Genomic DNA, 57671 nt, shown 5'->3' with positions numbered 1-57671 from the left:
GGGGAAGATCCAGCCGGCTCACGCAAGCGCCCATCATGGTGGCGGCAGTGATCGCGCAGCGCAGAGTCTGCGGATGCGTGTGGTCGCTCGTCAGCACGGTGACGGCGTCGCCGGCCTTGAGCTTGGAAAGGGTGAGCACCTGGGTCCAGGCGCGGATCAGATCGGTGTCGCAGATGGCCATGGCCAGACTCCTGTGTTGAATGGGTTGATCAGTCCAGGGCCGCGCCGAGGAAGTCGCCGAAGGCGCGATAGAAGCCTTCCTCGTTGTCCCAGGGAATCATGTGGCCGGCACCAGCCACGCGGTGTTCGCGCAGGCGGGGCACCAGGGTGCGGATCTCGGCCACGTCTTCCTCGCGGATCACGTCGCCGCGCTCGGCGCTCATCAGCATCAGCGGCACGGCGATACGCGGCAGGTCCGCGTGGATGTCGTCAGTCTGGAAGGCGTCGAAGCTGGTGACGATGGCGCGCTCGTCGCAGGTGTGCAGCCACTGGGCGCGCAGGCGCAGTTGCGCCTCGGTCCAGGTGGGGCAGAACTCGCGCATCTGTTCCACGCTGATGCCGTGGCGGGCCATGCGGATCGAGTCGACGTACCAAGGCAGCTTGGCCGGGTAGGCACGACGGCCTGGGCCGGACACCGGCGGATCGACCGCGACCACGCGCGTGAGCCCGGCGGGTTGGCTGGAAGCAGCGCGGATGGAGATGCGGCCACCCATCGAATGGCCGACGAATGCGTACCGGTCGAGGCCGAGCGCGGCGGTGAACGCGTTGAGGTCGGCCGCCTGCGCGTCGAGGCTGTAGTCCAACGTGTCCGAGGCTTCGCTCAGGCCGCGACCGCGCACGTCGAGCACATAGGTGTCGAAGTGCCTCCCGAAGCGCTCGGCGACGAAGCCCCAGGTGACGGCCGGGCTCGTGATGCCGGGGACGATGACCACCGCATCGCGGCCGCTGCGCGCGCCATCGGTGCCGCCGTAGCGAAGATAGTGTTGGCGGATGCCGTTCGCATGCACTTGGCCGCCATAGAGAAAAGTGCTGTCGCTCATTGGCGCGCTCCCTTCTTCGAGTACGCACCGGAGAGCAGCGCGCCGGCACCCGGCACCACTTGCTCCAGCCCGAGCGCACCCAGCATTGCGTAGGTCGTCGCCACGGCGGCGGTCACCACCGGCTTGCCGGTGGCGGCTTCCACCTGCGCGATGGCCGGCAGCGAAGGCATCTGTACGCATGCGGACAGCACGATCGCATCCACGTCGTCAGTCTTCATGCCCGCTACGATGGCCGGCAGTTTTGCCGGATCATGACGGCCCACCTCGAGGTTGTCGGGGATCTCCAGCGCGCGCCAGTCAGACACCTCGAAACCCTCGTGCTCGATGTAGTCGATCACCAAGCGTGTCAGCGGGACCATGTAAGGCGCCACCAGCGCGATGCGCTTCACGCCCATCACCTTGAGCGCATCGACCAGTGCACCGGCGCTTGTCACCACCGGCGCTTCGCCTGCATTGCCAGCAGTGGCCGCGCCCAGGCGCGACTGCGACTGACGGTGGTAGCCGCGGCCCATGGCCATGATGGCCACCAGGCAGGCGTAACCGAGCACGTCCACGCGCGCGTCACTCAACTCGAGCGCGCAGCGGTCGGACTCGGCGTCCATGGCCGCCAGCTCCTCCTTGTTGACGTGCTTCATGCGCATGCGCGCCGAGTGGAAGGTGAAGCGCTCGGGCCGCACCTGCTCGCGCAGGCGCAGCATGGCGGGGATCTCGGTCTCCATCGTGGTGTTGGAGCTGGGCACGATCTGCCCGATGCGGAATTGGGTCTTGCTTGTCATGTCACTGCTCCTTGCTCAGGCGACGGCCGCCTCGGCGCTCTCGTCGAAGCGCTCGACGCAAGCAGTGGCGTCGTACGAATAGACCCACTCGGCCTTGATGCCGACCGCGTTCGGGTCCTTGGCCTGGGCCTTCTGGAATTCCTCGTCGCGCTTCTTCTGCTCGTCGGGCGTCGAGAGGTGGTAGGTGCGGCCGCGCTCACGCGCCTCCAGCTGGACACGGGCAGTGCGCGGACGGCGCTCGACCTCGTAGGCTCGAAGCGCACCATTCAGGTCACCACCGAAATGCGACAGCGCCGCGGCGAGCACGTAGGCGTCCTCGATGGCCATGGCCGCGCCCTGCGACAGGAAAGGCAGCATGGGGTGCGCCGCGTCGCCCAGCAACGTCACGCGGCCCTGCGACCATTGCGCCATCGGATCGCGATCGAACAGGCCCCACTTGAAGATCTGCTGCGCGTCGGTCTTCTCGAACAGGCGCACGATGTTCTCGTGCCAGCCCTCGTAGGCGGAAAGCAGTTCTTCGCGTGTGCTGGGTTCGGTCCACGACTCGGTCACCCATTGCGCGCTCTCGTTGACCGCGACGATATTCACCGCCGCGCCGCCCTTCACGTAATAGGTGACGATGTGCGCCTTCGGGCCCATCCAGAAGGAAGCATCCGGGCTCACGAATGGCAGCGGATGCTGCTCCACCGGCACCAGCGCGCGCCAGCACATGTGGCCGGTGTACTGCGAGGCCGTCTTGCCCCAGAGCGAATCGCGCACCGCCGAATGGATGCCGTCGGCGCCCACGATGAGGTCGGCCTCGAACTGCGTGCCGTCGCTGAAATGCGCGACGGCCTTGCCGGCGTTCTGGGTCACACCGGTGCACGACACATTGAAGCGCACGCGGTCGGCCGGGATGCCTTCGCAGAGGATCGCGTGCAGGTCTGCGCGATGCACATGCCAGAAGTCGGCGCCGAAGAGGCGCGGGCACACCTCGCGCAGCGGCGTGTGGAACAGCTCGCGCGCGTCGTCCCAGTTGCGGCCCACCATCGCGTTCGGCAGAAAGCCGATGCGCACCAGCGCATCGCCGAGACCCAGCGCACGCAGCACCTTGGCCGCGTTGGGTGTCATCTGCACGCCCGCGCCGATCTCGCCGAAAGCGCCTGCGCGCTCGAACACATGGGCATCGATTCCGCGCAGCCGCAGCGCGCGTGCCAGGGCCACGCCACCGATGCCGCCGCCGACGATCCCTACTCGCATTGTCTTGTTCATGTCTTTGCTACTCCTTGATCCGATGGGCCGGCGTGGTGCCGCGCCCTGTTGTTAAACGCTTGTTCAATTAATCGATGAAGACAAAAAGAGGGTGCGCGAAGGCACCCTCTTTTCGAGGTCAGCCGCCCAGGTAGGCGCTGAGCAGTTCCGGGTCGCCGAGCAAGCCGGCCGCATCGCGCTCGGCCACCACGCGGCCGGTTTCGTAGACGTAGGCGCGGGTGGCCACCGACAGCGCGTTGTGCACGTTCTGCTCCACGAGCATCACAGTCACGCCGTGCGCGTTGATCTCACGCACGAAGTCGAAGACCTCCTCCGCCATGCGCGGGCTCAGGCCCAGGCTGGGCTCGTCCAGCAACAGCAGGCGCGGCTCGGACATGAGCGCGCGGCCGATGGCGAGCATCTGCTGCTCCCCGCCGCTGAGCGTGCCGGCGAGCTGCTTGTGCCGCTCCTTCAGGCGCGGGAAGCGCTCGTAGACAAGCCCCATGCGGCGCTCGATCTCGGCCTTGCCCTTGCACAGGTAGGCGCCCATCGAGAGGTTCTCGTCCACCGTCATCGTCGGCCACACGTGGCGCTCCTCCGGCGACTGGGCGATGCCCTGCGCCACGACGCGGTCGGCGGCCAGGCCACCGATGCTGCGGCCCTGGAAGACGATCTCGCCGCGCGTGGGCTTGAGCAGGCCGGAGATGGCGCGCAGCGTAGTGCTCTTGCCGGCGCCGTTGGCACCGATGAGCGCCACGACCTCGCCGGGCATCACTCGCAGGTTCACGCCGTGCAGCGCTGCGGTCTTGCCGTAGCTCACATGCAAGTCGCGCAGTTCAAGCACGGGCGACGCTGCCGTCGCATAGGCCAGGCTGCCGCCTGCCACATCACTCTTCAGCACTGCGCTCATGCCTTCTTTCCTCCACCGCCGAGATAGGCCTCGACCACCTTGCTGTCGGCCTGCACCTGCGCAGGCGTGCCCTCGGCCAGCTTCTGGCCGAAATGCATCACCACCACGCGGTCCGAGACGCCCATCACCAGGCCCATGTTGTGTTCCACGATCAGGATCGAGCTCACCAGCTGGCCGCGCACCGTTTTCAGGATCTCGCCGAACTGCCGCGCCTCCTGGCTGTTGAGGCCGGCGGCAGGTTCATCGAGCATCAGGATCTCGGGCTTGGCGGCCAGCGCCAGCGCCACTTCCAGCAGGCGTAGTTCGCCGCAGGAGAGCACCGAGGCCGGCGTGTCCATGCGATGCGCCAGGCCCATCGTGCGCACGATGCGCTCGGCGCTCTCGCGTGCCGCTGCCTCCGTGGCGCGCACCGCGCGACCGGGGAAGAAGGTGCGCCACAGCGGCTGCCGCGCTTCCATGTAGTGCCCGGTGAGCACGTTCTCGAACACCGTCAGCGACTTCAGGATGTTGGTCTTCTGGAAGCTGCGCACGATGCCCATGCGGGCCATGTGATAGGGCTTGCGGCCCGTCACGTCGCTGCCTCCGAAGCGCACCTGGCCCGCGCTGGGCGAGTAGAAGCCGGTGATGAGATTGAAGCAGGTGGTCTTGCCTGCGCCGTTGGGCCCGATGAGGCCGACGATCTCGCCGGGACGCACGTCGAAGCTGATGTCCTTCACGGCATGGATGCCGCCGAACGACTTGCCCAGGCCGCGCACTTCCAGTGCGCGCGGTGCGGTCATGGCTTGTGTTGCGCTCATACCGCCCTCCTCTCTGCCTTGACGGCGACCTTGGGCGATTCAGTCTTGCGCGATTCGCGCCACTGCACGACGAAGCCCATCAAGCCGCGCGGCAGGAAGAGCACGATCGCGATCACGGCCAACCCGAAGATCGACAGGCGCAACTCCTTGGCCTCGCGCAGGTATTCCTCCAGGAAGGTCACCAGCAGCGCGCCGATCAGCGGCCCCACCAGCGTGCCTTTGCCGCCGACGAGCACCATGATGATCATGCTCACCATGAACGCGAAGCGGAACACTTCGGGCCCGACGAAGGAGATGTAGTGCGCGTAGAAGCCGCCGGCCATGCCCGAGAGCAGCGCGCCCAGCACCAGCGCCAGCATCGAGTAGCTGAGCGGACGTATGCCGATGGACTGCGCCACGTAGCGGTTCTCGCGCACAGCCACGGCCGCGCGCCCGGCGTTCGAATGCACGAAGCGGAAGCTCAGATAGAGCGTGACTGCGAGCAGCACCCAGGCCACCGCATAGTAGAACTGCTTGGCACCCAGGTTGCCCGCATCGCCCAGCAGCGCGGGCTGCGGAATGCCGGCGATGCCCATGGGGCCGTTGGTCAGGCCGATCCAGTTGTCGGCCACCAGGCGCAGCACCTCGGCGAAGGACAGCGTCACGATCACGAAGAACGGACCCTGCAGCCGCAGCGTGATGCCGCCGATGACCACGCCGACCACAGCAGCCAGCAGACCCGCCACGGGCACGGTGGCCCACATCGGCCAGCCGTACTGCGTGGAGAGGATGGCCGCTGCATAGGCGCCGGTGCCCAGGAAGGCCGTATGGCCGAGCGAGAACTCGCCCACATAGCCGACCACCAGGTTCAGGCTGCTGGCCAGCACCGCATAGAACAGCACCATGATCGCGATGTGCAGCACGTATTGGTCGCGCACGACCAGCGGCAGCAGCGCGGCCAGCACCATCAGGGCCACAAGACAATGCTTCTCGAATTTCATGCGCGCTCCGCCCGCTTGGAAAAGAGACCATAGGGCCGGAAGACCAGCGTGAGGATCACCAGCGCGAAGCCGATGATGTCCACCCATCCGGTGGCCACGTAGCCGCCCCACAGGGCCTCGACCACACCGAGCAGCAGCCCGCCTGCGATGGCGCCCGCGAAGCTGCCCATGCCGCCGAGGATCACCACCACGAAGGCCTTCATGCTGACCAGGCCACCGACGGCGACCTGCGCCGAATAGATGGAGCCGAGCAGCATCCCGGCCATGGACGCGATCACCGTGCCCATCGCGAAGGTGGCCGCATACACGTTGGCGGTGCGCACGCCCACCAGTTGCGCGGCCATTGGGTCCTGGAAGGTGGCGCGCATGGCGCGGCCCAGTCGCGTCTTGTGAATGACCAGCCAGGCCGCGACGATCAGCAGCGCACACACCACTACTGCGAACACGCGCAGCTTGGTGAGCACCACCGTGCCGAAGAACATCGGGCCGGCAGAGATCGGTGCCTCTACCTTCAACGGCGCGGTGCCCACCGCAAGCAATGCGGTGTTGGCCAGGAAGATCGACAGGCCGATGGTCAGCAGGATGCCGGGCTCTTCGCCCTGGTTGCGGATGCGCTCGATCAGGAAGCGGTCGACCAGCCAGCCGAAGGCGCCCATGGCCACCGCCACAAGCACCAGGCCGCTGAAGAAATCGAGGCCAAGGCGGGTGGTCGCCCACCAGCCCATCACGCCGCCGAGCATGTAGAGCTCGCCGTGGGCGAAGTTCACCACGCGCATCAGGCCGAGGATCAGGGTCAGTCCCAGCGCAGAGAGCGCGTAGAACGAACCCGTCACCAGCCCGTTGGCGAGGTACTGGGGAAGTAGTTCCATTGTGGAAAGTCCTGCTTCTGTCTGTCTCGCTCAGGGCTTCTCGGTGGCCGACTGCGCGACCACGTTTGCCTCGCGGTTGCTGATCTGCACCAGCACCACATCGAAGCCGTAGCCTTCGCCCTTGTCGGTGAAGCGATAGCGGCCGTTGGGCGCTGCGTAGTCGGTCTTGCGCAGGGCGTCGCGGATGGCCTCGGGCTCGGCCTTGCCCGCGCGCTGCACGGCGTCGAGCATGATGTTCATCGCGTTGTAGCCGGCCGCGCCGTACTTGCCGGGCTTTTCCTTGTAGGCCTTGCTGTACTGCTCGACGAAGGCCTTGTTGCGTTCGTTCGGCAGGCTCGACGCATAGGGCACTGCGGCATAGATGCCCTCGGAGGCATCACCCGTCAGGCCAATGAAGTCAGACGTGGCCCACGAGCCCACGCCGAAGATCTTGGTCTTCAGGCCGAATTCCTTGAACTGCTTGACGAGGATGGAACCGTCCTGCGTCTCGGCGGCCACGAACACGCCGTCAGCCTTGCTCGCGCGCAGCTTGGTGAGCAGCGTGTAGAAGTCGGTGGCGCCGTGGTCGAAGTACTCCTTCATCACGGTCTTCACGCCGAGCGCCTCGAGGTCCTTGGAGAAATCTTCCACGCCGCCACGGCCCCAGTCGTCGTTGACGCCGATATAGGCAACCGTCTTGAGCTGCAGCTTGTCCGCGAGGATCTTGCTGAAGGTCTTCGACATCAGGCGATCGGTTTCGGCCGAGCGGAAGAAGTACTGCATGCCCTTCTCCGTCAGGTCGGCCTTGGACGAGACGCCGGTCACGAACGGCACCTTGTACTTCTCGGCCACGGGCATCACGGCCGCGGTGGCCGAGCTGCAGAAAGCCCCTTGCAAGGCCACCACCTTGTCGCGCTGGACGAGCTTCTCGGCGGCGTTGACCGAGTTCGCGGGGCGGCACTGGCCGTCCTCGATCACCAGTTCGATCTTGCGACCCAGCACACCGCCCGATGCGTTGCGCTGCTCGACGGCCAGCTTGGCGCCGTTGACCGACGCCAGGCCGTTGTAGGCAACCGAGCCCGTCAGGGGCTCGATCACGCCGATCTTTACCGTCTCCTGCGCGCTCGCCAAAGCCGATACGGCCAGGAGGCCCGCGAAGGACATCACTTGAGACCACTTGTGCATTTCACTCTCCAGTTGCGGATAGACCAGCCGGCACTTCGCCATTGAGGCGCTTCGTGCTGGCACTAATAAATTAAACGATCAATTAATTAACGTGCGAAGAATAGATCCGCGACCCCGATCTCGAGCTAGGGTTAACCCTCGCAATTAATTGAACAACTGATTAGCAAGCTTGATGCCAGCCAAACGAGGCTTTGGGCATCGAAAAGCGCCAGGCCGTGCACCACACTGGTTCGTTTCTCTCTCATACGTAGCCCCTCCGGGGCTCGTTTCCTCGATCTAGATAGATAGCAAGCTATCTACAATCGTGAGATGACCTCTTCGAGAAAAATGACTCGGCCGCCGCGTTCAGCCAAGCTGATGACCATCACGACATTGCTCGGCGTGCTCCAGAGGTCCTTTCGCGGGACCGCGGATCGCGCGGTCGGCCCCCTCGGCATATCGCAGGCTTCGGCATGGGCACTCGTCATCATCGGCCGACAGGGCGATGGCGCGAGGCAGGGCGTGGTGGCCGATCTGCTCGGCGTCGAAGGACCTTCGCTCATTCGGACACTGGACCAACTCGTCGGAGCAGGACTCGTCGAGCGGCGCGACGACCCGAATGACCGCCGTGCCAGGACGCTGCACCTGACGCCCGCAGGCCTGAGCATCCAGGAGAAGGTAGAGACCACTCTTCATGTATTGCGGGCAGAGCTGTTCAAGGGTGTCACCGAGTCGGACATCGACGCCTGCCTGCGAGTTTTCTCGACACTCGCCCAGCACTTGGGCAAGGCCGACGTCGCGGCCTTCGAAAGCGGAGCGGACTGAATCATGCTTTCGTCGCCCTCCCCTTCCCGGCCGCCCATGTGGCTGCTGGTGCTCATCACGATCAGCGGCACCATGGCCATGCACATGTTCGTGCCGGCGCTGCCGCTGATGGCGCATGAGTTCGGTGCCACGCCGGGAGAGGCGCAACTGACCATCAGCGCCTACATCCTGGGCCTCGCCGCCGGGCAACTCTTCTATGGCCCGCTGTCGGACAGCTTCGGCCGGCGCCCCCTGCTGATGGTGGGTCTCGCCCTGTATGCCGCCAGCGGGGTGCTGGCCGCAGTCGCGCCGAACGTACACATGCTGGTCCTTGCGCGACTGCTGCAGGCACTGGGCGGCTGCGCGGGGCTGGCCCTCGGCAGAGCGATGGTGCGGGATTCCTCCGCGAGCCATGAGACGCTCCGGAAGCTGGCGACGCTGAACCTGATGATCATGGTCGGCCCCGGCCTGGCGCCAATGGCTGGCAGCTTGCTGGCCCACGGCTTCGGCTGGCGCGCGGTGTTCTGGCTGTTGGCCGCGGTTGGCACTGTGACGCTGTTTCTGGCCGCGCACAGGCTTCCCGAGACCGCTGACCCCAAGGGCGCCTTCACGACGCGAACTTTCCTCACCGACTACCGCAAGCTGCTGACGTCGCGCTCGTTCGTCTGCTACGCGCTCGGAGGCGGATGCGCCACCACAGCCGTGTACGCCTTCATCGCGACCGCACCCTTCTTGTTCCACATCGAACTGAATCGGCCGCTCGGGGAAGTCGGCTTCTACCTCGGCATGATCGTGTTCGGGTTGTCGCTGGGCAATCTCATGGCGGGCCGGTTGAGCAGCCGCTTCACCGCGGACCAGCTGCTGCGGGTGGGAAGCGCGCTGGGCCTGCTCGGCTCGCTGATCTTCCTCGGCTTGAATCTCACCTCCTCGCTCAGCGTCGGCTGGATCATCGGCGCCATGCTCGTGTTCACCTGTGGCGCGGGGCTCTCCAGCCCCGTGGCGCTGGCCCGGGCAGTCAGCGTGGAACCGGCTCTCACCGGTTCAGCCGCGGGCTTGTACGGCTTCACCCAGATGTTGGTCGGCGCCATCTGCACCAGCCTCGTGACGATCGGCAGCAACCCCGCCATGAGCGCTGCGTGCGTGATGGTCGCGGCAGTCCTGCTTGCAGCGGGAGGCTTCGCCTATGGAAGGTCACGAAGAACCGCCTCTGCTCCTGATGCGCGGTAGTGGCACATAGGAGACGAGACCCGAAGACTCAATCTCGCTACAATATTACTTAGCTTGCTATGTAATTAGCGGGAGTTCATCGATGTCTACTTCACGAAGCACATCCCGTCGCCGCGAGGCGGCCCTTGTCACGCTGGGTACAGCGTTCGGTTCGCTCGAGCGCGCCTATCGCGCAGCGGCCAACCGGGCCGTCGCGCACGTGGGGCTCTCGCAGGCACTGGCCTGGCCCCTCGTGACGATCGGACGGCTTGGCGACGGCCTTCGTCAGGGGGTCCTGGCCGAGCAGTTGGGGATCGAAGGACCTTCGCTCGCGCGTTCGATCGACCAGTTGGTGCAGAGCGGCTTCGTGGAGCGTCGAGAAGACCCAGACGATCGCCGCGCAAAGACGCTTCACCTGACGCAACTGGGCGCGGAGGCGTGCGGGCATATCGAGTCGGCGCTCGCCGTCATGCGCAAGGCGCTGTACCAGGGTATCCCGGACGAGGATCTGTTCGCTTGCCTGCGCGTGTTCGACGCCCTGCGTGACCGACTGGGGTGCCCGTCGCCTGCATTGCCCCAAGCCGGCCCCAGGCGGGGCGGTGAACCGAGGGACTCGTGAACGCTATCGCTCTTTTTCGCTTCAACCGCGCCGAACTGATCTTCTCCATCAAGTGCTTCGTCGCGGCGATGCTCGCGATGTTCGTCGCGAGCCGCATGGGCCAGCCGCGACCCTTCTGGGCCTTGATGACGACCTACGTCGTCGCCAATCCGCTGGCCGGCGCCGTGCGCTCGAAGGCCCTGTTCCGCCTGCTCGGCACGCTGCTCGGCTCCGCCGCCGCGCTACTGCTGGTGCCTGCGCTTTCGAATACGCCTGAGCTGCTGACGCTGGCACTGGCTCTCTGGTTGGGCGTGTGTCTCTACTTCTCGCTGCAGGACCGGACGCCATGGTCCTATGTCTTCATGCTGGCCGGCTACACCGCGGCGCTGATCGGCTTTCCGGCCGTGGATGCACCGCAGACGATGTTCGACACAGCGATCGCACGCGTCGAGGAAATCGGCCTGGGCATCCTGGCCGCCACCGTGGTCCACAGCATCGTGCTGCCGACCGGATTGGGCTCCACAGTGCTCGGCTTGCTGGACCGCAGCCTTCGCGATGCCCGCCAGTGGCTGCTCGATCTCATGCAGCCTCCACTGCGCGAGGCGAAGAGCGGTGCGCTGGCGGCCGACCGCGGGCGTGTTGCGGCCGACATCACGCAGCTCAGGCTCCTGTCCACCCACATTCCCTTCGACACAACGCATCTGCGCTGGACGGCCGGTGCCGTCCGCGCGGTGCAAGACCGCGTCGCATCGCTCACGCCTGCGCTGTCGGCCGTCGAGGATCGCCTGCAGGCGCTGCGACAAGCCGAAGGCAGCCTGGCGCCGGACGTGACCGCCGTGATGGCGAAGGTTGCGCAATGGCTTCAGGCGCTCGATCGCGATGGCGACAACGATGCATCGACCTTGCGCCAGGCGATACGGGACTTCGGCGAGGCGACCGATGCGCAGCAGCGCTCGAGCTGGTCGCGCGCCCTGCGTCTCTCGCTCGCCGAGCGCCTGGACGAACTGGTCGACGGTTGGTGCGCCTGCGTCGCGCTGCGGCGCGAAGTCGATGACGGACTCAGGGGCGTCGCGCCGCCCTCGCGTCGACTGCGAACCGTCGGCGATGGCGCGCTGCATCGCGATGTCGGAATGGCATTGCTGTCCAGCCTCGCAGCCGTCGTGGCGATCTGCATCTGCGCCGCCTTCTGGATACTGACCGGCTGGCCCAGCGGTTCCGCGGCCGTGATGATGGCGGCGGTCTTCTGCAGCTTCTTCGCGACCATGGATGACCCGGTGCCCGCGATCCATGGCTTCCTGAAGTACACGCTGTGGTCGGTGCCGTTGTCGGCGATCTACGTGCTCTTGCTGCTTCCCGCAGTGCACGACTTCGGCATGCTGGTCGTCGTGTGCGCGCCGGTGTTCGTACTCCTCGGGTGCTTCGTGGCACGGCCGACGACGATGATGGCCGCGATGCCGATCCTGTTCGGCGTAGCCAGCGCATTGGCTTTGCACGATACGGCGAACGCCGACCTGGTGAGCTTCACCAACTCGATGATTGCGCAGGTCGTCGGCATCCTCGTTGCCGGGCGCACGACGCGGCTCATTCGCTCGGTGGGTGTGGACTGGAGCGCCCGGCGCATCCAGCGCGCAACCTGGCGCGAACTGGCGGACATGGCCGCGGCACCGCGCAGGCAGGTCAAGGCCGATGCATACGCAGTGCGCATGCTCGATCGCATCAGCCTTCTAGCACCCCGCGTGGCGGCGGCAGGCGGCACAGTCGATGGCGTGTCGGCTGATGCGCTTCGCGATCTTCGCCTGGGATCGGACGTCGTCGCCATGCAGCGCGTTCGCGCGCATCTGCCCCTGCATCTGGGCCACGGCCTGATGCGCGACCTGGAGCGCCTGTTTCGTGAGCGCATGGTCTCGCACGTCGTGGCCAATCCGTCCTCATTGCAGAAGCGCATCGACGACGCGTTGCAGGCTGCACTTGGCGCCGAGGGGCACGCCTCGCCCGAGGGCCGCTCGGCGATCAGCGCGCTGGTCGGGCTTCGCCGCAATCTCTATCCAGACGCGCCGCCCGTCCGGCCCGCTGTCGCTGTTCCTGAAGGAGGCGCGCCATGATCGGCGAAGCCAGTCTGTTTGGTCTCTATCTGCCGTGGGTGATGGTGCTCGCGGCATGCGCGCTGCCCGCGACCTGGGCCGTGCGCCGTCTTCTCGCCATCGCGGGTCTCTACCGCTGGGTCTGGCACCCGGCGCTTTTCGACATGGCGCTTTACCTGCTGGTGCTTTTTGCACTCAGCCGCACCACTTCCTGACCGTATCGATCCTGCCATGAATGCTCCTTCTCTCATCGATCGGCGCTGGCTGCAGCGCCTGATTCCTGTCGTCATCACTTGCGCCGTTGTGGCCGCCTCGGTTTGGGCCGGGTTCCGACTGTGGGACCACTACGAGCTGGCACCGTGGACGCGCGACGGCCGCGTGCGCGCCAACGTCGTGCAGATCGCGCCCGACGTGTCCGGGCTGGTGACCGCCGTGTCCATCCAGGACAACGAACCGGTCAAGGCCGGCGCGCTTCTCTTCGAAGTCGATCCTGCACGCTACCGGCTCGCCGTGCGTCAGGCAGAAGTCGCGCTGGCGGCACAGCGCACCACGCTCGCGCAGGCCCAGCGCGAAGACGGCCGCAATGCCGGCCTGGGCACACTGATCTCGCAAGAGGTGCGCGAGCAGGCGCGCACGCGCGTCGAACAGGCGCTTGCCGCGGTGGCACAGGCCGAGGTCTCTCTGGATTCCGCACGCCTCAACCTGGCGCGCGCTTCGGTGCGTGCGCCCACCGACGGCCTCGTGACCAATCTGGATATGCGGCAAGGCAGCTACGCGACATCTGGGCGCCCGGCCCTGGCGTTGGTCGACGCAGCATCCTTCTACGTGGAGGGCTACTTCGAAGAGACCAAGCTGCCGCGCATCCACACAGGGGACCGCGTGCGCGTCACCACGATGGGCGCAGGCGCACCGCTCGCCGGCACCGTGGAGAGCTTTGCCGCCGGCATCGCGGACCGCGACCGTTCGACGAGCGCCAACCTGCTGCCGAGCGTGAATCCGACGTTCAACTGGGTTCGACTTGCGCAACGGGTCCCCGTGCGGATCAAGCTGGATCCGCTGCCCGATGGAACGCATCTCGTCGCGGGGCAGACGGTGACGGTGCAGGTCATCGAGCAAGGGCTTGGAGGGGATGCCGCATCCGCGGGGCTGATACAGCTCGAGAGGAAGGGGTGAGCACCGTGCCTGTTCCCCATTGCCGCGCGATGCGGCTCCTGAGTCTTTGCGCTATCTCTGCTGCAACGTTGCTGCTGGCGGCATGCACGACGGTCGGCCCCGACTACAAGCAACCTGACGATGCCATCGCTGCGAGGCCCGAGGCCGCGGCGCCGTTCGAAGGCACCCGATCGTCGCGACGGTCATCCGACGCGCCTTCGGCTCAACCCTATTCGCAGGACCCACTGCCGCCGCACTGGTGGCGGCTGTACAACGACCCATTGCTCGACCGACTGGTGGAGCAAGCCCTGGCAAGCAATACCGACTTGCGTCAGGCCGCAGCCAATCTGGAGCGCGTCGAAGCACTTGAGACGGAAGTCAACGGTGCCAGCAAGCCAGTCATCGGCGTGAACGGCGGGCCTTCGTATGGCCATGTCTCAGGGCTGTCGCTGTTGCAGCCGGGCTATCAGCCGCCCAACGCCTTTCACTACAGTCTGGGCGGCGCGGTGTCCTACCAGATCGACCTGTTCGGCCAGCTCCGTCGCGCAAGCGAGGCAGCGCATGCCACCACCGAGTCGGCATCGGCCGCACTGGATCTAGTGCGGGTCAGCGTCGCGGCCGGCACGGCGCGCGCGTACGCCGATGTCTGCTCCCTGGGGCTGCGCCTGCAAAGCGCGCGCAAGTCTGCGGAACTGCAGCAGGAAGCGGTGGATGCATCGCAACGACTTCAGCAGGCGGGACGCGTTAGCTCCATCGATGTCTCGCGTGCAAAAAGTCAGGCGCAGCAATTGTTCGCCGCCCTGCCGCCGCTGCAGGCGCAGCGCGAAGGGGCGGTGTACCGCCTCGCGGTGCTGACGGGCACGCCCCCGCAAGGCTTCTCCAGGGAAGTGACCGAGTGCGTCGCACCGCCCCAAGTGGCCGGCGCAGTGCCGGTGGGCGATGGCGCCGAGATGCTGCGTCGCCGGCCGGACATCCGGCAGGCAGAACGCGAACTTGCAGCCTCCACGGCGCGCATCGGCGTGGCGGTGGCAGACCGCTACCCGAAGATCACGCTGGGGCTTGCGGCATCTTCGGTTGGCCCGGCCAATGACTTCGGCCACCAGGACACGTTCGCGTGGAGTCTCGGGCCGCTCATCTCCTGGACGTTGCCCAACAACGGCATCGTCGATGCCCGCATTGCGCAGGCCGAAGCCGGCACGCGCATGGCGGCCGCGAAGTTCGACGGCACCGTGCTGACGGCGCTGCGGGAAACCGAAACGGCACTCAGCGCATACGCACACGAACTCGATCGCCATGCATCGCTGCGCGCTTCGCGCGACGAGGCTTCTACCGTCGCCGAGCAGGCTCGCCGGATGTATCAGAGCGGCAAGGTCGGCTACCTCGATGCACTCGACGCCGAGCGCTCCCTGGCCTCCAGCGAAGCAGCACTTGCAACTTCGGATGCCGATCTGGTGACGGATCAGGTCACCTTGTTCCTGGCGCTTGGTGGGGGATGGTAGGCCCTTCTCCGAAACCAGACTTCATCGCGTCACGAGGAACAACTGCATGCTCTGCGTCCAACTCTTGCCGTTGTTCGACAGGGTGGCATTGATCCAGCAACTGAAGGAGCCCGCAACAGTCGGTGTACCTGTTGCAGCACCGCTTGAAGAATCGATGCTGACGCCAGCCGGCAACGAGCACTGGCCGGCGATTGGCGTGTAGTTGCCAACCGACGGGGAGATCAGTGGCACGGGGCTGATCGTCGTGACGGTCGGCACGATATTGAGTGGGACGCCAAGCGCCCTGGGCGTCGAATCCAATGAATTTCGAATGCCAAATGGATAGTTCACCTCGATGTTGAAACTTCCCTGAGTCGGGTTGGTGATTCCATTGCTCGTGACCGTCGCCTTCACAGGGATGGTGATGCCAAAGGCAGCGGTGGTCGCCGTCGGTGATCCAGTGATCTTTCCGGTGTTCGGATCGAGGACCAGACCGGCCGGGAGCTGCGCACCTGGAAGCGTGAAATTCCCGAAGGTGCTCCCGGCCGGTGTTCCGATGTCTCCATAGGGCTCGGCGCTGAAGTCCTGGGAGATGTATGCCGCTTGCGAGCTGGTGCTGGTCCTGCCTGTCCCGCCGGTGTTGAGATAGCCGAATCCGGGGATACCGACGTTGCGCGCGTAGGTCGCGGTCTTGTCGACAGTGCCGAATTCCGTCGTCGCGGTTCCCTGAATTACCGCGCTGTATGTCCCGGTCGTATTGAGCGTTCCCGAGATCGTTCCACTCGTCGAGCTCAGGGTCAGACCAGGTGGAAGCGTCCCGCTCTTCAAGGTGAACGTCCATGTGGCCGGTCGACCGTCAGGGGTCCAGGTTCCAAGCTGGATGGGGTCGTTGACGATCAGGCCCACATCGCTCGTACCCGTGACGGCGTACGCAATGCTCGGGCCGTTCACGGTGATGCTTGAACCGGTCAGTATGGTGTTGGACACACCTGACGCCCCGACGCGCACCGTGAAGCGAGCTACCGTGGACTCCGTCGGACGCCCCGCGATGGAGCAATCGCTGCCAAAGACCATGCCCGCAGGCACGCGACCGGACGTGATCATGCACACGGGCTGGTGATCGCCGAAGCCGTAGAGAACAGGCTTGACCACAGCGCTCTTGTATTGCTGCAACGAATCCGTAGGCCAGATCACAGCAACGTTCAGCGTGACTGTGCCATCGCTCGATGTCGTGGCACCCGGCGGTAGACCGCCCCCTCCTCCACCTCCACCGCACGAAGCCAGCATCAGGGCCGACAAGCAGCTAGCGAGCGCAAGCCCGACTCGCGCGTGACCATTCCCGCCCCTGCGGACCGACCGTTCCCCTCCATCCATCGTGACCCCTCAAATCAACAGTTAGTTACATTCGAATGTAACGCTGAAGGGGTCAGCCAAACGTCAGTCTGGCAGGAAGATGCCTAGGTAAAACACCAAGGAGCGACCACAGCCGCGCCGAGCCCCAAGCTCATTGGCGAGCCAGCACCCGGGAAAAGACTTCGCTGTCCACGTTCCCACCGGTAAGCGCAACGCCCACCGACTGGCCTCGCAGTCGCTCACGTTGTTGCATGGCGGCTGCCAGTGCCGCGGCGCCCGCACCCTCGGCCACGTTGTGCGTGTCGGCGAAGAGCACACGCATCGCCTCGGCCACCTCGTCGTCCGTGACGGCGACGATGTCATCCGCTTCGCGCAGGACGACCTGCAGCGCCTCATCTTCGGCAATGCGGCAGGCCATGCCGTCAGCCAGTTGGGTGCTGACGGGCGAGGCAACGACGTGGCCGGCGCGGAACGAGTCGAGAAAACTCGTCGCATGCGCCGACACCACACCGACAAGCTTGCTGCGGGCCCCCACGAAGGCTCGTGCGGCTGCTGCCGCGCAAAAGCCGGACCCCAGTCCGATCGGGATGTAGACGACATCCGGCTCCTCGCCATGCGCAAAGTTCTCGAAGAACTCGAGCCAGTACGTCATCACGCCTCGAACCAGCTCGCGGTGATACGAGGGCACCATGTGCAAGCCGCGTTCGGCGGCCAATGCAATCGCGTGCTCGCGCGCGGCCTGGAACTCATCGCCGTGCTCCAGCAGCGTGACGCCGAGTGCCCGCATCGCCGCATTCTTCTCGACCGAATTGCCGAAGGGAACGACGACGGTCGCGGGGATGCCGTAGCGACGCGCCGCCCAGCCCACCGATTGCCCGTGGTTGCCACGCGTAGCCGAGACCACACCGGCGATGCCGGGCTCGTTGCGCACGAGCGCGTCAAAGTACGTGAGGCCTCCACGCACCTTGAAGGCACCTGCGGGCGTGTGGTTCTCGTGCTTGACCCACACCGTGAAGCCAAGGCGCTCGCGAAGCAGGGGCCACGCGTATTGCGGTGTGGGCGGCACCGTTGCGTGCACGATCGAGCGAGCGGACTGAACCTCTTCGCTCGTGAAAGTCAGCGTCATCAAGCTTCTCCAGAAACGGATGCACGCTGACTCGGGACACCCCCAAGCGACAGTTCCTGTAGCGCTGCGTGCGACCAGACGAATGGGTGGGTGAGATTTTGACGGATGGGCAGGCCGCCTCGACCATCTCGCGCTCTACTTGAGTGTGAATCGAGCGGTTCCCAATGCTTTTCCTCCATCGGTGACAACTGCCACGACCTTCGTGCCGGGACCCACCTTGAAGTTGCCAGTGGCTTCCAGCTTGTCGCCAGTGGGCTTCAGTTCGACCTCCTGCTTATCCGGGCCCGCGAGCAGTGTGAGCTTTGCGCCTGCCTTGGAAACATCCCGCGGCTTTCCGTGGTCACTGACGTAGAGCTGGATGACGTCCGGCTTGGCAACCAGTTCGTAGTCCGCCTCCTTGCCCGGGACCATGATGCCGCCCTTCGCGGGCTTGTGGTGGTCCTCCGCTGCCAGGGTGGGCCCGGCAAGACCGACCAATGTGGCGGCCAGGGCCAGGGTGATGAATCGTCTTTGCATGCTTCTTCCTTTCGGTTGGGTTGGTTAAAGAGCCTCGACGTCCTTGGCTTCCATCAGGCGCTCTGCGTCTGCGCGCCCGAAGAGCCAGAACATGGCCGGCGTGAGAAAGGTGTCGAGAAGGGTCGAGCTGATGAGCCCGGAGAAGATGACCACGGCCACCGGATGCAGCACCTCGGTGCCCGGTTGCTCCGCCTCGAACAGCAGCGGCGCGAGCGCAAATGCGGTGACCAGCGCCGTCATCAGCACGGGCGCCAGACGCTCCAGCGAGCCGCGAACAATCATCTTCTGGTCGAACTGCTCGCCCTCCAGCCGCATGAGGTTGATGTAGTGGCTGACCTTGAGGATGCCGTTGCGAACCGAGATGCCCGCCAGTGTGATGAAGCCCACCAGGGCCGCGACCGAAAGGGGTTGTCCCGAAATCCAGAGGCCCAGCACCGCGCCGACCAGTGCCAGCGGGATGTTCGCCATGATGAGCAGCGACAGCCGCGCCGACTGGTAGCGGCTGAAGAGGACGATGAACATCAGCGTCAGCGAGACCAGCGACAGCAGACCGACGAGTCGGGATGCTTCCTCCTGCGCCTGGAACTGGCCGCCCAGCGTCACGAAGTAGCCTTCCGGCAACTTCGTATCGGCGACGACCCGCCGCATGTCGGCCACGATGTCCGAGAGCGCGCGCCCCTGTGCGTTGGCAGAGAGCACGATGCGCCGCTTTCCGTCATCCCGGCTGATCTGGTTGGGCCCGTCTCCGTCCTCGATGGAGGCGATCTTTGAAAGCGGGATGCGCCCTGAAGGCGTCTCGATGAGGATGTCCTGCAAGCCCTCTGCCGAACGTGCCTCCTCCGGCAGTTTGACCACCAGCGCAAAGCGGCGGCCTCCTTCGACGATCTGCGTGATTCGCTCGCCTTCCACCAGGCTCTGCAGTGTCGACAGCACCTGCGGCGCAGGAACGCCGTACTGTGCCGCCGCCGCGTAGTCGACGCGTACCTTGATCTGCGGCGCCAGCACCTGCTTCTCGACTTCGAGGTCGGCCACCCCGGGAATCGCCGCAAGCTTCGCCCGAAGCGCATCGGCCTGCCCGCGCAACGTGTCGAGGTCTTCACCGAATATCTTGATGGCGATCTGCGACCGGACGCCCGAAAGCATGTGGTCGATGCGATGCGAGATGGGCTGGCCAATGGAGACGGCCGCCGGCAGATTGGCGAGCCTGGAGCGGATGTCCGCAGAAATCTCGGCCATGGGGCGCGTCAGTTCAGCCGTCGGCTTGAGGCCGATGTCGAGTTCGCTCACATGCACGCCCTCGGCATGCTCATCCAGTTCCGCTCGCCCACTGCGCCTGCCAACGTGCGTGACCTCTGGCACCTCTTTGACGAGCACCTCTGCCTGCCGTGCGAGCGCAGCGGTCTCGGCCAATGTCACACCTGGATTGAGCCGGATGCCGACGAGCAGCGTTCCTTCATTGAATGGCGGCAGGAAGGTCGTCGGAAACAGCGGCACCGCTGCAAGCGCAAGGATCACCGCGACGCTACCGGTCACCAGGGCGCCCTTCGGACGGTCAAGCACCTTTTGCAGCCCCGACACATAGCGCGACTTCAGCCATGCCAGCAGCTTCGTATCGCCATGGTCGAGCGACTTCATGCGCGGCAGCAGGTAGTACGAGAGCACGGGCGTGACGGTCACCGAAACAATCAGGCTGGCGAGCGTCGACACGATGAACGCAATGCCCAGTGGGATGAACAGGCGTCCCTCCATTCCCGGCAACGCAAACAGCGGCACGAAGACCAGCACGATGATGACGGTCGCATAGAGGATTGCCGAGCGCACTTCCATCGTGGCGCGCGCCACGAGCTCGAGTGGCGGCAGCCGATGCGAGCGGTGCTTTTGCCGGTCTTCCTTGAGGCGGCGCAGGACGTTCTCGACACCCACGACAGCGTCGTCCACGAGACCACCGATGGCAATCGCCAGGCCACCGAGCGTCATCGTGTTGATCGACAAGCCGAAGTACTTGAAGACGAGTGCGGTCAAAAAGATGGAGACCGGTATCGCGGTCAGCGCGATGATGGTCGGCCGCAGCGTCCCCAGGAAGAAGAACAGGATCGCCGCCACGAACACCGATGCGCCGATGAGCTTGAGCTTCAGGTTGTCGATGGACGCCTCGATGAAGCTTGCCTGCCGGAAGGTGACGCGCGGCGTTTCCATTCCCGCGGGCAGCGATGCCTTCATCCCCGCCAATGCATCTTCGATGGAACGCGTCAGGCCGATGGTGTCGGCCGTTGGCTGCTTCTGGATGCCGAGAATGACAGCAGGCTTGCCTTCGAAACCCGCGTCGCCCCGCTTGAGCGCCGCCGCAAAGGTCACGTCGGCAATCTGTCGCATGAGGATGGGCTGGCCGTTCTTTGCGGTCAGCGCAAGGTTCTTGAGGTCGTCGAGCCGCGAAGTCCGTCCGATGTTGCGGATGAGATATTCGCGGCCATTGAGCTCCAGGAAGCCACCCGAGGTGTTCGACGAGTAGCCCTTGAGTGCCGCTTCCATCTGCTCGTGCGAGATGCCGAGCTCGGCCATTCGGCGCGTGTTCGGCTGGACCTGGAACTGGCGCACCTCGCCGCCGATGGGGATGACTTGGGCCACACCCGGCACCGCCATCAGGCGCGGTCGCAATACCCAGTCTGCGTACTCCCGCACCGCCATCGGCGAAATCTTCGCCGTGTCGACCGGAATCGCGATCTGCATGATCTCGCCCATGATGGAACTGATGGGCCCCATCCTTGGGACGACACCTTCCGCGAGACCCTCCTCCATCGACGCGAGTCGCTCGGACACCATCTGGCGCGCGCGGAAGATGTCGGTGCTCCAGTCGAAAGTCACGTAGACGAACGACAGGCCTGCCGAAGACACCGAGCGGACCGACTCGACGCCCGGCAAGCCGTTCATCGTCGTCTCCAGCGGGAAGGTGATGAGTTGCTCCACCTCCTCCGCCGCCATGCCGCCGGCTTCGGTCATCACCGTCACCGTGGGCTTGTTGAGGTCGGGAAAGACATCGACGGGCGTGCGCGACAGCGTCCATGCGCCGTAGCCCATCAGCACCACGCTGGCGATGATGACCAGCAGTCTGTTGGCAAGGCTGCTTGCGAGTAGCCACTTGAACATGCGTGCGGCTCCCTTCAGCGGACCTGGTTGACGAGGGTGGCGCCCTGCGTCACCACCCGGTCACCCGCGTTGAGTCCGGAGGTCACGGCGACGTTGACGCCGTCGAGGGGCTCAGTCGTGACGACCCGCGGCTCGAACTTCTCGGGCGCTGTCTTGACCCAGACGATGGTCTGGTTCGACGGGTTCTTCATCAGCGAGGCCAGCGACACTGCGAATCCGTTGACCTTGCTCCGGGTCTGCACGAAGACCTTCACTGGTTGCCCGACTGCGAGCGCAGGCAATGATGTTTGCTGCGCGCGGAATGTCAGAGGCAATGCCTGTTCGCGAAGGGAGCGCGCGGCACCGACGAACTGAAGCGGCACGTGTTGCTTGCCCACCGCGAGACTGGCGCCGGCGACATTCGCCGCGAGTTCTGCATCGAACGCCAGGGCTTCGATATTCAGGCGCGACGGGTCGACCACTTCGTAGACCAGCTCACGCGCATCAACGACCTGTCCGGCGACGGCATGCGCAGAGGCAATCACCCCTGTCACCGGCGACAGCAGAGCTTCGCGGGCCCCCAAGCCGCCACCGATGGCCGAAGCGCGTGCCGATAGGCTCGCGAGTTCCGACTCCGCGGCCTCGATTTCCTTCCTCGGCACGGTGTCACTGAGCTCCTTGAGGCGCGCGAGTCGCTTCTCGGCCAGCGAACGCGCTGCACGAAGCTCCGCGAGTTGTGCGGCCTGGTTGGACCGCTCGATGGGTGCGGCCGAAGCGACGACGTACGCAAGCACCTCGCCTTTGCGAACGGCTTGTCCGACCGAGGGCAGGCCCGCAGGCCCCGCTTCGAGGCGTCCTGAGGCCGTGGCTTGCACCTTTCCGCCCGCATTGGGGTCCATGACGACCTTGCCGGCGAGTTCAACGGTGCGGGCCAGTTCGCCCTGGTGCACGACGGCCGTGCGCACGGACAACTGCCGCTGCGCCGCCTTCGGCAGAAAGACGCTGCCATCGGGTTGCCGGGTCGGCGAATTCGCATTCGCGACCGGACTGGAGTCGCCGTGGTCATGCCCGTGTTCGTCAGCAGCCCAACCGGTCGAGGCAACGCTCAACGCGAGAGCAACGATGAGTTTGCGCATCATGCGGCACCTCCGGCACGAGGAGCGGTCGACACACGGTGCCTGAGCCATACCAATGCGAACAGCACCGCCAGGATGACAGCTACCCCGGCCGCATACACCTTCGGACTGCGCCCCTGCGCAGACGTGTCGTGCACATCACCATGGATGTCGAGGTCCGCGGCGAGGATGTCCGTCTCACCGCCTGCAGCGATGGTCGCAGTCACTGGCGTGACGCCTTCGGCGAGATCGCTGGCGAGCGTCCCTTCGAACTCGCCGTCGGCGCGCTCCTTCAAGGTGACTTTGGCGCCACCGATTTCCAGCTCGACGTGAGCCGCCTTGACCGGTGCGTTGTCATCGAAGCGATCGACGTACACGGTCAACTGCTTGCCGTTCAACATACCGACGAGTTCGAACAACTCGGAAGCGGCAGCAAAGCGCGGAAACACCGGCCCAGCCAGGGCGGACGGCGCAGCGCCATGGTTATGCCCATCGTCCGCCATTGCGGGGGTCGCGAGCAGGGCTGCAAGAAGTGCAAGGCCCACAAATGATTTCGAGAACATTGGATTTCCTGGATTCACTCGGGCAGCAGCCCGAGCGCTTGACGAAGTTGTGAGATGCCTGCTTGCACCTCGAGGCGACTGCGGGCGGCCTGGCGCTCGGCTTCGAAGGCCTCGAGTTCGACACGCAGGCGCGTCGGGAGGTCCGACTCGCCGAGACGGAAGGACTTCTCGTGGAAGCCCCGCGTTTCGCTCGCGAGCACGGCCCGTCGCTCGGCGGCGGTCATCGCCTGCTGGAGTGCGTTCAGGCTCCCGCGAGCCGTCTCGACCTGGGTCCGCAGACGCGTCTCTTCCAGCGTCAGCTGGGTTTCAGCCTCCAGGAGGTCGGCACTTGCGGTCGCGAACTTCGCGTCGCTCGCATGAGATTTGCCAAGTGGAATGCGAATGCCCACGACGATGCTCTGTTCGTACCGCTCGCCGAGCACATCGCGCTCGCGCACCCCGCCGAGCAGGACCTCGGGGTTCGAGCGAACCTGAACGCCCGCGAGGGCTTGCTGCTTTCGTGCAACCTCGGCCTTTGCGGCCAACTCACGGAAGGATGGGTGCGTGTCCGATGTAAGGGTCCCCGAGGGATGCGGTTCCGCTGCAACGGTGCCGAGGTCAGCCGGAAACTCCTGCGCACCGGTCACGAGCGTCCAGGCGCGAGCCGCCTGCATCCGGGCAACGGTCGCCTCCGCCAGTGCGGCCTGCGCTGCTGCAAGGGCTCCTTCTGCCTGATGGCTGTCGGCCCTGGCAAGGTCGCCTGCACGAAGACGCCGTGCCACGTCCTCCGCCAACCGACTCGCGTTCGCCAGGCGACGTTCGGCGAGCTGCTGTTCGATGCGGGCACGCTGGTAGGACCAATAGGCCTCGCGCACCTCCGCCGCGACCCGCCACTGCGCAGCAAGCAGGCGCGCGTCCACTGCGGAAACCTCCGAGGACGCCGCGGCTTGTGCGCTGTCGCGCTCCCCCGGCAGCCATAGCGGTACCGACACCCCTGCCTCGTACTCGCGTACGCCGACGTTTCGATTGAACTGGTCGGTCTTGGCCGCCACCTCGAGGGCCGGCGGTCCCGGCGTCCAGCGCTGCGCGGCGTCTACGGCCGCCGTTGCCGCGTCGCGTCGCAAGGAGGCCGACCGGCTTTCGGGCTGGCGTGTCCATGCTGCATCGAAGCCCTGCTTGATAGACAGCGTCTGTGAGTAGCCCGGCGTCATGCAGGCCAACAAGGCCGCCGCCAGGATGCTGGGAAGTGCCCAGTCTCGTCTTCTCATGAAAATCTCGTCGCTTGGGCGAGCGCGCGGGCGCTCGCGGATTGGGAATCCGACGAGAGGTGGCGCGCCTACTCAGGCGCAAGAAGGAAACCGTCTCGCCGGCCGTTCAGGCGACGAGCGGCATGGGCGGCCGAAGCAGGCCCTGGATGGGTGGGTCGGGAAAGAACTTCCCGGAAGCAGAAGGCGGCGTACTGTCACGCCATCCGGGCGCACCAGCCGGCGATGCGGGGACGCAGGCGGCCCCCATGCCATGACAGGAATGGCAATCGGGGTGATACCCGGGCAGATCCGTTGCGGGCGGCACCTCGGACTTGTCAGCGGTCGCCTTGCCGGCGCCCGTGTGCTTGTGCTCGTGGTGACCGAAATGTGCACCGCCTGCTTCATGCTCGCAAACGCTCGCGGCTGCGGCCCAACCCCATTGGAGCGGCAGCAGGAGCATCATGAAAATGACAATGAAGCGGCGCATGAATCGGCGAGGAGTCTAGCAACCCAGGCCTGCGAGCAGGCGGATATGTCCGACCTTCTCCGGGGACTCTTTCGGTTGTGACGGTGCGATGCAGCCTTCACGTCAGCAGCTGGCACCGTCGGGGGATGGCCCGGTCGGCGTTCAGTTGCGTGACGGAATAGCCCACACTGCGTCCCCCCGCGACGGCGTAGAAGCGCCTTCCTGTCACCGCCTGGATCATCTGGCCGCCCGTGAATTCACCGAAAGCCGGAAGCCGCCCGACTCCAGTTTAGAAATGACCGGATTCGGGGGAGACGTCACGACTCCTTGATAACAAAGCTTGATGTGTCCACGGAACCGGGTCAACTCCAATGGCCAGCTGATCAAGTTCAAGAACGTCCGAATCGAGTGATCACTGGCGAGTCGACTCAGGAATTGGTGCGGCGGACAGGCGGAGCGCTTCCTCGTGCTCAACACCCATCGCCTGCAACGTCATCGCCGCGATCGATTCGCCGAAATCGCTGGGTGTCTTGTCCACCAGCACGGTACGAATCGCCATCGCCAGCGTGCCCATGCCCAGCGCCTCCGCGGCCTGGACTGAGGGGACCAGGAAACGGCCGCTGCGCCGGCCGCTGCGGATATCGGCCCGCACGCCCCGGCGCATGTCCTCGCTCCAGCCAGCACCGATTCCTGGGGCCGAGCGGACCAGCACCCAGCCCCATTCGGGCCGCTCGCGCGACAGGCGGATGAAGAGCCGAATAGCGGTGGCAATTCGCTGGGCCGGGTCTTTCACACTGCGGATCAGCGGCGTGATCTGCGCGTCAATCGAATCGGCGACTTGTGCAGCGGCAGCTGCCAGCAGTTGGTCTTTCGTCTTGAAGTGGTTGTAGAACGTGCCGCGCGCCACTCCGGCCGCCGCGATGAACTCCTCCAGGGTCGGATCCTCTGTCCCGCGCTGCTGAATGACCTGCAAGGTGGTATCCAGCAAACCGGCGCGCGTGCGCGCCCGCTTCATGCGGCCGATCTCGGCTCTACGCTCCAGGTCAATCGTGGCCAATGCTTCGTTCTCCTTGTATCGCCGGAGAATAGCGCAGCCCCGTCATGCCATCGGGGAGAAGGAAGCGGGCCAGAGCGGGCAGGAGGACCAAGGCGCCCAGCATGTTCCACAGGAACATGAAGGCCAGCAGAATGCCCATGTCGGCCTGGAACTTGATCGGGCTCGCGATCCAGGTGAATACACCCGTCGCCAGCGTCAGTCCCGTCAGCATCACGACGCGGCCGGTGAACAGCAACGAGCGGTGGAACGCCTGTGCCAACGGTTCGCCCGCGCGCTGATGGGCCAGCAGCACCGTGAGGATGTACAGCGCGTAGTCCACCCCGATGCCCACGCCCAGCGCGACTACTGGCAGCGTGGCCACCTTGACGCCGATGTGCAGCGCCACCATGAGCGCCTCGGCGAGCACCGACGTCAGCACCAGAGGCAGCACTGCAACCAGCACCGCGCGCCAGGATCGGAATGCGATCCACGCCAGCAAGCACACGGCACCGTAGACCAGCCAGAGCATCACCCGCCACGACGAGGCGACCGCCATGTTGGTGGCCGCGTCCATGCCGGCACTGCCGGCGGCCAGGAGGAAGCGGCCTTCCTCCGAGTCGTTCGCGGCTGCGAAGTCCCGCACGTGATCGACCACGCGTTGCAGTGTCTGGGCCTTGTGATCGGCCAGGTAGACATGGAGTGTCAGCAGGTTGCAGGTGTCGTTGTAGAGGCCGCGCGGCGCGCCCGCCGTGATGGTGTTGACCATGTCCTGGTTGGCGACGACGTCGTACCACTTGGGGTGGCCCTCGTTGAGGCCGGTCATCGTTCGCCGCACCATCTGCGCCAGGCTCGACGTGCCTTCCACACCGGGCACCTGGCGCAGCTCCCATTCCAGGGTGTCGAGTCGGCGCACGGTGTCGACCTCTGAGCATCGGCCGTCCGGCGTGGCAACCATCACTGCCAACACGTCGCTGGAAGCACCATAGGCGCCGGCCATGAACATCGCGTCGCGGTTGTAACGACTGTCGGGTCGCAGTTCCGGCGCGCCGGCGTCGAGGTCGCCGATCGCGAGCCGCTGCGCCGCGAACGCGCCCGCCAGCCCCAGGATCACCGCGCCGACCAGCGCGGCCAGCGCCGGCCCGCGGCGGGTGAAGTGGAGCAGCCCGTCCCACAGCCGATGCCGTCGACCGTCCGCCTCGAGTCGCAGGCTGCGACGTGCGGCTGCAGGGCTCACGCCGACGTAGCTCAAAAGCACCGGAATCAGGATCAGGTTGGTGACGATCAGCGTCGCCACGCCCAGCGAGGCGGCCAACGCCAATTCGCGGATCGCGGGGATATCGATGACCAGCAGCACGGCAAAACCCACCACGTCCGCAAGGAGGGCCGCGAGTCCGGCGAGGAACAGCCTGCGGAAGGTCATGCGCGCCGCCTCCAGCCGGTCGGCGCCGCGCCCGATGTCCTGCATGATGCCGTTCATCTTCTGCGCGCCATGGCTCATGCCGATCGCGAACACGAGGAAGGGCACCAGCACGGAGTACGGGCCGAGCCGCATGCCCAGCAGAGGCAACAATCCCAGCAACCACACCACTGCGACCAGCGAGGCGCTCACCACTATCAGCGTGGATCGTCGGCAGCGCGTGTACCCGTAGAGCCAGGCCGTCGCGACGATCACCGCGACCGCGAAGAAGGCGAGCACGGCATGCAGGCCCGCGATCAGGTCGCCGACGATCTTGGCGTAGCCGGTGATGTGAATGCGCACGCCCTCCTGCTCGTACTTCGCGCGCAGCGCCTCCAGCCGGCGGGCCAGCTCGCCGTAGTCAAGGTCCTTGCCGTCGGCGCCTTGTGCCAGCAAGGGCACGTAGATCGCGCTGGAGCGCGCGTCCAGCGCCACCAGTTGGCCGATCTCACCCGAGCGAGCGATGTTGTCGGCCAGTTGGCGCAGGCTGTCCGGGCCACCGTCGTAGCCGGCCGGAATCACCGGCCCGCCTTCCAGGCCGTCCTCGGTCACGCCGACCCAGCGAGTCGAGGCAGTCCACAGGCTCTTGAACTCGGCCCGATTGACGCCGGGCACCAGAAAGACCTCGTCGCTCAAGCGACGCAGCACTTCGAGGTAGGCCGCGTCGTAGATGGAGCCGTTGTCGCGCGGGTTGGCCACGGCGACGCGCACGGCGTTGCCCAGGCCCCGCAGTTCCGACTGATGCGCGAGGAAATTGCGAACGAAGGGGTGCGAGATCGGCAGCGTCTGCTCGAAGCTGGCGTTGAATTGCACGCGCGTGGCCTGCCAGGCCAGCACGGCGGTAAGCAGCGCGCACAGCAGGAGCACGAGGCGGCGATGGCCGAAGATCAGGCGCTCGACATGTCTCAGGGCGCCCTGCGCGGTGGTATCGGAGGCAACGCTCATCGGGTGCTTTCAGTGGTGGTATCGAGGGCCGCGATGCCTCGCGCGCTCATTGCATGGACCGGGCCGCGTGTGCCGGCAGCGATCAGACCCGTTGCGGGCGCGGGCACACCGGCAGGCAGCGCGATCAGGCGCTCAGCCCCGCGCTCGAAGGCGAAGAGCTGTCCCGCCTGATTGAGAAGCCACAGCGTGTCAGGGCCGTGCCTCACGGCGGCAATGAAGCTGACGGGAGGCGCGCCCTCCAATGGGGTCCAGCGCCTGCCGCCATCGCGCGTGAGCCACGCCTGGCCGCGCATGCCGGCCACCAGCGCGGTGTCGGTATCGAGCAGCTCCGCTGCGAAGAAGCTGCCCTGGTAGGGCAGCACCTGTCGTACGAACGATTCGCCGCCGTCATCGGAACGCAGCACCAGGCCCTGCTCGCCGGCGATAAGGACCGTGCGGCCGGCAACCGCCATTGCGTTCAGGTGCGACTGGCGGGGGTTGTCCAGGCGATGCGACAACGGCTCCCAATGAATGCCGCCGTCGCGGGTGCGGAAAGCGAGGTTGTAGGCACCGATCACGAGCGCATCGCGCGGGCCGAGCGCGCGGACATCGAACAGCGGCTTGTCCGGGCCGTCCTGCACCAGACGGCGCGCTTGCGCGATCGCCTGCTCCTGTCCTTCGGCCTCGGCCTGCGCGAGGATGGCCTGTGCTGCGCGACGTCCGTCGAACTGCGCGGTCCAGGTCAGGCCGCCATCGACGGTCGCCAGCACCGTGCCTTGATGGCCGGTGGACCACCCGACGGCCCCATCGGCGCAATCCACGCCGGTGAGCGTCACGCGCGTCGGCACGCGTCGGGCTTGCTGCCAGGACACGCCACCGTCGGTGGAGCGGACGATCACGCCATGCTCGCCCACCGCGAGCAAGGCGTCGCCGCAGCGCGCGCCGGCCAGCAACACCACTTCCGATGGCGCCCGCACGAGCAGCGCATCCCCTTCCAGCGGCGCCCCGGCGAATGCGGCGCCGCATGCCAGCGTCGCGCAACTCACCAGCGCCGCACACGACCATCGACTCATCGAACACCCTCGCCCGCAAGCGCATCCGGCGTGAAGGTCGAATCGGCAAACCGCGGCACCACCTTGTAGTGCACGTCCGAGTTCTCCCCGCGCATCAGGTTGACGAACCAGACGCGCGAAACGAAATCGTGGAAGCCGAAGGCGATCACCGACTGCGCCGGAACATCAGGCATCGCGGCGGGGATTTCCCAGTTGGTCTTCCACAACTGACCGTTTGCGTCCCATCGGTCGCCCAGAAGGGCCATCCAGCTGTCTTCGTCGATGTAGTAGCGGCTGCGAGCCGCCGGATGACGCTTGCCGGGCTTCAGCGTTGCCTCCACGACCCAGACGCGGTGCAGCTCCCAGCGCACGTGGTCCGGGTTGATGTGGCGCGGCATCAGCACCTCGGCGTTCTTCTTCGGCTGGAGCGTGCGGTTGCTGTTGTAGGGCACCAGCAGTTCCTTCTTCCCGACGAGCTTCCAGTCGAAGGTGTCAAGGCGTCCGGTGAACACCTCGATGTCGTCGAAGGACATGATTCCCGCGGTGGCCTGGTTGGGCGTATCGCAGCAGGCATTCGGCAGCTTTCTCGTGCGGCGCTGGCCGGTGAGATAGACCCAGGATTGGTCCTTGCTCGAATCCAGGTTCAGGCGCCCGACGATGGCCTCGCCGGCGCGGATCGGCGGGCCCACGTTGACCATCTTGAACAGCCAGTATTCCCCCGCCTGCTGCATCGCGGCGTCCGCGGTCTGGTCGTAGTACGGCATCTGGATCTGGGCCTGGCCTTCTACGGTGGAGACCAGCTTGCCGTCCGCCGTGCCCATCGTGCCTGAAGTGTTGTAGCGCGCTGCGAGCCCGCGCCAGCGCAGCAGGTGATTCCACATCACTTCGGCGCCAGACTTGGGAATGGGAAAGGGCACGCCCGCGTGTGCACCCTTTGGGACGGGCCCTGCGGCGCCCTCCTCCAGCGTCGCGCGCGCGGCATTCTTTGCGGTGTTGTCGTAGACCCAGTCCGGCGCGGCCGCCGTGCGCTGGCTTTTGTAGACATCGAGCCTGAAGGTGTCGGGGTCACGTTTCAGCAACTCGCGTACGCCGTCGGAGAGCTTGTCCTGGTACTCCGCCGCGTTCTTGGCCGTGATGGTGTAGAGCGGCTTGTCGGTGAAGGGATCGGGGCGGCTGTTGCCGACCACGGCGCCGGCTGCCTGCGTGAGGCCGCCGTTCCACGCCGGGATGCTGCCGTCGGTATTGCCGGCTCGCTCGGCGCCCATCGGTGTCAGCACGGTCTTGAGCTTCTGCGCCTCCTCGGCGCTCACACCTGCAGCGGCGAAGGGCGCGGCGAGGCCAAGGGTCAACGCCATCAGCAACTGGCGCGGGAAGAGGATGTTCGTCGTCATATCGTTTCCGGGATCAGAAGGTGCGGTAGATGGCCAGTGACAGGAACCGGCGGTCCTTGAGCGACTGGAGGTAGCTGTAGTCGGTGAAGTTGGCGCCGTTCTGGAAAGTGCCGGCGTCGCCCAGGTAGGTGGTCCACGTCACGCTGAAGCGCCACACGTCGAGGTAGCTGCCGCTGAGGCCGATGGAGAAGTCACCATTGCCGTTGCTTGGCATGGGCACCGGACCCAACGCCATCGAACGCGAGCCCTTGGGCGCCCAGCCGAGCCCGATGGGCACGCCGAGATCGAGGCCCGGCAGCACCTGCCGGTAAGTGGGCTCGAAAACGAACCGCAGCGCCGTGGCATCGCGGGTGGCGTTGGGATCGATGGCCTCGGGATTGCTGCGCACGCTCAGGACGCGGTTCCATGCGACCTCGCCCATGAACGTGGCTTCGCGCCACAGCGGCGTCGAAGGCAGGGTGCTGATCATCGAAACGTTGAGGTGCGCGGTGTCACCGGTCGCATAGCCGGCGCTGAGGCCCGGGCCGCCGATCGCACTGGCGTCGGCGCCGCGCGTGCTGGCCAGATCCTGGTTGTGCCGGATCGATGCCTCGCCAGCGAGGTTCACGTCGCCGAAGGTGTGGCTTGCGCTCAGGCCGAAGGCCTGGATGCCCTCGTGATAGACCTGTCGATAGCCAATCGGCGCCACCACCGGCACGGGCGATTGCGCGACCATGCCGAGCGTGGGCACGACCTGCGGCGTCTTGGCGTTGAAGCGGACCGCGTAGAGCCCCAGATCGGTCTCGCCCAGCCTCCAGCGCACTTGCAAGCCGCCTTGGCCGCTGTTGCCGGGTTCCACGTCGGGGCCGCGTGGGGCCGACATTGGCGGCGCCAGCAGCATGCGCTCTGCACCACGGATGGCCAGGTCCACATCGGAGAAGTAGCTGCCGACCGCGGGGGCGACTGTGGGCTCCCAGCGGAACTGGTAGTACGCACCGATCGAGAGGTTGCTCGCCAGTTGCAACTGGCCCGACACCTGCGGCACGGGACGCACGGCTTCCTTGAATTGGGTGCCGGGCACGGACATCAGCTTCACGGCGTCGAAGGGCTGCTGGCCGCCGGCGATGGCGTTGGCCCCAAGGAACAGGCTTTCGCCCCAGAGCAACGAGTGCTGCCCCAGGCGGCCGGTCAGCGTGTGGCCATCGCCCAGGTCGGTCTTGCCGAACACGAAGGCATCAAGCAGCTCCATCTCGCGACCATGTTGGGTGCGCGTCTCGCTGGGGAACTCGTTGGCGGGGCCAATCTGGTTCGGGAAGGCGCCTCCGGCGAAACCCGGGTTGTCGTTCCGGCGGTTGTAGACGCTGTCGTACCAGCCGGCCGCGCTCACTCGCAGGCCCGTATTGCCGCGGAAGACGGCGTCGAACTCCGAGAAAAGGTCCGCGCGCGAGGAGATCAGTCCTCGACCGAAGTTGCGATCGCCGTCGTCGTGATTGGGACTGACGAGCAGGCGCGCGTCGGCGTCCTGCAGTCGCCATGCGGCGCTGTACTTCAGCGTGGTGTCCCAGCGCATTTGCAGGTCCGGGTTGTCGGTCTGGAGGTTGAAGGCTGCGGCGGTGTTCGCGATCAGCGCGAGCACGGCCGCTGTCATCACGCCCGGGACCGGGCGCGGGAAATGGGAAGTCACGTTGTCTCCTCGTTGTTGTGACGGGTTGAACCGGCCCGCTCCGGTCCGCTGTTCAGTCGCGGATCATTTCGAAGGGGTTGGCGCCGGCCGGGAGCGGATCGCGCCGCGATACCGACTTCGGCGATTCGCCGCGAGCCAAACGCTCGATCCAAGCTTCCGGCTCGAAGATCAGGCCGATCGGGTTCTCGTCGTAGGCACCTGAAGCGAAGAAGGCATCGCATTCCTCGGCGGTCAGGTTGTCCACCTGCAGTTCGACTCGGTTGCCGTCTGGGTCGCGGTAGTACATCGAGGTGGTCGGCCCGTGGTTGATGCACCAGAAAGGCACGATCCCAGCCTGCTGCAGACGCAGGTAGGTGCCGAAGAGCTCGTCGAGGTTCGCGTAGGTGAAGGCGCAGTGGTGCGCGCCCGCCGTGGGGACCTGCGGCCGCGCGTGCAGCCCGTCCATGCGGATCAAGCCGATCCGGTGATGCTCATCGTCATACGAGACAAAGCACAGGTTCTCGTTCTCGAATGCGACCTTCGCGTTCAGTACGCGCAAGTACCAGTCGCGCATGACATGCAGCTGCCCCGTCAGGAAGACAAGGTGGGCCAGCTTGGACGGGGAAACGGCGGCCTGCGCGCGCAGCGCCTTGGGATCAGGGGTGTTGCTCATTGGAATCTCCGATGTAAAAGATCAGGCGCGCCCGGCTTCGGGCTCTTCGATGACGACGTTCTCGATGGCGCCGACTCGTTCGATCTCCACCCGCACACGATCGCCGGGCCGCAACCAGACGGGTGGCTTGCGCAGCCCGCCTACGCCCGCGGGGCTGCCGACGGACAGCACGTCGCCGACTTCCAGCGTGCAACGCTGGCTGAGGTCGCTAACCAGTTGCGCGCAGTTGAAGACCATTTCCTCGGTCGTGCCGTCCTGGCGCAGATCGCCGTTGACCCAGGTACGCAGGCGCAACTTACCGGGATCGCCGACTTCGTCCGGCGTGACCAGCCAGGGCCCTAGAGGCCCGTGCGTGTCGAAGGACTTGCCGATGGTGGAGGTCGGCGCACGCATCTGCCAATCGCGGATGCTCACGTCATTGCATACGGCGTAGCCGGCCACCACCGAAAGGGCCTCCTCCACGCCGACGCGGCGGCAGCGCCGGCCGATGACCAGCGCCAGTTCGCCTTCGTAGTCCAGTTCCTCGGAATCATGCGGCTTCCAGATCGGATCGAAGGGTCCGTTGATGCAGGTGGCCTGCTTGTTGAACCACACCGGGTACCGGGGCACCTTCGCGCCCAGATGAGCCGCCTCGACGATGTGCGAGTGGAAGTTGCCTCCGACGCCTAGGAACTTGGGCGGACGCAGCACGGGCGGAAGGATGCGCACCGCGTCGGAAGCGATGAAGTGTGAGGCGCTCGCGATCGCATCGCGCGCCGCGGCCAGCGCGGAGTCGCCTTGGCCGAACAGACCAATCAGTTCGCTCGGCGGGTCGGGCAAAGCGGCAGTCAGGTCCACGATGCCTTGCTCAGTCTGGGCGCCGATGCGAACGGCGCCCTCTTTCACGTAGTTCAGAAGCTTCATTTCTTAGGCTCGTCTCGTTGGTCAGGAAAGGCAAAGGAGTTGCCGCAGCACGCGCTGCAGCGCTTCGAAGGGATCGGTCGGCATTGCGACACTGCGCCAGGCGACCACCTTGTCGGGACGCACCAGCAGGCAGCCGTCGTCGCCGGTTCCGCGCAGCGCGCACCAGTCGTCGTTGACGTCACGCCAGTCGAGGCCTATCCCGATGCCGGCCACGTCCAGGGCGACTGCCAGTGCATCGGCGACACGCCGAGCAGCCTCGCGCCACGCGGCGCCGTCGTGACCTACCAGCAGGGTCCAACGGCCCAGTCGGCAGATGTCGAGCGTGGATCGCTGTTCGCTGTGCGCGCCCGGGCCACGCGCCAGCCACGCATGTGGCAGATGGGCGCCGGGGCGCGTGCTCGGGACGTGGTGAATGGCAGTATCGATTTCGGCCCGTGCATCGACCGATCCGTCATCGACCAGCGCGCCCTTTTCATAGCGCACGTTCAGCTCGAAGCCGTGTGCCCCGAAGTGGTGTTGCTGACGTTCCAGCGCTGTGCGAAGTGCTTCCCGCTTGGCTGCGCTGGCGGCCAGTTCGGCGTGCGCCCCCCAGCCGGCCTCCTCGCTCTGCCCGTGGGCGAAGCCGATGGCGGCCGCGACCTCCTGGAAGATCTCGATGTTCTGCATCGAGCGGCTCACGATGGCGCGGGCCACCGGCAGCCGCTCGTCCTCGTAACTCGCAAGCAGGCCTTCCCCAGCCTCGCCGCGTAGCACTGCAGCGAGCTTCCAGGCGAGGTTGTAGCCGTCCTGCATCGAGGTGTTGGAGCCCAGCGCCCCCGAAGGCGGATGGCGGTGTGCGGCATCCCCGGCCAGGAAGACGCGGCCCGAAGTCATGCGCTGCGCCACCTGCGCGTTCATCTGCCACGGGCTGACCGCAAGCACCTCGACCTTCAGATCCGCATCCCCCACCAGCGTGCGCACACGCGTGGCCATCGCTTCATTCGAGAGATCGGGCTGGCCATGCGCAGGGTCGTACATGAACGAGAGCACCCACTCGTTCCAGGGCTGCACGTTGATGAAGCCGCCGCTGCCAACCCAGAAGTCGGCGCCGGGACGATTGGTCCAGTAGAGGATGCCGGGGCGGTGCGCGCAGTAGCGCGCGAGGTCGGCGCGAAACCAGACGTTGACAGCGGCTCCCCAGCCGGCTGGGCCCTCGTGGGCGACGCCCAGCGCCTCGGCCACCTTGCTGCGCGCGCCGTCCGCGCCAATGACGTACTGGGCGCGGATCGCGTAGCTGCGCTCTTCAGCGCGGTCAAGGATGCGTGCGACCACGCCCGATGCGTCCTGGGTCAATCCCGTGAACTCATGGCCCCAACGGATCTTCGCGCCGCGCTCCATGGCCGCGCGCGCCAGGATGGGCTCCATCAAATGCTGTGCCACGTTGACCGAGGGACAAGGACTCGCGCGACGGTATGCATCCGTGCGTGCCGCCATGTACGTCGGAACGCGTGCGTACTCCACGCCAGCGAGCGTTTCGGCCCACACCACATTCCGGGCCAGCGCCTCGGGCATCCCGGCAGCGACCACCTGCTGCTCGAGGCCGAGCTCACGCAGGATTTCGATCGCCCGCTGGTTCTGGTAGTGCGCGCGGGGTGTGTTTGCTGTCCAGCCATGGCGATTGACGACCACGGCGTCCACACCGTACTGGCGCAGTGCAAGCGCGGCCGTCAGGCCGGCAGGACCGGCGCCGACAACCAGCACCGGTACCTCGATCGAGGCTTCAGGAAAAGGCATCACATATCTCTGTTTTGAAAACGGCGGCGATCTTCTCGAAATGAACTAATTGTTCATATTGGTGTTTACACTCATTTCGAAAAGACGCGCCGCGAACAATCTGTCGACCTTCGGACATGCCCCATGCGCGATCCCACCGGTACTTCCTCTGCATCACCCACCTTGCCCATTGCCGGCCGGCTGGCCCTGATGGCCGGCCACTGCGCTGGCATGCTCGACCTGGTGGCGTTACCGCTCTGGGTTGGTGCATTGATCACCGCCCACGGACTGGATCCGCAACAGTCGGGTGGTGTGAGCCTGTTCCTCATGGGCGTCGTTCTCGCCAGCGTGGCGACCGCGCCGCTGCTCGCGCGCATCGCACCGCGCGCGGCGGTGCCGCTCGGGTTCGCAGTCTCGTGCGGAGTCTTGCCGGCGTGCGCGGAGCTGCGTGCGCCACGTCTCTTGGCAGCCTTGCATTTCGCGGCTGGACTAGGAACTCACGTGGCCCTCAGCATGGTCACGGGACCATGGGCCGCAGCCCGAACCCTCATCGGCTATTTGGACAGGCCTTCACTGCCACGGGCGTGTTCGGAATGCTGTTTCTGCTGATGACAGGCGTGGTCACGGAGCGCTTTGGTGCAGCGATGCTGTTCCGGCTGTTCGCGGGCGTGCCTCTCCCTACCATCCAAAGCCACAAATGCCATGAATGCCGCGCGTAGGGCTGGTCGGCCCTAGGTCACTCGTCTGCTCCATGGAGCGCGGCTCTCCATGGTCAACATAGAGGGCTCGCTGCTATCCTGAAAGCGCGCAACGGCGACATTGCGAGCGGCTTGCATCTTCTGTCCGAGCAGTGCAACGCGGACCTCTTGCCTGGCACGCGCGAAGGACTAAAACCGGCACTCTGTGGACATCGATGGTGTCACCGAATGTCGATTCGGCGCCCATCGCCCTTGGAAGAGGCTGAATCCCTTCACGGCATCTCGATCCTTGCGTCTGAGATCACGCGCCGCCACATAGATGCTTCTTCGGCAAGACTGGTGCCGAACGCCTCGGCAGAGAAGGTGGAAGGTACGAGGCTCATTTTTCGGAGTTGCTCTGCCATGCCAGGGTCGCTCATCACGACAGCGAAGTCGCGCCGCAGGCGATCGACGACAGGCGCCGGCGTGCGCGTTGAGACGAACATGCCATACCAGTAGGTCATGACATAGCCACCCGGCACGAGCTTGAGCTCGTTGATTGTCGGAAGCGTCGCCAGCCCCGGGTCGCGATCTTGTCCCGTCGTCGCAAGGCCACGCACGTTTTGCGCGTCGATCTGCGGCTTCTCCGTGGTGAGATTGTCGATCGAGCTGTCCACCTGGCCGCTCGCCACCGCGGTAGCGACTTCGCCGGCGCTCCTGTATGGAACGTGAACCAGGTCCATATCCGCCCTGGCCTTGAGCAGTTCGAGGGCAAGATGGCCGGCGGAACCCACACCGGCCGAGCCGAATGTGTACTTGCCCGGATTCGCGCGCACTGCCTTGAAGAATTCCTCGGTCGTGCGGAACGGCAGCTTGGGATTGACGACCAGGGCGAAGTTGCCGACCCCCACCTGCCCGATCGGCACGAAGTCACGAATGAAGTCAAAGCGCGTCTTGCGCAGGTAGGGCAGCAGGACCACGGGCGAGGCCGTCATCAGCACCGTGTAGCCGTCGGCGGGCGCGTTGGCCACATATTCGGTGCCGAGTTGCGTGCCGCCGCCAGGTTTGTTGTCCACGATCACCGGCTGTCCGAGCCGGGGCGAGAGACGTTGGGCGATCAGACGCGCCACCAGATCGGTGCCGCCGCCCGGCCCCTGCGGGACGACGACGCGCACCACACGATCGGGAAAGTCGGCCGCAGCGGCCGAGACGGCCCAGAACGCCAGCGCCATCATCGCGAACGCGCGCGAGGCGCCGCCAAGGAATACACGTCTCATCATCATCTGTCTCCTTTGTCGTCGAGTCGGTCGGGGTGAGGGTTGGGTTCGGCCTCGCCGAAGGAGGCCAGGCGTTCAGTCGGCGCGTATGCCTTTTTCGCCGATGAGCTTCTTCCACATGGCGGCCTCGGTCTGGACGTTCTCCTTGAACTGGGCCGCAGTCATCGTGGACGGCTGGATCTGCAGCGTCTTCAGGCGGGCGAGGATTTCCGGGTCCTTCATGGCGGTCTCGAACTCGTGCTGCAGTCGCTTGACGACAGGCGCCGGCGTCTTCGCCGGAACGAACAGGCCATACCAGTACGTCAGGTCATAGCCCCCAGGAACGGCGCCGGTCTCGTTGAGCGTCGGCACCTGCGGCAGGGTGGGGTCACGCGCTATGCCTGTCGTCGCAAGCGCCCTCACCTGCCCGTTGTCGATGAACCCCTTCTCGATGGTCAGGATGTCGATGGACGCATCGACCTGTCCGCTGATGATCGAATTGGCGACTTCTCCGCTGCTCTTGTAGGGTACGTGCACGAGATCGGCACCCGTCTTGCTGCGAAGCAATTCAAGCGCCAGGTGCCCGGCAGACCCGCTACCGGCTGACGCATAGCTGTACTTGCCGGGGTTGGCCTTCGCCGCCGCGATGAACTCGCCTGCTGTCTTGAAGGGCAGTTTGGGACTGACGACCAGGGCGAAAGTGCCGATGCCAACCTGGCCGATCGGTGTGAAGTCACGCGGAAGTTCGAAACTCGCCTTGCGCAGATAGGGAATCGTCAGCGACGACGACGAAGACAACAGGACTGTGTAGCCATCTGGCGGAGAGGCTGCGACGTACTCTGTCCCAATCTGGGAGCCGGCGCCCGGCCGGTTCTCGACGAGGATGGGCTGGCCCATGGCAGCAGACATCTTCTGGCCGAGCAGCCGAGCCACGATGTCTGTGCCGCCGCTCGGTGTGAACGGCACGACAAACCTGATGGGCTGTTTCGGATAGTCCTGCGCCACGGCCGCGGTCAGCGGGAGCATGGCGGCGAGCAGGAGCGGGAAGAACTTGATGCGCATATTCGTACCAGTGACTCAGTTCGTTGAAGGAGCGAGCAGACCATCAGCGCGATGAATCCGCGACGGCGCTACGCGGCGATCGCGGTCGGGACTTCCGCGGCCGCCCCCACCTTGACGGTCGGCAGAGCGCCGTCCTTTCGCGCGGCAACGTGGCGCGCGGCCCGGTAGGCAAATGCAATCGCAGGGCCGAGGTTGCAACCGGCCGCAGGGTGCGCACCCAGACTGGGGTTGTTCATGTCGACGCCGCATGCGTACAGGCCCTCGATCGGCTTGTCGTTCGCATCAAGGACTCGCGCGTCCGTGTCGGTCACAAGGCCGCAGGTGGTGCTGCTATCGCCCGGGTACACACGCACGGCATAGAACGGTCCCTGCGAAATCTCGCCGAGGCACGGATTGGGACCATGTTCCGGATCGCCATCGCCACGGCTGTAGACATCGGCCCCCTTGCCAAACTCCAGGTCGATCCCCGTGCGCGCATAGCCATTGAGCCGCTCGACGGAATCCCGCAAAGCCACGCCATCGATGTTCAGCCTCTGGGCCAGCGCTTCGATCGAAGGCGCCTCGATCAGATAACCCGCGCGAATGAAGCTTCCGTACGGGAAAGGAAAGGGCCGGACGAGTCCCATCCCGTACTTGCGCAGGAAGCGATGGTCGCCGATCAGGAACGCCGGGACCGCGCCATTGGCATGCATGGCACGCACGAAGTCATGGTACGAGCAGGCCTCGTTGACGAATCGCTTGCCGGCAGCGTTCACCACGATGGCGCCGGGCTTGCAGCGATCGAGCCGGAAATGTGGATGCTTGAGGATGTCTCCGTTCTTCTTGCGCATGGTGGAGACGGGCGCGTGGCAATAGTCGGAATGGTTGTCGGCGCCCATTCGCCCGCCGAGCCGGATGCCTTCGCGAAGACCATCGCCAACGTTGGTCTCCGGAGGCAATCCGATGTGTTGTGCCGCGAAGGCAGTGTGCTCCGCGCGCATCGATGCATTGGCCGAAAAGCCGCCAGACGCCAAGACCACGGATGCCGCACGTACTTCGCGATGCTGTCCCTGCTCCTCGAACACGGCGCCGCGCACTTGACCGTTTTCAACGAGGACTCGCACGAGCGGCGCGTTCACCCGGATTTGCACGCCGCTGTCGATGGCCGATTTCAGCAGCATGCCGATCAATGCGTTGCCCCGCTGGCGCCGAGTGGAACGGCCATGAACGAGCAGATCGGCGTAGTGCTTGAACAATCGCCGCGTGCTGTAGATGAACGCGCGCGGCGACCGGAGCGCATTGCTGAGCATGGCCAGGTCCGTGCTGTCGGTCTGCATCCCGTGGAACACGGTGATCGCCGGCAGCGGCGCCTTGATGAGCTTGTAGGCATCTCCGAGCTCGCGATCATCGAAGGGGAACGGGTAGATGGTGCGGCCGTTGAATCCCGCGCCCGGCACGTCGGTGCGGTAGTCGGCGCCGCCGTACATGCGAAAGCGCACGCTGCTGCGGGCTTCGAGGAAGTTGACCGCCTCGATGCCGCTATCGAGCCATGCGCGGATCTTGGCCTTGTCCATGCGTTCCCCCAGCAGGTGGGCGAGGTATGTCATCGGCGCCTCGGGATCGGTCTCCGCAGGCACATGGCGGTTGCCGGGCAGCCACGCCGCGCCGCCTGAAGTCGCGCTGGTGCCGCCCAACTGGTCGGCCTTCTCGAGCAGCATGACGCTGCAGCCGCAAGCGCGAGCGACGACTGCGGCCGTCAGGCCGGCGATGCCGCCGCCGACGACGATCAGGTCCACGACTTCGGGACGGGAGGAAGAAGCAGAAGTTTTCATGATTTCAATCCGCAGAGACGGACTCGCGCCAAAGGTCCAGAGCCTGCTGGACCGGCCGGTCGGAATAGCTGAAGAGCACGGCGTCCTCATCGGCCTCGAGCCGGTAGGGCATCCATGATGGGCAGACAAAAACGTCACGCGGTCCGAACACAAGCTCCCGACCGCCGACGATGCATCGACCCCGGCCTTCCACCACGGCATACACCGTGGAGTCCGTCGCGCGGTAGGCCGAGCCCTTGAAGCCACGCGGAAGCAGTTGCATGAAGGTCCCGATCGTCGGCATCGCCCAGCCCCCGGTGACCGGGTTGGTGTATTGCAGTTTGAAGCCCCAGCACGGATGCTGCTCCTCGCTGCGCGCCAACATATGCAGCGCCTCACGCGTGCGATCGTAGGGATACCAGAACAGCGGCGAGGTACGCGAACGGGCCGCATGCTCGACGGGTTTCAGCGTGTAGCCGAATCGGGCCAGGTTGCCGCCCGCGTTGCCTCGCGCTTCCTGCACGTCCGTCGCGCCGTCCTCGCGAAACTGCGCGTCGAGCAATTCCACGATCGGAAGATCCAGCCCGTCCAGCCACACCATGGGCTCACTCGAAAGATTGCCGTGGTCATGGAAGGTCCAGGATGGCGTGATGACGAAATCGCCCACATGCATGGTCACGCGCTCGCCGTCGACCGTGGTGTAGGCGCCGTCTCCGTGAAGGATGAAGCGCAACGCCGACTGCGAGTGCCTGTGCGAGGGCGCGACCTCGCCCGGCAGGATGAGCTGCAATCCGGCATAGAGGCTGTGCGTGATGCGCGTCTGACCGCGCAGGCCGGGATTCTCGAGGACGATCACCCGCCGCTCGGCTTCGCGCGCGGTGATGAGCTTCCCGCTCTCCTGCAGCCAGGGCCACACCATGTCCCACGACCAGAGATGCGGCAGGCAAGGGGTCTTGGGCTCTCGGGTGACGACCCCGTGAAGCACCTCCCACAACGGCGCACAGTGCGCTGTATCGATACAGTCATAGAACGCCTGACGTTCGGCGGCGACGCTGCTGCCGGTCGAATGTGCGCCGGCCATCTGTGTTGCTGTCATGCGCACTCCTTCTATTCGCTGTGGCCGGCCGCACGGACCTTCACGTCGATCTGCCCAATGCCTTCGAAAGCGCACTCGATCAGTTCACCCGGCAAAACCGGCCCCACGCCTTCGGGCGTGCCGGTGAGAAGGATGTCGCCCGGATGAAGGGTGTAGAACGACGAGGCGAACTCGATGAGCGCGCCGATGTCCAGCACCATGTCGCGCGTATTGGCCGACTGGCGCAACTGGCCGTTGACCTTGAGCCAGAAGTCGATGTTCGCGGGGTCGGCGATTTCGTCGGCCGTCACGAGCCAGGGACCGAGGACGGTGAAGCTGTCCACTGACTTGCGAAGACTGCGCTCCTCCGGGCCGCGTACCGTCATGTCGAGGCCCACCGCATAGCCGGCCACGTACTGCATGGCGTCTTCGCGTGAGATGTCGCGCCCCTCCTTGCCGATGATGACGGCGAGCTCCGCCTCATGATCGTTGCGCCTGTCCAAGTGCTGCAACGCGACCCCTTGGGACGGACCGACGAGAGAACTGGTGGCTTTCAGGAACAAGCCGATCTTCTGGATCTCCTGGACCTGCTGATCATGGTGGATCTCGGCCTGCATCCTTGCTTCTTCCAAATGCCGGCGGTAGTTGACCGGCGCGGCAACGATCTTTCCCGGGTTCGCGACCGGGCTGAGCAGGTGCGCACCCGCGAGCGGATGGAACGGCGCCGTGGGCAGCAGTGCCTCGATGGCTTCGCGCACCTGCGGCAGGTGTGCGATGAGCGGGTCGACTTGCGGCAACGGATACCGCACCTGTGGGAGGACATCGAGCGCGGCGGACACATCACGCAGCGACTCGCCGACGACCACGCCCAGCCGGTCATGGTCAAAGCGACAGAGTTTCATGGGGGATTGATGGCATTGATGAATGAAAGAACCGGCAAGTGACTCAGTACTGCGAAGCAGGCACCCTGAAGACCACGCCCTGATAGGCCGCACTCACCGGCAGTTGGCACGACAGGCGGCTTCCGTCGTCCACGCCCACGGCAAAGGCGAGCATCTTCAGTTCCTGGTCACCGCGAGGGGGCAATCGCGCCATGCCCTCTGGATCGACGTGCACGTGGCAAGTCGCACATGCACACGCACCACCACAGTCGGCGTCGATGCCGGGTACGTTGTGGGCGACGGCAATCTCCATCACTGATGTGCCCTCGTGGGCAGTGCATTGCAGGCGCTCGCCGTCGGCGGTATGGAATTCGATACTGATCATGGAAACCTCGTGAGAAAAGGAAGACTCTCAGCCACTTGCCATTTCGGCGGCGGCGGAAGCCGACGGAGCGGGACCCAACCCATACGAGGGATCGGCCAGTTGGTCCATCTGCAATTGCGCGCCCGAACGGATAAGCATGCGAGCCGCCATGAAGTCCTCGGCCGCGTCGAAAGCCTCGACGGCGATGACACGACCCGCGCGCAGGTACCAGACGGATTGCTTCTTCGGGCCATGCCTTCGCAGAACCTCCGTGTCATGGTCTCGCGCGATGCCGGCCACCTGCAGACGATGGCTGTATTGGTCCGACCAGAACCACGGCACGGTCGGAGACGGCACGGGACGGCCAGCCAGCGCGGCCGCCGCGACCTTGGCCTGATCGATGGCACCCTGGACCGATTCCAGACGCGGACGCCCGCCATCGCGAGCCTCCGTGCAGTCCCCGATCGCCAGTACGCCCGGCGCGCTGGTACGCCCCTGGTCGTCGACCAGAATGCCCTTCGCGCACGCGATTCCAGCGTCCTTCGCCAGGGAGATGCAAGGCTCTGCGCCGATCCCGACCAGAAGCGCGTCGAAGTGTTGTTCCGCTTCCCCGGCGACGCCAAGGCGGATGCCGTCGGCGGCTGCATGCACCTTCTGGAGCGACACGCCCAACCGCAGTTGAACGTCGTGGTCGGCATGGACCTCTTGCACAAGGGATGAGGTCACCTCGCCGACCGAACGCTGCATGACCCGCGCTGCGGACTCGAAGACCGTGACTGCGACGCCCTGTGTCCGCGCCGAGGCCGCGACCTCCAGTCCGACGTAGCCACCGCCGATCACTGCCAGTCGCCGGCAATGGGCCAGCCCTTCGCGCAAGGCACGGGCATGGGCGAGCGAGCGCAGCACGAACACCCGGGACTGGTCCCCTCCTCCCAGACCCGGCAGATCGCGCGCCCGCGCACCAGTCGCCAGGACGAGTTGGGCATACCGGAGATGTTCTCCGTTCTCGAGTTCCACCTCCGACTTCTCGGGAAGAATGCGCATCACCTTCACACCCAGACGCAAGTCGCAGCGCATCGTTTCGAAGAACGACAAGGGCCTGAGCAGAAGCGAGGTCTCATCGCCTGCATGCAGGAAGGCCTTGCTCAGTGGCGGCCGCTGGTAGGGCGGCTGCGGCTCGTCGCCCAGCACGACAACCGGCCCTTGATGCCCCATCTGCCGAAGCGATGCGATGAACTGGCAGGCCGCCTGGCCGGCGCCGACCACGACGATCGGTTGAATCGAGATATCGGGAGCAGTCACGAGAGCACCACCGGCATGGTTCGAATGCCGCGAAACCGCGCATTGGTGTTGAACGCAAGACCGGGACGCAAGTCCATGCGAGGGAATCGACGCGTCACCGCCGGCAGCGCGATGCTCGCTTCCAGGCGCGCAAGAGGACGCCCCAGGCAGACATGAATGCCGGCGCCGAACGAGAGATGAGGATTGGGCCGGCGCGCGAGATCGAGCCGGTCCGGATCCTGGAACACGCGCTCGTCGCGGTTGGCCGAGGCCTGCGCGATGATGATCTCGACGCCCGCGGGAATGCTCGCGCCCGAAGGCAGCGTCACAGCGCGCGTCGTGCGCCGGCCTTGAAGCTGCAGCGGCGTGGTGTATCGCAGGCATTCCTCGACACCGGAGCTCACGATGGCTTCGTCCTGGGCCATGACATCGAACTGGTCGCGGTTGCGAAGCAACGCCAGTGTGGACAGCCCGATTAGATTGGTCGTGGTCTCATGCCCGCCGTTGAGAAGGAGGATGCACATGTGGGCCATCTCGTTCTCGCTGATGGCGTGCCCAGTCTTCTCCGCCTTGACCAGCGCACTGATGACGTTGGAAGGCGTCTCCTCGACCGGACGCCGACGCCACTCGTTGATGTGCTCCAACAGATAAGCTTTGAAGTTGGCCGCGCCCGAGTTGCCGCCGGCGATGGCGTCCGCCGAAACACGAGGGTTGAGCGGAAAGAGAACCTGCGCGCCCCAGTCACGGATGCGGGACCCGTCCGACCTCGGCACGCCGAAGATGTCGCAGATGACCTGCACCGGGATCCTCGAGGCGAAATCGGTCACGTAGTCGATCTCGGTGCGACCTTCGAGCTCCTCTAGCAACTGCTCGACGATCTCGCGAACGCTCTGTCGTAGACGTTCGATGCCGGAAGGCGTGAAGAACGGATTGACGATGTCGCGCAGGCGGTCGTGGTCTGGCGGGTCCTTGAAGAGCATGCTGGATGTGTGGTGCTCCAGCAGCGGCCCTTCGCCGAACTTTTCACGGTAGGTTGCATCGCGATTGACCACGCCGGACAGGTCGCGCCACACCGCTTTCACGTCCGCATAGCGAGTCACCAGGACCGAACCATCGCTGTTCCAGTGCACCGGCTCCTCGTCGCGCAGCGTCTTGAAGAACGGATAGGGATCGTCGTAGTAGTGCTCCGGGAGATCGAACAGGTCGAAGGCCGTGGTCGGCGTCGGCGATTGCTGCGGCTCTTGGATTACGGAACTCATGGAATCTCCAGCTGGCTTCAGAACAAACAAACAGTCAGGATGGTTTGTATCATACGCAGCCTGTCCGATTTTTGTGAGTCGTTTTGCCTAGGGAAAACACCGAAACTGCCGACGCCCCGAGCGACTGCGTGGGAGCGATGCGCATCGAAGGTGAAATCTTTCAGACCAATTCGCCTATATCCTTCCACTCCATGATCCCCTCCAGAGCACGACCCTCAATGGGCCCACGGCCCCGGCGCACGCAGGCCGAACGCACGGCATCGACACAACAGAAACTGGTGAAGGGCGCCATCGCGTTGCTCAAGCAAAAACGCTATGCAGGCTTCCGGGTTGCAGAAGTCGCAAAGGTTGCAGGCGTCTCGCGCGGTGCGCAGACACATCATTTCCCGGTCAAGGATGCGCTCGTGCTGCAGGCGCTGGAGAAGGTGTACATCGACAGTCACCGCAAGGCACTCGAACGAATCGAGAAGGCGCGCGCCGAACCAGGGCGACTGCTCCAAGCCATGATCGAGGACAGCCAGGACTTCTTCCTCGGTGAGGATTTCTATGTCGCGCTTGACCTGATGATGGTGGGTGGCGACCAGCCGCTCGGTCAGGAAGCCAAGCGTCTGAGCAGGGAGTACCGCGTCTCCGTGGAAAAAGCATGGATCGAGGCATTCACCGAAGCCGGCTACCCGCCGCTACAGGCCGAAGACTGCATCCATCTCACCTTCGCGATGACGCGCGGTCTCAGTGTGCGCAAATTGATGAGCGGCGAGGTGGCGCACTTTCCGCGCCTGTTCTCCCGATGGGAAGCAATCGCGGAAGAAATGCTTCAACCGGCGGCCAAGAAGCGCCCGGCGAAGCCGCTCGCCACATAGCTCCGCCTGCATGCGACTTGCGTCAACCCTGTTTGACTGCGGGACAACTCATTCCCGCAACAGCCTCGCCTTCCTAGCGGCCGGCCGGTCGATGCTCGCCTGCAGCCAGGTATTGAGCTTCGGGAAAGCCAAGATGTCGTATTCCATGCTTTGACCTCGCGCGCATGGAGGGGATGGCTCGCCCCTTGCAGGTCTTGCAAGAGCGGCCTTCTGCCGCAGGGAGAAGTCGGGGCGACAGGCAGTTGGTCTACCGCCAGGGCCCGACAGCACTAGGGAGTCCGTGGACCCGTGACCCCTTCTGCGGGGTGCACTGCTTCTGCGAGCGAAAGATGTCGCCCGCGGAATCCAGACGGTGCAGATTCAGGTCGTATCACCCGCTCGTTTGAGAGCATCCGGTTCCTGCGTGTAGCCCAGAACTCCTGACAGCGCAGCAGCCTGCTCGAGCGCCACTGACACCAACGTCTGCTGAAGCGCAGCTTGGTACCGCATCTCCGGTACCGTGAAGCCCAGGCTCCCGGTGACTGTCCCCGCCGCGTCGAATACCGGCGCAAAGATGCCCACAGCCCCTTTGATGCGCTGGCCGAAAGTCTGTGCATAGCCTCGCGCTCGGACCTCGATGAGCGCCTCTTCCAGTTGCGCTCTGGCAGCTTGATCCAGTTCGCCCGCAGCGATCTCGCTACGAATGATTTCGTCTTGCCGTACCTTGTCGACCCACGCGAGGATCGACCGGCCAGAGGCCCCGGTAACAAGGCTGAATGGCGTGTCCAGCGGCACGCGATAGTCCAGCAGGTGACTGCAGGTCGCTGTTGCCGCGAAGGTCATGCGGCCGCCGTTGGCGTCGTACACGCACAGATAGGCCGATTCATCCACCGCGCGCGCCGCAGCCTGGAGATAGGGGCGCGCCAACATTCGAATCGACACGCGGTTGACGACGAGCGCCGCAATGCGAAAGAACTCCACCGCGGGCCGGAAAGTGCGCGTGCTTTCGTCGCGCTCGACCATGCCGTGTTCCGCCAGGAGCTCCAGCAGCCGATGCATGGTCGAAGGCGGTAGGTTCAGCCTGTCGGCCAGCGCCTTCATCGTAGGCTCCGGCTGCATTTCGGCCACTGCACGCAGCACCATAAGTACTCGCGCCGTGGTTCCGGTTTCGCGCTCCATCATCCAAAAGTCTCCAGAAAAAGTGGGGCAGCAGGCGGCAAGCACGTCGCATCTCGGCACGCGATTCATCACTCGCAGCCAGCTTGACGTGAGGCTGATGCCTGACTTTTTGAGCTTCCGTTCAGCAGGAATGCTTTTCTGAGGACGGAAACGGCGAAGAGTCTACAGGCGGTTGATCGCAGTTTCTCGGACTCCGTCGCCGCGTGCCTGCATGGATCTCACCCTCGCTGGTAAAGCCCGCGAAAACCATCGCTTATCTCATTCATACACCCCAAGCAATAGCAGATACCCCAATCTGGAAGCCGTAAGCAGCCTCTAGAATTTCCATTAATCGATAGTCACTTCCGTTTACTGGAAACAGATAGATGCATAGCTTTGCCCCTGACACCGTCGAGCTGGACCGGCGCTCTTTCGTCGATGGCAACTTCCTGGAGAACAAAGGTGCGCCCATCGAAGTCCATCGGCCCTCCGACGGCAAGATCGCCGCGGTGTTCCACGAGGCGGACGAAGGGGTCGTGGACCACGCCGTCACTGCCGCGAAGGAGGCGCTGAAGCGCTCCGGCTGGGCCACGGCGGCGCCGCGCCAGCGCGCGGCGGTGATGCGCCGCTGGGCAGCGTTGGTGGAGAAGCACAGCCTGGCGATGGCGCAACTGGAATCCGTTTGCAGCTCCCGGCCGATTGCCGAAACGCTGGAGCGCGATGTTCCTGTGGCCATCGAACTGCTGCGCTTCTACGGCGAATGCGCCGACAAGACGAGCGGCGAGGTGTTCGAGACTCCGCGGGACGTCTGGAGCCTGACCCTGCACGAGCCCTACGGCGTCGTCGCCGCGATCTCACCCTGGAACGTTCCATTGCTGTTGGCCACGGCCAAGTTCGCCCCTGCGCTGGCAGCGGGCAATGCGGTGGTGCTCAAGCCCTCCGAGCTCACGCCGTTCTCGGCGCTGCGCATGGCGGCACTGGCCGTGGAGGCCGGCCTGCCGCACGGCCTGTTCAACGTGCTGGTGGGCACCGGGCAGCACACAGGTTCCGCGCTGGTCCGTCACCCCGGCGTGAGCTATGTGACGTTCACCGGCTCCACGCGCACCGGAGCCGCGGTCATGACGGACGCAGCGCATCACGGCATGAAGCCCGTATCTCTCGAGCTCGGTGGCAAGAGCCCCCAACTGGTCTTCGCCGACGCACCCGACCTGGGCCGTGTCGCGGAGATGGTGGCCTCATCCATCACTCGCAACAGCGGGCAGATCTGCTTCTGCGGAAGTCGCCTTGTGGTGCAACGCGATGTGGCGCAGAACCTGCTGGAGCGCATCGTCGACCGCGTGAAGACCGCCCGGCCCGGCCCGACGTGGAGCGAGGCCACCACGCTGCCGCCGCTGATCTCGATGCCACAGGCCGAACGCGCGCAACGCATAGTCGATCAGGCTCGCGCCGCCGGCGGCGAGCTGGTGTGTGGGGGCCAGCGCTTCATGGACGGCAAGGCCGTGTTCTTCGAGCCCACCGTCATCACCAACGTGCAGCCAGGCAGCGAGGTGCTTCGCGACGAAGTCTTCGGCCCGGTGCTCACGGTACAGACCTTCGACAACTACGAAGAGGGCTTGGCGCTTGCTGCCCACCCTCTCTATGGCCTCAGCGCCGGCATCCATACCTCCGACATCGACAAGGCCCTGGCAGCTGCGCAAAGCGTGGAGGCCGGCGTCGTATGGGTCAATGCCTATGGGCGCAGCGACGACATCGTGAGCCCGTTCGGCGGCTTCAAGCAATCGGGATTCGGCAAGGACTTCGGCGTGGCGGCTTTCGAAAAATACCGTCGCGCCCGCAATGTCTGGATTCGTCTCGGGCAGCCGCGGGCCGCCGCGGAAGCGGCCCACGCGGAGATCGCGAAATGACCGCGCGAACCACCGCCCACTATTTCCTGGAAGGCCTGCGTGAAGCGGGCGCCGAATATTTGTTCGCCAACATGGGCACCGATCACGCGACCTTGATCGAGGAAATGGCCCGTCAGGAAGCCGAGGGAACGCCGCTCGTGCGCACGCTCCTGTGCCCCCATGAAAACACGGCTGTGCACATGGCGCTGGGCTACGCGATGGTGACTGGTCGCGGCCAGGCGGTGCTGGTGCATGTGGATGTCGGCACGGCCAATGCCGCCATGGGGCTGCACAACGCGCTCCGCACGCGGCTACCGGTGCTGCTGGTGGCCGGTCGCGCGCCATACACAAGCCATGGCGAGTTGCCAGGAACGCGCGACAACTACGTCCATTTCATCCAGGAGCCATTCGATCAGGCGGGGTTGGTGCGTCCCTACGTCAAGTGGGAAGCCGATCTGCCATCCGGTGTGATGGTCAAGGAGATCCTCCATCGCGCGCATTCCGTCATGTCCAGCGATCCACCGGGTCCGGCCTATCTGACGCTGCGCCGCGAGACGTTGGCCGAACAATGGGACGAATCGCGCTTGCGTGCGAACGCGCAAGTCGGTCACCCGCCGCACCGATTGGGCGGGGCCGATCCGGCGTCGATCGAGCGCATCGCGGATCGACTGCTCGCGGCACGCGCCCCGTTGATCATCACCAGCTATGCCGGCCGCAATGCCGCCGTGCCGGAGCGCCTTGCGCGCCTGGCGGAACTGATCGGCGCGCGCGTCGTGGAAGCCAATCCGCTGGTTCTGAACATGCCGCGCACGCACGCGTGCTTTGCCGGCTTCAGCGCCAACGGCTTCCTCCCGGACACCGACGTCGGCATCCTGCTGGACGTGGATGTTCCATGGATTCCGAGCGAGGTGGACATCGCGCCGGATTCCCACTGGATACAGGTGGATGTGGACCCGCTGAAGAACGCTTCGCCGATGTGGCCCTACGCCGTGCACCAGCGCATGATGGCTGACAGCGGCCGGGTCCTCGAACAGCTGACCGAGGTTCTGCAACGCCGCATGAGCGCGGGGTTCGCCGCAGAAGCGGCGCAGCGCGCGCGTCGGTATGCCGACGAAGCCGCTGCCCGGCGCGAAGCTGCCGCGGCCGCGGCAGCTTCCGGGGGCCAACCTGGCGCAATCGCCGCGCCCTACCTTTGCGCGGCGATTGCACGGCACCTTCCGGAGGACGCGTTGCTGCTCAACGAGGCCGTTCGCACTGCGCCGACCGTCTGCGCGCAAATCCCTCGCACGCGCGCCGGCACTTATGCCGGCAACGGTGGCGGCGGACTGGGGTGGTCGGCCGGCTTCGCGCTAGGCGCGAAGCTCGCGGCTCCGGAGCGTGAAGTCGTGCGAATCGTTGGCGATGGTGCCTTCTATTTCGGCAATCCATCGTCCACCTTCGCGACTGCGCGCCAGTACGGACTGCCGACGCTGACGGTGCTGGTGGACAACGCAGGCTGGGCTGCGGTGAAAACGGCGACGGCGCGAGTGCATCCGGACGGCTATGCACGTCGGCAAGACCAATTTCAGTCACGCCTGGCCAACGGCGTCGCGTTCACGCAGATCGCCGAAGCCGCTGGCGCTTTCGGGCTGGCGATCGACGATCCCGAGCAGGTCGATTCAGCCATCGCCCGGTGCCTGCAGGAGGTACGTGCCGGCCGCTCCGCCCTATTGCACGCCCGCATCACACCACTTTGATTTCCAGGAAGGAATCCGATTTTCATGAGTCCCCAATCAGCCTCCCAGACGAGCGGCGCGAGCGTTGCGCCCGATGCCTTTCCGCTGCAGGATCTGCAGCCCAGCGGCGCCGAGTTCGAGTTGACCGACGGCGTGCTGCGGTTGCGCGGCAGCGTTTCCCGGTCTACCGGAAGCCGCGCGTTTCCACAACGCGCCGTCTGCCTGGAAAGCGGCGCACGCGACATGGAGCCGATGACCTTCGGTCCACGCGGAATCCTCTACAGCTACGCCACCGTCCATGTGTCGTCGACCCGACCCACGCCCTACACCATCGGCTACGTGGATTTCGAGAACGGCGTGCGCGTGCTGGCTTCGGTGGAAGCCGCGCCGGAGGCGCTGGGGTGTGACATCCCGGTGGAACTTCGGGCAGAGGGAGAACGATGGTTCGTCGTGCCAGTCGCCTCCAACGAGCAAGGAGGCACGGCATGAGCCAGGCTTTCATCGTCGGCGCGGCCATGATCCCCATGGGCCGCCACAAGACTTCGAGCTACACCGGCCTTGCCCTGCCGGCGGTCCTCAACGCGCTCGCCGCCGCCGGGCTGTCGACCCATGAGCTGGATGCCGTCGTATGCGGACACGCCTTCGGAGGCATGCTGACCGGTCAGCGCATCGTCAAGGAAGCCGGCATCGGCTCGATTCCTGTCGTCAATGTCGACAACGCCTGCTCCGGCGGCGCGACCGCACTGCACATGGCGTTCAAGGACATCCAGGAAGGGCGGCACGAGGCCGTGCTGGTGATCGGCGTCGACAAGCTCACCCAGTTCGGCGGCGGCACCCTGCCGCTGGTTGCGGAAGATCCGGAGGTTCAGCGCGGCATGGTCATGCCGGCGCTTTACGCGATGCGCGCTCGCCGCTACCTGCACGAGCGCGACGCGAGCCTCGAGGATCTTGCCGCGGTGGCAGTCAAGGCACGTCGCCACGGCGCCCGAAACCCATACGCGCAATATCGCCAGGAAGTCTCGGCCGAAGAGGTGCTGCAATCGCGCCCCATCGCCGACCCCCTGACGCTTCTGCAGTGCTGTCCCACCGGGGACGGGGCCGCTGCGGTCGTGGTGGTTTCCGATGCACTGCGCCGTCGACTGGGCAAGCCCGCGGTTCGTATCAGTGCCTCGGTACTGCATTCCGGGCAGGTGACCGCCGGCTTCCGCAACATGCTGCGACCCGAGATCACATACGACTCGGCCCGTGATGCCTATGAAGCGGCAGGCATAGCGCCATCCGACGTCGACGTCGTGGAACTCCACGATGCGTTCTCCATCGCGGAACTCGTCTACTACGAGGCTCTGGGACTGTGCGAGCCTGGCGGCTCTGCGGCGTTCTTGCGCGCAGGACGTTCAACCTACGGCGGCGACGTCGTCGTCAACCCTAGCGGAGGCCTCTTGTCCAAGGGACATCCGGTGGGTGCCAGCGGCGTCGCACAGGCGGTGGAGATCTACTGGCAACTGACCGGCCAGGCAGGGGCACGCCAGGTCGACGGAGCGCGCATCGGTCTTTCGCACGTGACAGGCGGCGGCATTGCCGGCCTCGATCACGGCGCCTGCACGGTCCATCTCTATGAAAAGCACGCCTAGCACGAGTCCCCCGATGAACGCCGCACAACTCGACACCACAAGCGGGCCGCTGTCAGGCTACCGCGTCCTCGACCTCACGACCTTTCTCTCGGGGCCTTTCTGCACGCAGATCCTTGCGGATCTCGGCGCCGAAGTCGTCAAGCTCGAGGCACCCGAGGGCGATTCGAGCCGCAGCATTCCTCCGCATTTCGTGGCGGGCGAAAGCGCCTATTTCCTGGGCGTCAACCGCAGCAAGCGGAGCATCGCGATCGACATGAAGCAGCCTGAAGGGCTCGCCCTGGCGCAGCGCCTCATCTCCGAAGCGGATGTCGTGGTCGAGAACTTTCGGCCCGGCGTCGCGGCACGCATCGGGCTGCATGTCGAGGCACTCCGGGCGGCGCATCCACGGCTGATCTGGGCGTCGATCAGCGGCTTTGGTCAGACGGGCCCCTGGCGCGAGCGACCGGCCTACGACATGATCGTGCAGGCACTTTCCGGCGTCATGAGTCTCACCGGAGAGCCTGATCGCGCCGCCGTCAGGCTGGGCATCCCCGCGGGCGACATCGTCGCCGGCATGTACGCCGCGATCGCGATCAATGCCGCACTGGCGGATCGCGAGCGCCATGGTCAAGGCAGGCTGATCGACATCTCCATGCTCGATTGCCAGTTGGCGATGCTTTCCTACCAGAGCACCTACGCGCTGGTCGCCGGCGTCACCCCGCAACCCCAGGGAGCCCGGCACGATTCCATCCCGACCTATCGCTCCTTCGTCGCGGGCGATGGGCGAGAACTGGTTGTCACGGCCAACACGGAGCGCATGTGGCGCGGACTGTGCGAGGCCTTGGGCTGTTCCGATCTGCTGGAGGATCGGCGTTTTGCCGACGGTGCTTCGCGCCTGGAGCATCGCGACGCGCTTTGGCCGCTGCTGGAGAAGGCCTTCCTGGCCCGCCCCGCGGCGGATTGGATCGATCCCCTGCACACCCACGGCGTTCCGGTCGCGCTCATCAGGAACGTCCCCGAGGCGCTGCAGGACGCGCGCGAGTCGGGGCGCGGGATGGTGGTCGAACTCGCCCATCCGGACGGCCGCAGCGTCGAAGTCGTCGGCAATCCGATCAAGTTCGGAGGCCTCGAACCTGCGGCCAGCTATCCGCCCGCGTTGGGCGAAAGCGGAGAACAGGTCCTGGCGGAGTGGCTCGGCCTGGACACCTCCGAGGTCGCGAGGCTGCATGGGGCCCGCGTGCTTGTCCAGCGCCGGACTGCGCCACTGTGATCCCCGCCGCCAAGCCTGACGAGATGCCTGTTCGTCTTCAGTCCCTGAGGTGCGCCGACGCGGATGCCATCCTTCGTCGCGGCCGTGTACTGCTCGTGCATTCCCTGGGCTTGAACGCGGCCTGCTACGTTCCCTTGTGCGAACAACTGCCGTACGGCTGGCAGGTTGACGGCTACGACCAGCGGGGCCATGGAAATCGGTCGAACGAGGGAGGCTTCGGACTCGATGCCCTGGTAGACGATGCGATCGATGCCGTGTCCCAGCTCGCGCCCGCAACAGTGCATCTGATGGGGCACTCGATGGGCGGCGTGATCGCTGCACTGGCCGCCGCGCGTGCCGGCTCGCGCGTTGCTTCCCTGACGCTCATCGCGACGCCAAGTGCCGGCTCCGCCGCGTTCGAGGAACGCGCCGCAACGGCCGAGCGCGAAGGCATGGAGGCGGCGATCGAAGCCACATTGGCGCGTTGGCTCGATGGCGAGCATGACACCCTGCAGGTCCGGCGCGCACGCGCATCAGCTCGCTCGGCGCTGCAAGCGATGTCGATGGCCGACTTTTCCGCTGCCTGGCGTGCACTCGCCTCCTTCGGAGATTTCGCCTTCGCCGATCGATCGCTGCCGCCTTTGCTGTGCATCGCGGCGCGTGGGGATGCCTCGACGCCGCCGGAAGTCATGCAGCGCATCGTTGCGCAACGCCTTCAAGCGCAGCCCGCCGGTCCCGCCCGGCTGTCTGTCGTGCCTGGTGCGGGACACCTTCTGCCGCTGACGCGGCCCTCACCCGTTGCCGCGTTGCTGGCAGATCACTGGACAGCAACCTTGCCGGATCCGTCGCAATTCAACGAACACCGAGAGACACCATGAGCCTTACTCGTCGCCATTTCATTGCCCTGTCCGGTTCGCTGCTGGCCACCCCCGGCTTCGCGGCGCAGACCGATTCGTTCCAGCCCCGGCAGCCCGTCCGCATCATCGTGCCGTTCCCGCCCGGCGGGCCGATCGACCAGACCGCGCGCATCCTTTCGCAGAAGCTGTCCGAGCGATGGAAGCAGCCGGTGATCGTCGACAACCGCACAGGCGCCAGCGGCATCATCGCCGCAGAAGTGACGGCCAAAGCCCCTGCGGACGGATACACGCTCCTGTTTTCGGTGTTCCACCACGCGGTGCTGCCCAGCATCAAGTCGAATCTGCCTTACGACATCGAGAAGGATTTCACCCCGCTTTCGCTGGCGGCTGTGTATCCCATCGTCCTGGTGGTGAGTGCCTCCTCGCCGATCAAGTCGGTGACGGATCTCGTCGCAAAAGCCAAGACCGCTCCAAAGACCCTGACATTCGGGCATTCCGGCCGAGGCGGTGGCGCGCACCTCGCCGGAGAGCTGTTCGCCATGCGCGCGGGCATCGAACTGGTCGACGTTCCGTACAAGGGCAATGGGCCGGCCATCGTCGACGTGATGGGTGGACAACTTGACATGATGTTCAGTGACATCCCCACCGCCCTGCCGCACATGCAATCGGGTCGGTTGCGTGCGCTGGCGATCGCGACCAAGGAACGTTCGGCCCTTCTGCCTGCTCTGCCGACGGTGATCGAGGCCGGCGTGCCGAACTACGTGGCTCAGACGTGGGGCGGTTTGTCCGTGCGCGCCGATACGCCGCGCGAGATCTCCGATCGCCTGCACGGTGACGTCATCAAGGTATTGACGGACCCGGATACGCGAGCACGACTGACAAAGATTGGCGCAGAACCTGTCCCGCAAACCGAAGCCGAATACGCCGCCTTCATTCACTCCGAAATGGTCAAGTGGGCGGAAGTCGCGCACAAAGCCAACGTCAGGATGGACTGAGCGCCTGATTCCTCCGAATACACGACTACTTCAATATTCCCAGCAGAAAGCACGAGCACTATGTCAACCATTGCAATCATCGGCGCAGGCATCGGCGGCCTGACGGCCGCGGCCCTGTTGCAGCGTCGTGGACACGACGTCCATGTCTACGAGCAGGCCAAGCAATTCGCGCGGGTGGGGGCAGGAATTCAGCAGAGCGCCAATGCAATGCGTGTCTTGCGCGCGATCGGCCTCGAAGAACGGCTGCGCTCGATCGCATTCCAGCCCGCCTCCTGGAACAACCGGGAATGGGACACCGGCACGGTGAAATACGAACTGCCACTGGGCGAGGTCTTCGAGCAGCGCTACGGCGCTCCCTACTTGCTGCTGCATCGCGGCGATCTGCACGCCGCGCTCTTTTCGGCGGTCGACCCGGCCCGCGTCCATCTGGATATGCAACTGACCGGCCTCGAATCGCTGCCGGATGGCGTCAACCTGCGCTTTGCGAATGGTCACGAATGCCGGGCCGATGCCGTGATCGGCGCGGACGGCGTGCACTCACTGATCCGCGAATGGATGCTTGGCCGAGAGGAGCCGCGCTTCACGGGACGAGTGGCCTACCGGACCACTTTCAAGGCCTCGCTACTTGGGGGCTACGCCATCGACGACTGCACCAAATGGTGGGGGCCCGATCGACACATCGTCATCTACTACATCACGCCCAATCGCGATGAGGTGTACTTCGTGACGAGTCTGCCGGAGCCTGAATGGCGCAATGAGTCATGGTCGGCACGCGGTGATCTGGGCCAGTTGCGCGCAGCTTTCGCAGGCTTCCACCCCCAGGTCCAGGCAGTGCTGGAGGCGTGCCCCGAGGTCTACAAGTGGGCTCTGTACGAGCGTGATCCGCTGCCGCAATGGAGCAAGGGAAGAGTAGCCCTCCTGGGCGACGCATGTCACCCCATGGTGCCCTACATGGCGCAAGGTGCTGCGACTGCGATCGAAGACGCCGCCGTTCTGGCGCGCTGCCTGGATGAAGCCGGCGAAGCCGCCATCCCGCGGGCCTTCCAGCGCTTCGAGGCCACGCGCAAGGCGCGCGCATCGGAAATCCAGTTGACCTCGCACCGCAACCAGTGGATGAGCAAGCCGACCGCCGCAGACTGGGTATACGGGTACGACGCTTGGACAATGCCTCTTGCGGACGTGGCGTAAGCGATCGAATGGACGTCCGGACCTAGGCGACGCACGAACCCGGACGGCCATCACGACTCAACGCCGCGCGGGTTCGAGGAGAAATTCGGCAAAGAAGTCGCTCAGCTCATCGTGCGCGGCAAGCGGCAACACGTGCGCGACATACCGGTCGGGCCGGACCACCACTCCCTGAGGGCCGGCAAGCCTGTCCATGCGCAGCCAAGGACCGCAAAGGGCACGGAGCCGCAATGCGCAGTCTGAAGACGTCGAAGGACTGCAACTCGTCTTGACCTGCAAGACGAATTGCGCCGCCCCAGGACCGCTATTGGCGCAGTCCCGCAGCTCAAGCCGGCCATGACCGACCGTTCGCCAGTGGCGCAAGTCCGCATCGGCCCATGAGTCAAAGCGTTGCCGTCATGGCCTCGAAGGTTGACCTACTTCCTCGGCGCGTCCAGCTTCACCTTCGCCGGGCCAACCTTTCCGACATCCGCCCACACCTTTGCATTGAAGAGGAACTCGGCGACGGCGCATGTGGGCATGTCGGTGATCTCGCTAGACAGTCGGTGCGCGAGGTCGGTGAACTCGGGGTTGTGACCGAAGAGCATCACGCTGTCCACATGGTCACCGATTGCGCAAATGATGGCGAGCAAGGTGTCAGGACTGCTGGCATAGAGCCGTTCATCGACAATGATGTCTTCGCGTTGGTAACCGATCTCGTCGGCGAGGAGTTGCGCCGTCGTCAGCGCACGTAGTGCTGGGCTGGACGCGATCAGATCGGGCTTCACCCCGCGCTTGTTGAGGCGCTTGCCCATTGCGGGTGCGTCCTGGCAGCCGCGATCGTTCAACGGTCGTTCCCGGTCAGGCAAGGTTGGATCGTCGCGACTCGATTTGGCATGGCGGACTAGAAGCAGGGTTTTCATGGTGATCCCTCAAGTTGATTCAACTCTACAGGGGGGAGCACCTCCTCTCAAGGCTTTGGGACGCTCGCGCGTAGCAGTCACATTCCGCTGCCGCACGGCTGCAAGCTAGCGGACTGCGGCCGTCCGATACTGGTCCTTCGAAAGTCTGCATTCGCTGGATTCTGTTGAAAAACAGGTGGGCAGCCGCACTCGCCGCGCCCCTCTCTCTCGATTCACGAGGGAGCGCGTACCTCCGGGGCGTCGACCGCCCGG

At 65.4% G+C, this 57671-nt stretch carries 51 protein-coding genes (1 of these 51 running past the window's edge); 17 read left to right on the top strand and 34 right to left on the bottom strand.

The features are described from left to right. The 9 genes from FHW64_RS12090 to FHW64_RS12050 form a co-directional block, all read right to left on the bottom strand. On the bottom strand, positions 1-181 hold the 5' end (the start) of the coding sequence (locus tag FHW64_RS12090) for a 2,5-dihydroxypyridine 5,6-dioxygenase (RefSeq protein WP_184526442.1). Its footprint begins 902 nt before the window's first position; the window shows 181 of its 1083 coding nt (coding positions 1-181); it begins with the start codon at positions 179-181; its stop codon lies beyond the left edge, outside the window. Positions 182-209: 28 nt separating this feature from the next. Further along, positions 210-1040 (bottom strand): alpha/beta fold hydrolase, encoded by an 831-nt coding sequence (locus FHW64_RS12085; protein WP_184526440.1) that lies wholly within the window; start codon positions 1038-1040, stop codon positions 210-212. Beyond that, positions 1037-1816 carry an Asp/Glu racemase gene (locus tag FHW64_RS12080; protein ID WP_311733292.1) on the bottom strand — a complete coding sequence of 260 codons (780 nt, stop codon included), beginning with the start codon at positions 1814-1816 and terminating at the stop codon, positions 1037-1039. Before FHW64_RS12080 ends, FHW64_RS12085 begins: the two co-directional genes overlap by 4 nt. A 15-nt stretch (positions 1817-1831) precedes the next feature. Then, on the bottom strand, positions 1832-3067 hold the full coding sequence (locus FHW64_RS12075; RefSeq protein WP_184526438.1) for an FAD-dependent monooxygenase: 1236 nt from the start codon (positions 3065-3067) through the stop codon (positions 1832-1834). 118 nt (positions 3068-3185) lie between these two features. After that, positions 3186-3956, bottom strand: a complete 771-nt coding sequence (locus FHW64_RS12070) for an ABC transporter ATP-binding protein (RefSeq protein ID WP_184526436.1) — start codon at positions 3954-3956, stop codon at positions 3186-3188. Next, a complete protein-coding gene (locus FHW64_RS12065) occupies positions 3953-4753 on the bottom strand; it encodes an ABC transporter ATP-binding protein (RefSeq protein WP_184526434.1) in 801 nt (266 codons plus the stop codon). The genes FHW64_RS12070 and FHW64_RS12065 overlap by 4 nt, the downstream gene beginning before the upstream one ends. Further along, entirely contained in the window at positions 4750-5733 is a 984-nt protein-coding gene (locus FHW64_RS12060; RefSeq protein ID WP_184526432.1) for a branched-chain amino acid ABC transporter permease, read from the bottom strand. The genes FHW64_RS12065 and FHW64_RS12060 overlap by 4 nt, the downstream gene beginning before the upstream one ends. Continuing rightward, positions 5730-6602 carry a branched-chain amino acid ABC transporter permease gene (locus FHW64_RS12055; protein ID WP_184526430.1) on the bottom strand — a complete coding sequence of 291 codons (873 nt, stop codon included), beginning with the start codon at positions 6600-6602 and terminating at the stop codon, positions 5730-5732. Before FHW64_RS12055 ends, FHW64_RS12060 begins: the two co-directional genes overlap by 4 nt. Before the next feature lie 30 nt (positions 6603-6632). Then, positions 6633-7766, bottom strand: a complete 1134-nt coding sequence (locus FHW64_RS12050) for an ABC transporter substrate-binding protein (protein WP_260303779.1) — start codon at positions 7764-7766, stop codon at positions 6633-6635. 357 nt (positions 7767-8123) lie between these two features. Between FHW64_RS12050 and FHW64_RS12045 the strand changes: the two genes are divergently transcribed. From FHW64_RS12045 to FHW64_RS12015, 7 genes are all read left to right on the top strand, one after another. Beyond that, positions 8124-8570: a MarR family winged helix-turn-helix transcriptional regulator gene (locus FHW64_RS12045; RefSeq protein ID WP_260303778.1), complete on the top strand. Its 447-nt coding sequence runs from the start codon at positions 8124-8126 to the stop codon at positions 8568-8570. Between the two features lie 3 nt (positions 8571-8573). Further along, positions 8574-9776: a multidrug effflux MFS transporter gene (locus FHW64_RS12040; RefSeq protein WP_184526426.1), complete on the top strand. Its 1203-nt coding sequence runs from the start codon at positions 8574-8576 to the stop codon at positions 9774-9776. 82 nt (positions 9777-9858) lie between these two features. Beyond that, entirely contained in the window at positions 9859-10374 is a 516-nt protein-coding gene (locus FHW64_RS12035; protein WP_184526424.1) for a MarR family winged helix-turn-helix transcriptional regulator, read from the top strand. Next, positions 10371-12455, top strand: a complete 2085-nt coding sequence (locus tag FHW64_RS12030) for an FUSC family protein (protein WP_184526423.1) — start codon at positions 10371-10373, stop codon at positions 12453-12455. The genes FHW64_RS12035 and FHW64_RS12030 overlap by 4 nt, the downstream gene beginning before the upstream one ends. Beyond that, positions 12452-12649: a DUF1656 domain-containing protein gene (locus FHW64_RS12025; protein ID WP_184526421.1), complete on the top strand. Its 198-nt coding sequence runs from the start codon at positions 12452-12454 to the stop codon at positions 12647-12649. The genes FHW64_RS12030 and FHW64_RS12025 overlap by 4 nt, the downstream gene beginning before the upstream one ends. A gap of 16 nt (positions 12650-12665) precedes the next feature. Further along, positions 12666-13607 (top strand): HlyD family secretion protein, encoded by a 942-nt coding sequence (locus FHW64_RS12020; protein WP_184526419.1) that lies wholly within the window; start codon positions 12666-12668, stop codon positions 13605-13607. 29 nt (positions 13608-13636) lie between these two features. Beyond that, positions 13637-15085 carry a TolC family protein gene (locus FHW64_RS12015; protein WP_184527842.1) on the top strand — a complete coding sequence of 483 codons (1449 nt, stop codon included), beginning with the start codon at positions 13637-13639 and terminating at the stop codon, positions 15083-15085. A 21-nt stretch (positions 15086-15106) separates the two neighbouring features. Here the strand turns inward: FHW64_RS12015 and FHW64_RS12010 are convergent, their stop codons facing one another. From FHW64_RS12010 to FHW64_RS11935, 15 genes are all read right to left on the bottom strand, one after another. After that, a complete protein-coding gene (locus tag FHW64_RS12010) occupies positions 15107-16237 on the bottom strand; it encodes a putative Ig domain-containing protein (protein ID WP_184526417.1) in 1131 nt (376 codons plus the stop codon). A 331-nt stretch (positions 16238-16568) separates the two neighbouring features. Continuing rightward, positions 16569-17537: a threonine dehydratase gene (locus FHW64_RS12005; protein WP_184527840.1), complete on the bottom strand. Its 969-nt coding sequence runs from the start codon at positions 17535-17537 to the stop codon at positions 16569-16571. Positions 17538-17678: 141 nt separating this feature from the next. After that, a complete protein-coding gene (locus FHW64_RS12000; RefSeq protein WP_184526415.1) occupies positions 17679-18059 on the bottom strand; it encodes a hypothetical protein in 381 nt (126 codons plus the stop codon). Between the two features lie 24 nt (positions 18060-18083). Then, on the bottom strand, positions 18084-21203 hold the full coding sequence (locus tag FHW64_RS11995) for an efflux RND transporter permease subunit (protein ID WP_184526412.1): 3120 nt from the start codon (positions 21201-21203) through the stop codon (positions 18084-18086). A gap of 14 nt (positions 21204-21217) precedes the next feature. Continuing rightward, positions 21218-22318, bottom strand: a complete 1101-nt coding sequence (locus FHW64_RS11990) for an HlyD family efflux transporter periplasmic adaptor subunit (RefSeq protein ID WP_184527838.1) — start codon at positions 22316-22318, stop codon at positions 21218-21220. Then, positions 22318-22860, bottom strand: coding sequence for a hypothetical protein (locus FHW64_RS11985; RefSeq protein WP_184526410.1), 543 nt, complete (start codon positions 22858-22860; stop codon positions 22318-22320). The genes FHW64_RS11990 and FHW64_RS11985 overlap by 1 nt, the downstream gene beginning before the upstream one ends. 14 nt (positions 22861-22874) lie before the next feature. Next, entirely contained in the window at positions 22875-24107 is a 1233-nt protein-coding gene (locus FHW64_RS11980; RefSeq protein ID WP_184526408.1) for a TolC family protein, read from the bottom strand. Between the two features lie 857 nt (positions 24108-24964). Further along, positions 24965-25609: a TetR/AcrR family transcriptional regulator gene (locus tag FHW64_RS11970; RefSeq protein WP_184526404.1), complete on the bottom strand. Its 645-nt coding sequence runs from the start codon at positions 25607-25609 to the stop codon at positions 24965-24967. Beyond that, the gene (locus FHW64_RS11965; protein ID WP_184526402.1) at positions 25596-27989 is read right to left on the bottom strand and encodes an RND family transporter; all 2394 of its coding nucleotides are present in this window, start codon (positions 27987-27989) and stop codon (positions 25596-25598) included. Before FHW64_RS11965 ends, FHW64_RS11970 begins: the two co-directional genes overlap by 14 nt. After that, positions 27986-29041, bottom strand: coding sequence for a YCF48-related protein (locus FHW64_RS11960; protein ID WP_184526400.1), 1056 nt, complete (start codon positions 29039-29041; stop codon positions 27986-27988). Before FHW64_RS11960 ends, FHW64_RS11965 begins: the two co-directional genes overlap by 4 nt. Next, on the bottom strand, positions 29038-30411 hold the full coding sequence (locus FHW64_RS11955; protein WP_184526397.1) for a DUF1329 domain-containing protein: 1374 nt from the start codon (positions 30409-30411) through the stop codon (positions 29038-29040). Before FHW64_RS11955 ends, FHW64_RS11960 begins: the two co-directional genes overlap by 4 nt. A 13-nt stretch (positions 30412-30424) precedes the next feature. Next, positions 30425-32074, bottom strand: coding sequence for a DUF1302 domain-containing protein (locus FHW64_RS11950; RefSeq protein ID WP_311733291.1), 1650 nt, complete (start codon positions 32072-32074; stop codon positions 30425-30427). Positions 32075-32126: 52 nt separating this feature from the next. Continuing rightward, on the bottom strand, positions 32127-32726 hold the full coding sequence (locus FHW64_RS11945) for a VOC family protein (RefSeq protein WP_184526395.1): 600 nt from the start codon (positions 32724-32726) through the stop codon (positions 32127-32129). 21 nt (positions 32727-32747) lie between these two features. Beyond that, entirely contained in the window at positions 32748-33629 is an 882-nt protein-coding gene (locus FHW64_RS11940; protein WP_184526393.1) for a fumarylacetoacetate hydrolase family protein, read from the bottom strand. Positions 33630-33650: 21 nt separating this feature from the next. Beyond that, entirely contained in the window at positions 33651-35402 is a 1752-nt protein-coding gene (locus FHW64_RS11935) for an FAD-dependent monooxygenase (RefSeq protein WP_184526391.1), read from the bottom strand. A gap of 123 nt (positions 35403-35525) precedes the next feature. Here FHW64_RS11935 and FHW64_RS11930 point away from each other — a divergent pair, with 123 nt between their 5' ends. Further along, positions 35526-35990 (top strand): hypothetical protein, encoded by a 465-nt coding sequence (locus FHW64_RS11930; protein ID WP_184526389.1) that lies wholly within the window; start codon positions 35526-35528, stop codon positions 35988-35990. Positions 35991-36351: 361 nt separating this feature from the next. Here FHW64_RS11930 and FHW64_RS11925 read toward each other — a convergent pair whose 3' ends face one another. The 8 genes from FHW64_RS11925 to FHW64_RS11890 all read right to left on the bottom strand — a co-directional run bounded on the left by FHW64_RS11925 (position 36352) and on the right by FHW64_RS11890 (position 45026). Beyond that, the gene (locus FHW64_RS11925; protein WP_184526388.1) at positions 36352-37338 is read right to left on the bottom strand and encodes a tripartite tricarboxylate transporter substrate binding protein; all 987 of its coding nucleotides are present in this window, start codon (positions 37336-37338) and stop codon (positions 36352-36354) included. Between the two features lie 72 nt (positions 37339-37410). After that, complete coding sequence (locus FHW64_RS11920; protein ID WP_184526386.1) at positions 37411-38376, bottom strand: tripartite tricarboxylate transporter substrate binding protein; 966 nt, start codon at positions 38374-38376, stop codon at positions 37411-37413. A 68-nt stretch (positions 38377-38444) separates the two neighbouring features. Beyond that, positions 38445-40187, bottom strand: coding sequence for an FAD-dependent oxidoreductase (locus FHW64_RS11915; RefSeq protein ID WP_184526384.1), 1743 nt, complete (start codon positions 40185-40187; stop codon positions 38445-38447). Between the two features lie 4 nt (positions 40188-40191). Beyond that, the gene (gene gtdA, locus FHW64_RS11910; protein ID WP_260303777.1) at positions 40192-41262 is read right to left on the bottom strand and encodes a gentisate 1,2-dioxygenase; all 1071 of its coding nucleotides are present in this window, start codon (positions 41260-41262) and stop codon (positions 40192-40194) included. An 11-nt stretch (positions 41263-41273) separates the two neighbouring features. Then, on the bottom strand, positions 41274-42143 hold the full coding sequence (locus FHW64_RS11905) for a fumarylacetoacetate hydrolase family protein (RefSeq protein ID WP_184526382.1): 870 nt from the start codon (positions 42141-42143) through the stop codon (positions 41274-41276). 43 nt (positions 42144-42186) lie between these two features. Beyond that, positions 42187-42507 (bottom strand): 2Fe-2S iron-sulfur cluster-binding protein, encoded by a 321-nt coding sequence (locus tag FHW64_RS11900; protein ID WP_184526380.1) that lies wholly within the window; start codon positions 42505-42507, stop codon positions 42187-42189. 27 nt (positions 42508-42534) lie between these two features. Continuing rightward, complete coding sequence (locus tag FHW64_RS11895; RefSeq protein ID WP_184526378.1) at positions 42535-43788, bottom strand: FAD-dependent oxidoreductase; 1254 nt, start codon at positions 43786-43788, stop codon at positions 42535-42537. Next, on the bottom strand, positions 43785-45026 hold the full coding sequence (locus FHW64_RS11890; protein ID WP_184526376.1) for a cytochrome P450: 1242 nt from the start codon (positions 45024-45026) through the stop codon (positions 43785-43787). The genes FHW64_RS11895 and FHW64_RS11890 overlap by 4 nt, the downstream gene beginning before the upstream one ends. A 137-nt stretch (positions 45027-45163) precedes the next feature. Between FHW64_RS11890 and FHW64_RS11885 the strand changes: the two genes are divergently transcribed. Then, positions 45164-45886, top strand: coding sequence for a TetR/AcrR family transcriptional regulator (locus tag FHW64_RS11885; protein WP_184526375.1), 723 nt, complete (start codon positions 45164-45166; stop codon positions 45884-45886). A gap of 360 nt (positions 45887-46246) precedes the next feature. Here FHW64_RS11885 and FHW64_RS11880 read toward each other — a convergent pair whose 3' ends face one another. Then, positions 46247-47047 (bottom strand): IclR family transcriptional regulator, encoded by an 801-nt coding sequence (locus FHW64_RS11880; RefSeq protein WP_184526373.1) that lies wholly within the window; start codon positions 47045-47047, stop codon positions 46247-46249. Between the two features lie 362 nt (positions 47048-47409). Between FHW64_RS11880 and FHW64_RS11875 the strand changes: the two genes are divergently transcribed. From FHW64_RS11875 to FHW64_RS11840, 8 genes are read left to right on the top strand one after another with little or no spacing between them, the layout of a single operon-like run. Then, a complete protein-coding gene (locus FHW64_RS11875; protein WP_184526371.1) occupies positions 47410-48927 on the top strand; it encodes an aldehyde dehydrogenase in 1518 nt (505 codons plus the stop codon). Further along, positions 48924-50642: a thiamine pyrophosphate-requiring protein gene (locus FHW64_RS11870; protein ID WP_184526369.1), complete on the top strand. Its 1719-nt coding sequence runs from the start codon at positions 48924-48926 to the stop codon at positions 50640-50642. Before FHW64_RS11875 ends, FHW64_RS11870 begins: the two co-directional genes overlap by 4 nt. A 24-nt stretch (positions 50643-50666) precedes the next feature. Further along, positions 50667-51110 (top strand): Zn-ribbon domain-containing OB-fold protein, encoded by a 444-nt coding sequence (locus FHW64_RS11865; RefSeq protein ID WP_184526367.1) that lies wholly within the window; start codon positions 50667-50669, stop codon positions 51108-51110. After that, entirely contained in the window at positions 51107-52252 is a 1146-nt protein-coding gene (locus tag FHW64_RS11860; RefSeq protein ID WP_184526365.1) for a thiolase family protein, read from the top strand. The genes FHW64_RS11865 and FHW64_RS11860 overlap by 4 nt, the downstream gene beginning before the upstream one ends. Positions 52253-52265: 13 nt before the next feature. Continuing rightward, positions 52266-53501 (top strand): CaiB/BaiF CoA-transferase family protein, encoded by a 1236-nt coding sequence (locus tag FHW64_RS11855; RefSeq protein WP_184526363.1) that lies wholly within the window; start codon positions 52266-52268, stop codon positions 53499-53501. Positions 53502-53524: 23 nt separating this feature from the next. After that, the gene (locus tag FHW64_RS11850) at positions 53525-54358 is read left to right on the top strand and encodes an alpha/beta fold hydrolase (protein ID WP_184526361.1); all 834 of its coding nucleotides are present in this window, start codon (positions 53525-53527) and stop codon (positions 54356-54358) included. Further along, positions 54355-55332, top strand: a complete 978-nt coding sequence (locus tag FHW64_RS11845) for a tripartite tricarboxylate transporter substrate binding protein (protein ID WP_184526359.1) — start codon at positions 54355-54357, stop codon at positions 55330-55332. The genes FHW64_RS11850 and FHW64_RS11845 overlap by 4 nt, the downstream gene beginning before the upstream one ends. Positions 55333-55392: 60 nt before the next feature. Next, entirely contained in the window at positions 55393-56520 is a 1128-nt protein-coding gene (locus FHW64_RS11840) for an FAD-dependent monooxygenase (protein ID WP_184526357.1), read from the top strand. A 413-nt stretch (positions 56521-56933) separates the two neighbouring features. Here FHW64_RS11840 and FHW64_RS11835 read toward each other — a convergent pair whose 3' ends face one another. Further along, positions 56934-57419: a histidine phosphatase family protein gene (locus FHW64_RS11835; RefSeq protein WP_184526355.1), complete on the bottom strand. Its 486-nt coding sequence runs from the start codon at positions 57417-57419 to the stop codon at positions 56934-56936. Positions 57420-57671: the final 252 nt, after the last annotated feature.

This window comes from Variovorax sp. Sphag1AA, assembly GCF_014192575.1.
Lineage (GTDB): Bacteria > Pseudomonadota > Gammaproteobacteria > Burkholderiales > Burkholderiaceae_C > Variovorax.
Note: the sequence above shows the minus strand (reverse complement) of the source record. Positions and strands in the feature narration are given on the sequence as shown.

What these genes read in the sequence shown, in the direction of transcription:
- FHW64_RS12085 (WP_184526440.1), bottom strand. Translation starts at nt 1,040, where the DNA reads ATGAGCGACAGCACTTTTCTCTATGGCGGCCAAGTGCATGCGAACGGC.
- FHW64_RS12080 (WP_311733292.1), bottom strand. Translation starts at nt 1,816, where the DNA reads ATGACAAGCAAGACCCAATTCCGCATCGGGCAGATCGTGCCCAGCTCC.
- FHW64_RS12075 (WP_184526438.1), bottom strand. Translation starts at nt 3,067, where the DNA reads ATGAACAAGACAATGCGAGTAGGGATCGTCGGCGGCGGCATCGGTGGC.
- FHW64_RS12070 (WP_184526436.1), bottom strand. Translation starts at nt 3,956, where the DNA reads ATGAGCGCAGTGCTGAAGAGTGATGTGGCAGGCGGCAGCCTGGCCTAT.
- FHW64_RS12065 (WP_184526434.1), bottom strand. Translation starts at nt 4,753, where the DNA reads ATGAGCGCAACACAAGCCATGACCGCACCGCGCGCACTGGAAGTGCGC.
- FHW64_RS12060 (WP_184526432.1), bottom strand. Translation starts at nt 5,733, where the DNA reads ATGAAATTCGAGAAGCATTGTCTTGTGGCCCTGATGGTGCTGGCCGCG.
- FHW64_RS12055 (WP_184526430.1), bottom strand. Translation starts at nt 6,602, where the DNA reads ATGGAACTACTTCCCCAGTACCTCGCCAACGGGCTGGTGACGGGTTCG.
- FHW64_RS12050 (WP_260303779.1), bottom strand. Translation starts at nt 7,766, where the DNA reads ATGCACAAGTGGTCTCAAGTGATGTCCTTCGCGGGCCTCCTGGCCGTA.
- FHW64_RS12045 (WP_260303778.1), top strand. Translation starts at nt 8,124, where the DNA reads ATGACCATCACGACATTGCTCGGCGTGCTCCAGAGGTCCTTTCGCGGG.
- FHW64_RS12040 (WP_184526426.1), top strand. Translation starts at nt 8,574, where the DNA reads ATGCTTTCGTCGCCCTCCCCTTCCCGGCCGCCCATGTGGCTGCTGGTG.
- FHW64_RS12035 (WP_184526424.1), top strand. Translation starts at nt 9,859, where the DNA reads ATGTCTACTTCACGAAGCACATCCCGTCGCCGCGAGGCGGCCCTTGTC.
- FHW64_RS12025 (WP_184526421.1), top strand. Translation starts at nt 12,452, where the DNA reads ATGATCGGCGAAGCCAGTCTGTTTGGTCTCTATCTGCCGTGGGTGATG.
- FHW64_RS12020 (WP_184526419.1), top strand. Translation starts at nt 12,666, where the DNA reads ATGAATGCTCCTTCTCTCATCGATCGGCGCTGGCTGCAGCGCCTGATT.
- FHW64_RS12015 (WP_184527842.1), top strand. Translation starts at nt 13,637, where the DNA reads ATGCGGCTCCTGAGTCTTTGCGCTATCTCTGCTGCAACGTTGCTGCTG.
- FHW64_RS12000 (WP_184526415.1), bottom strand. Translation starts at nt 18,059, where the DNA reads ATGCAAAGACGATTCATCACCCTGGCCCTGGCCGCCACATTGGTCGGT.
- FHW64_RS11995 (WP_184526412.1), bottom strand. Translation starts at nt 21,203, where the DNA reads ATGTTCAAGTGGCTACTCGCAAGCAGCCTTGCCAACAGACTGCTGGTC.
- FHW64_RS11990 (WP_184527838.1), bottom strand. Translation starts at nt 22,318, where the DNA reads ATGCGCAAACTCATCGTTGCTCTCGCGTTGAGCGTTGCCTCGACCGGT.
- FHW64_RS11985 (WP_184526410.1), bottom strand. Translation starts at nt 22,860, where the DNA reads ATGTTCTCGAAATCATTTGTGGGCCTTGCACTTCTTGCAGCCCTGCTC.
- FHW64_RS11980 (WP_184526408.1), bottom strand. Translation starts at nt 24,107, where the DNA reads ATGAGAAGACGAGACTGGGCACTTCCCAGCATCCTGGCGGCGGCCTTG.
- FHW64_RS11965 (WP_184526402.1), bottom strand. Translation starts at nt 27,989, where the DNA reads ATGAGCGTTGCCTCCGATACCACCGCGCAGGGCGCCCTGAGACATGTC.
- FHW64_RS11960 (WP_184526400.1), bottom strand. Translation starts at nt 29,041, where the DNA reads ATGAGTCGATGGTCGTGTGCGGCGCTGGTGAGTTGCGCGACGCTGGCA.
- FHW64_RS11955 (WP_184526397.1), bottom strand. Translation starts at nt 30,411, where the DNA reads ATGACGACGAACATCCTCTTCCCGCGCCAGTTGCTGATGGCGTTGACC.
- FHW64_RS11945 (WP_184526395.1), bottom strand. Translation starts at nt 32,726, where the DNA reads ATGAGCAACACCCCTGATCCCAAGGCGCTGCGCGCGCAGGCCGCCGTT.
- FHW64_RS11940 (WP_184526393.1), bottom strand. Translation starts at nt 33,629, where the DNA reads ATGAAGCTTCTGAACTACGTGAAAGAGGGCGCCGTTCGCATCGGCGCC.
- FHW64_RS11935 (WP_184526391.1), bottom strand. Translation starts at nt 35,402, where the DNA reads ATGCCTTTTCCTGAAGCCTCGATCGAGGTACCGGTGCTGGTTGTCGGC.
- FHW64_RS11930 (WP_184526389.1), top strand. Translation starts at nt 35,526, where the DNA reads ATGCGCGATCCCACCGGTACTTCCTCTGCATCACCCACCTTGCCCATT.
- FHW64_RS11925 (WP_184526388.1), bottom strand. Translation starts at nt 37,338, where the DNA reads ATGATGAGACGTGTATTCCTTGGCGGCGCCTCGCGCGCGTTCGCGATG.
- FHW64_RS11920 (WP_184526386.1), bottom strand. Translation starts at nt 38,376, where the DNA reads ATGCGCATCAAGTTCTTCCCGCTCCTGCTCGCCGCCATGCTCCCGCTG.
- FHW64_RS11915 (WP_184526384.1), bottom strand. Translation starts at nt 40,187, where the DNA reads ATGAAAACTTCTGCTTCTTCCTCCCGTCCCGAAGTCGTGGACCTGATC.
- gtdA (WP_260303777.1), bottom strand. Translation starts at nt 41,262, where the DNA reads ATGACAGCAACACAGATGGCCGGCGCACATTCGACCGGCAGCAGCGTC.
- FHW64_RS11905 (WP_184526382.1), bottom strand. Translation starts at nt 42,143, where the DNA reads ATGAAACTCTGTCGCTTTGACCATGACCGGCTGGGCGTGGTCGTCGGC.
- FHW64_RS11900 (WP_184526380.1), bottom strand. Translation starts at nt 42,507, where the DNA reads ATGATCAGTATCGAATTCCATACCGCCGACGGCGAGCGCCTGCAATGC.
- FHW64_RS11890 (WP_184526376.1), bottom strand. Translation starts at nt 45,026, where the DNA reads ATGAGTTCCGTAATCCAAGAGCCGCAGCAATCGCCGACGCCGACCACG.
- FHW64_RS11885 (WP_184526375.1), top strand. Translation starts at nt 45,164, where the DNA reads ATGCGCATCGAAGGTGAAATCTTTCAGACCAATTCGCCTATATCCTTC.
- FHW64_RS11880 (WP_184526373.1), bottom strand. Translation starts at nt 47,047, where the DNA reads ATGATGGAGCGCGAAACCGGAACCACGGCGCGAGTACTTATGGTGCTG.
- FHW64_RS11875 (WP_184526371.1), top strand. Translation starts at nt 47,410, where the DNA reads ATGCATAGCTTTGCCCCTGACACCGTCGAGCTGGACCGGCGCTCTTTC.
- FHW64_RS11870 (WP_184526369.1), top strand. Translation starts at nt 48,924, where the DNA reads ATGACCGCGCGAACCACCGCCCACTATTTCCTGGAAGGCCTGCGTGAA.
- FHW64_RS11865 (WP_184526367.1), top strand. Translation starts at nt 50,667, where the DNA reads ATGAGTCCCCAATCAGCCTCCCAGACGAGCGGCGCGAGCGTTGCGCCC.
- FHW64_RS11860 (WP_184526365.1), top strand. Translation starts at nt 51,107, where the DNA reads ATGAGCCAGGCTTTCATCGTCGGCGCGGCCATGATCCCCATGGGCCGC.
- FHW64_RS11855 (WP_184526363.1), top strand. Translation starts at nt 52,266, where the DNA reads ATGAACGCCGCACAACTCGACACCACAAGCGGGCCGCTGTCAGGCTAC.
- FHW64_RS11850 (WP_184526361.1), top strand. Translation starts at nt 53,525, where the DNA reads ATGCCTGTTCGTCTTCAGTCCCTGAGGTGCGCCGACGCGGATGCCATC.
- FHW64_RS11845 (WP_184526359.1), top strand. Translation starts at nt 54,355, where the DNA reads ATGAGCCTTACTCGTCGCCATTTCATTGCCCTGTCCGGTTCGCTGCTG.
- FHW64_RS11840 (WP_184526357.1), top strand. Translation starts at nt 55,393, where the DNA reads ATGTCAACCATTGCAATCATCGGCGCAGGCATCGGCGGCCTGACGGCC.
- FHW64_RS11835 (WP_184526355.1), bottom strand. Translation starts at nt 57,419, where the DNA reads ATGAAAACCCTGCTTCTAGTCCGCCATGCCAAATCGAGTCGCGACGAT.